45 protein-coding genes, 1 tRNA gene and 11 pseudogenes (1 of these 57 running past the window's edge) are annotated in these 56,738 nt (G+C 67.6%); 39 read left to right on the top strand and 18 right to left on the bottom strand.

Annotation, left to right across the window (positions count from 1 at the left end):
- The 3 genes from BMG07_RS00285 to BMG07_RS00275 form a co-directional block, all read right to left on the bottom strand.
- Window positions 1–901, bottom strand: the 5' portion of a protein-coding gene (locus BMG07_RS00285) for a substrate-binding domain-containing protein (RefSeq protein ID WP_198082682.1). Its footprint begins 104 nt before the window's first position; only the first 901 of its 1,005 coding nucleotides appear in the window; its start codon is at window positions 899–901; the stop codon falls past the left edge of the window.
- A 67-nt stretch (window positions 902–968) separates the two neighbouring features.
- Window positions 969–1,988 (bottom strand): ABC transporter permease, encoded by a 1,020-nt coding sequence (locus BMG07_RS00280; protein ID WP_198082681.1) that lies wholly within the window; start codon window positions 1,986–1,988, stop codon window positions 969–971.
- Between the two features lie 131 nt (window positions 1,989–2,119).
- Entirely contained in the window at window positions 2,120–2,575 is a 456-nt protein-coding gene (locus BMG07_RS00275) for an RbsD/FucU family protein (RefSeq protein WP_198082680.1), read from the bottom strand.
- Between the two features lie 268 nt (window positions 2,576–2,843).
- On the opposite strand from BMG07_RS00275, the gene BMG07_RS00270 reads away from it, so the two are divergent.
- The 9 genes from BMG07_RS00270 to BMG07_RS00230 all read left to right on the top strand — a co-directional run bounded on the left by BMG07_RS00270 (window position 2,844) and on the right by BMG07_RS00230 (window position 13,695).
- Complete coding sequence (locus BMG07_RS00270) at window positions 2,844–3,350, top strand: sigma-70 family RNA polymerase sigma factor (RefSeq protein ID WP_307866814.1); 507 nt, start codon at window positions 2,844–2,846, stop codon at window positions 3,348–3,350.
- A 4-nt stretch (window positions 3,351–3,354) separates the two neighbouring features.
- Entirely contained in the window at window positions 3,355–4,326 is a 972-nt protein-coding gene (locus tag BMG07_RS00265) for a FecR domain-containing protein (protein ID WP_198082678.1), read from the top strand.
- 175 nt (window positions 4,327–4,501) lie between these two features.
- A complete protein-coding gene (locus tag BMG07_RS00260) occupies window positions 4,502–6,922 on the top strand; it encodes a TonB-dependent receptor (protein ID WP_269758479.1) in 2,421 nt (806 codons plus the stop codon).
- Window positions 6,923–6,942: 20 nt separating this feature from the next.
- Window positions 6,943–8,136 (top strand): ABC transporter substrate-binding protein, encoded by a 1,194-nt coding sequence (locus BMG07_RS00255; RefSeq protein WP_269758478.1) that lies wholly within the window; start codon window positions 6,943–6,945, stop codon window positions 8,134–8,136.
- On the top strand, window positions 8,133–9,188 hold the full coding sequence (locus tag BMG07_RS00250) for an iron ABC transporter permease (RefSeq protein WP_307866813.1): 1,056 nt from the start codon (window positions 8,133–8,135) through the stop codon (window positions 9,186–9,188). The genes BMG07_RS00255 and BMG07_RS00250 overlap by 4 nt, the downstream gene beginning before the upstream one ends.
- Window positions 9,182–9,973 carry an ABC transporter ATP-binding protein gene (locus BMG07_RS00245; protein WP_198082676.1) on the top strand — a complete coding sequence of 264 codons (792 nt, stop codon included), beginning with the start codon at window positions 9,182–9,184 and terminating at the stop codon, window positions 9,971–9,973. Before BMG07_RS00250 ends, BMG07_RS00245 begins: the two co-directional genes overlap by 7 nt.
- The gene (locus BMG07_RS00240) at window positions 9,970–11,133 is read left to right on the top strand and encodes a serine hydrolase (RefSeq protein ID WP_198082675.1); all 1,164 of its coding nucleotides are present in this window, start codon (window positions 9,970–9,972) and stop codon (window positions 11,131–11,133) included. Before BMG07_RS00245 ends, BMG07_RS00240 begins: the two co-directional genes overlap by 4 nt.
- 11 nt (window positions 11,134–11,144) lie before the next feature.
- Window positions 11,145–12,263 (top strand): FAD-binding oxidoreductase, encoded by a 1,119-nt coding sequence (locus BMG07_RS00235; RefSeq protein ID WP_307866812.1) that lies wholly within the window; start codon window positions 11,145–11,147, stop codon window positions 12,261–12,263.
- 61 nt (window positions 12,264–12,324) lie between these two features.
- Entirely contained in the window at window positions 12,325–13,695 is a 1,371-nt protein-coding gene (locus BMG07_RS00230; RefSeq protein WP_198082673.1) for an FAD-binding oxidoreductase, read from the top strand.
- A gap of 96 nt (window positions 13,696–13,791) precedes the next feature.
- On the opposite strand, the gene BMG07_RS00225 is transcribed toward BMG07_RS00230, so the two are convergent.
- The 3 genes and pseudogenes from BMG07_RS00225 to BMG07_RS00215 all read right to left on the bottom strand — a co-directional run bounded on the left by BMG07_RS00225 (window position 13,792) and on the right by BMG07_RS00215 (window position 15,317).
- Window positions 13,792–13,882: transfer RNA gene (locus BMG07_RS00225), tRNA-Ser, on the bottom strand.
- A gap of 35 nt (window positions 13,883–13,917) precedes the next feature.
- Window positions 13,918–14,846, bottom strand: a pseudogene (locus BMG07_RS00220) (SPFH domain-containing protein).
- A 46-nt stretch (window positions 14,847–14,892) separates the two neighbouring features.
- A pseudogene (locus BMG07_RS00215) lies at window positions 14,893–15,317 on the bottom strand (NfeD family protein).
- Between the two features lie 205 nt (window positions 15,318–15,522).
- Between BMG07_RS00215 and BMG07_RS00210 the strand changes: the two are divergent.
- A complete protein-coding gene (locus BMG07_RS00210; protein WP_198082672.1) occupies window positions 15,523–17,826 on the top strand; it encodes an arginine/lysine/ornithine decarboxylase in 2,304 nt (767 codons plus the stop codon).
- Window positions 17,827–17,868: 42 nt separating this feature from the next.
- On the opposite strand, the pseudogene BMG07_RS00205 reads toward BMG07_RS00210, so the two are convergent.
- Window positions 17,869–18,710 (bottom strand): annotated as a pseudogene (locus BMG07_RS00205) (DNA ligase).
- Between the two features lie 52 nt (window positions 18,711–18,762).
- Complete coding sequence (fabI, locus tag BMG07_RS00200; protein ID WP_198082671.1) at window positions 18,763–19,545, bottom strand: enoyl-ACP reductase FabI; 783 nt, start codon at window positions 19,543–19,545, stop codon at window positions 18,763–18,765.
- Window positions 19,546–19,582: 37 nt separating this feature from the next.
- Here fabI and BMG07_RS00195 point away from each other — a divergent pair.
- The 11 genes and pseudogenes from BMG07_RS00195 (at window position 19,583) to typA (ending at window position 35,094) form a co-directional block, all read left to right on the top strand.
- Window positions 19,583–21,396, top strand: a pseudogene (locus tag BMG07_RS00195) (extracellular solute-binding protein).
- 22 nt (window positions 21,397–21,418) lie between these two features.
- Window positions 21,419–22,459: a microcin C ABC transporter permease YejB gene (locus tag BMG07_RS00190; RefSeq protein WP_198082670.1), complete on the top strand. Its 1,041-nt coding sequence runs from the start codon at window positions 21,419–21,421 to the stop codon at window positions 22,457–22,459.
- Window positions 22,460–22,621: 162 nt separating this feature from the next.
- Window positions 22,622–23,661 (top strand): annotated as a pseudogene (locus tag BMG07_RS00185) (ABC transporter permease).
- A pseudogene (locus BMG07_RS00180) lies at window positions 23,661–25,279 on the top strand (ABC transporter ATP-binding protein); the annotation flags it as partial. The pseudogenes BMG07_RS00185 and BMG07_RS00180, both read left to right, overlap by 1 nt.
- 45 nt (window positions 25,280–25,324) lie before the next feature.
- A complete protein-coding gene (locus tag BMG07_RS00175) occupies window positions 25,325–26,524 on the top strand; it encodes a YbfB/YjiJ family MFS transporter (protein WP_198082669.1) in 1,200 nt (399 codons plus the stop codon).
- A gap of 197 nt (window positions 26,525–26,721) precedes the next feature.
- Window positions 26,722–27,378 (top strand): ribosome maturation factor RimP, encoded by a 657-nt coding sequence (rimP, locus tag BMG07_RS00170; protein WP_198082740.1) that lies wholly within the window; start codon window positions 26,722–26,724, stop codon window positions 27,376–27,378.
- Between the two features lie 15 nt (window positions 27,379–27,393).
- Window positions 27,394–28,887 (top strand): transcription termination factor NusA, encoded by a 1,494-nt coding sequence (gene nusA / locus BMG07_RS00165; RefSeq protein WP_198082668.1) that lies wholly within the window; start codon window positions 27,394–27,396, stop codon window positions 28,885–28,887.
- 24 nt (window positions 28,888–28,911) lie between these two features.
- Window positions 28,912–31,907, top strand: a pseudogene (infB, locus tag BMG07_RS00160) (translation initiation factor IF-2).
- Window positions 31,908–31,928: 21 nt separating this feature from the next.
- The gene (rbfA, locus tag BMG07_RS00155) at window positions 31,929–32,300 is read left to right on the top strand and encodes a 30S ribosome-binding factor RbfA (RefSeq protein WP_198082667.1); all 372 of its coding nucleotides are present in this window, start codon (window positions 31,929–31,931) and stop codon (window positions 32,298–32,300) included.
- A 2-nt stretch (window positions 32,301–32,302) separates the two neighbouring features.
- A complete protein-coding gene (gene truB, locus BMG07_RS00150) occupies window positions 32,303–33,259 on the top strand; it encodes a tRNA pseudouridine(55) synthase TruB (RefSeq protein ID WP_198082666.1) in 957 nt (318 codons plus the stop codon).
- Window positions 33,256–35,094, top strand: coding sequence for a translational GTPase TypA (typA, locus tag BMG07_RS00145; RefSeq protein WP_198082665.1), 1,839 nt, complete (start codon window positions 33,256–33,258; stop codon window positions 35,092–35,094). Before truB ends, typA begins: the two co-directional genes overlap by 4 nt.
- 123 nt (window positions 35,095–35,217) lie before the next feature.
- On the opposite strand, the gene BMG07_RS00140 is transcribed toward typA, so the two are convergent.
- The 6 genes and pseudogenes from BMG07_RS00140 to smpB all read right to left on the bottom strand — a co-directional run bounded on the left by BMG07_RS00140 (window position 35,218) and on the right by smpB (window position 39,658).
- Window positions 35,218–36,705, bottom strand: a complete 1,488-nt coding sequence (locus BMG07_RS00140) for a hypothetical protein (protein ID WP_198082664.1) — start codon at window positions 36,703–36,705, stop codon at window positions 35,218–35,220.
- Between the two features lie 118 nt (window positions 36,706–36,823).
- A complete protein-coding gene (locus BMG07_RS00135) occupies window positions 36,824–37,207 on the bottom strand; it encodes an ATP-binding protein (RefSeq protein WP_198082663.1) in 384 nt (127 codons plus the stop codon).
- A gap of 91 nt (window positions 37,208–37,298) precedes the next feature.
- Window positions 37,299–38,125, bottom strand: a pseudogene (locus BMG07_RS00130) (anti-sigma factor).
- A 13-nt stretch (window positions 38,126–38,138) separates the two neighbouring features.
- Window positions 38,139–38,654: an RNA polymerase sigma factor gene (locus BMG07_RS00125; protein WP_198082662.1), complete on the bottom strand. Its 516-nt coding sequence runs from the start codon at window positions 38,652–38,654 to the stop codon at window positions 38,139–38,141.
- Window positions 38,655–38,692: 38 nt separating this feature from the next.
- Window positions 38,693–39,082 (bottom strand): hypothetical protein, encoded by a 390-nt coding sequence (locus BMG07_RS00120; RefSeq protein ID WP_198082661.1) that lies wholly within the window; start codon window positions 39,080–39,082, stop codon window positions 38,693–38,695.
- Between the two features lie 99 nt (window positions 39,083–39,181).
- A complete protein-coding gene (gene smpB / locus BMG07_RS00115) occupies window positions 39,182–39,658 on the bottom strand; it encodes an SsrA-binding protein SmpB (RefSeq protein WP_198082660.1) in 477 nt (158 codons plus the stop codon).
- 63 nt (window positions 39,659–39,721) lie between these two features.
- On the opposite strand from smpB, the gene BMG07_RS00110 reads away from it, so the two are divergent.
- Entirely contained in the window at window positions 39,722–40,168 is a 447-nt protein-coding gene (locus BMG07_RS00110; RefSeq protein ID WP_198082659.1) for a type II toxin-antitoxin system RatA family toxin, read from the top strand.
- Entirely contained in the window at window positions 40,168–40,503 is a 336-nt protein-coding gene (locus BMG07_RS00105; protein WP_198082658.1) for an RnfH family protein, read from the top strand. Before BMG07_RS00110 ends, BMG07_RS00105 begins: the two co-directional genes overlap by 1 nt.
- 30 nt (window positions 40,504–40,533) lie before the next feature.
- Here the strand turns inward: BMG07_RS00105 and BMG07_RS00100 are convergent, their stop codons facing one another.
- The gene (locus tag BMG07_RS00100) at window positions 40,534–41,061 is read right to left on the bottom strand and encodes a DUF4124 domain-containing protein (protein ID WP_198082657.1); all 528 of its coding nucleotides are present in this window, start codon (window positions 41,059–41,061) and stop codon (window positions 40,534–40,536) included.
- 128 nt (window positions 41,062–41,189) lie between these two features.
- On the opposite strand from BMG07_RS00100, the gene guaB reads away from it, so the two are divergent.
- From guaB to BMG07_RS00070, 6 genes and pseudogenes are all read left to right on the top strand, one after another.
- The gene (guaB, locus tag BMG07_RS00095; protein ID WP_198082656.1) at window positions 41,190–42,659 is read left to right on the top strand and encodes an IMP dehydrogenase; all 1,470 of its coding nucleotides are present in this window, start codon (window positions 41,190–41,192) and stop codon (window positions 42,657–42,659) included.
- A gap of 166 nt (window positions 42,660–42,825) precedes the next feature.
- Window positions 42,826–43,074, top strand: a complete 249-nt coding sequence (locus BMG07_RS00090) for a type II toxin-antitoxin system Phd/YefM family antitoxin (RefSeq protein WP_198082655.1) — start codon at window positions 42,826–42,828, stop codon at window positions 43,072–43,074.
- A pseudogene (locus BMG07_RS00085) lies at window positions 43,071–43,504 on the top strand (type II toxin-antitoxin system VapC family toxin). Before BMG07_RS00090 ends, BMG07_RS00085 begins: the two are co-directional and overlap by 4 nt.
- 13 nt (window positions 43,505–43,517) lie before the next feature.
- Entirely contained in the window at window positions 43,518–45,134 is a 1,617-nt protein-coding gene (guaA, locus tag BMG07_RS00080) for a glutamine-hydrolyzing GMP synthase (RefSeq protein ID WP_198082654.1), read from the top strand.
- 99 nt (window positions 45,135–45,233) lie between these two features.
- Window positions 45,234–45,755: a DUF2867 domain-containing protein gene (locus BMG07_RS00075; RefSeq protein ID WP_198082653.1), complete on the top strand. Its 522-nt coding sequence runs from the start codon at window positions 45,234–45,236 to the stop codon at window positions 45,753–45,755.
- A 245-nt stretch (window positions 45,756–46,000) separates the two neighbouring features.
- On the top strand, window positions 46,001–46,630 hold the full coding sequence (locus BMG07_RS00070; protein ID WP_198082652.1) for a nitroreductase: 630 nt from the start codon (window positions 46,001–46,003) through the stop codon (window positions 46,628–46,630).
- A 35-nt stretch (window positions 46,631–46,665) separates the two neighbouring features.
- Here BMG07_RS00070 and BMG07_RS00065 read toward each other — a convergent pair whose 3' ends face one another.
- On the bottom strand, window positions 46,666–47,289 hold the full coding sequence (locus tag BMG07_RS00065; RefSeq protein WP_198082651.1) for an outer membrane beta-barrel protein: 624 nt from the start codon (window positions 47,287–47,289) through the stop codon (window positions 46,666–46,668).
- A 247-nt stretch (window positions 47,290–47,536) separates the two neighbouring features.
- Here BMG07_RS00065 and BMG07_RS00060 point away from each other — a divergent pair, with 247 nt between their 5' ends.
- Together BMG07_RS00060 and BMG07_RS00055 are read left to right on the top strand one after the other, a co-directional pair.
- Window positions 47,537–48,085 (top strand): 2'-5' RNA ligase family protein, encoded by a 549-nt coding sequence (locus tag BMG07_RS00060; protein ID WP_269758475.1) that lies wholly within the window; start codon window positions 47,537–47,539, stop codon window positions 48,083–48,085.
- Window position 48,086: 1 nt separating this feature from the next.
- On the top strand, window positions 48,087–48,626 hold the full coding sequence (locus BMG07_RS00055) for an endonuclease V (protein ID WP_198082649.1): 540 nt from the start codon (window positions 48,087–48,089) through the stop codon (window positions 48,624–48,626).
- 14 nt (window positions 48,627–48,640) lie between these two features.
- Here BMG07_RS00055 and BMG07_RS00050 read toward each other — a convergent pair whose 3' ends face one another.
- On the bottom strand, window positions 48,641–49,558 hold the full coding sequence (locus BMG07_RS00050) for a LysR family transcriptional regulator (protein WP_198082648.1): 918 nt from the start codon (window positions 49,556–49,558) through the stop codon (window positions 48,641–48,643).
- A 129-nt stretch (window positions 49,559–49,687) separates the two neighbouring features.
- On the opposite strand from BMG07_RS00050, the gene BMG07_RS00045 reads away from it, so the two are divergent.
- The 7 genes and pseudogenes from BMG07_RS00045 (at window position 49,688) to BMG07_RS00015 (ending at window position 54,726) form a co-directional block, all read left to right on the top strand.
- Entirely contained in the window at window positions 49,688–50,677 is a 990-nt protein-coding gene (locus BMG07_RS00045; RefSeq protein WP_198082647.1) for a 2Fe-2S iron-sulfur cluster-binding protein, read from the top strand.
- A gap of 26 nt (window positions 50,678–50,703) precedes the next feature.
- Window positions 50,704–51,959 (top strand): annotated as a pseudogene (locus BMG07_RS00040) (aromatic ring-hydroxylating dioxygenase subunit alpha).
- Entirely contained in the window at window positions 51,956–52,438 is a 483-nt protein-coding gene (locus BMG07_RS00035; protein WP_198082646.1) for an aromatic-ring-hydroxylating dioxygenase subunit beta, read from the top strand. The pseudogene BMG07_RS00040 and the gene BMG07_RS00035 overlap by 4 nt, the downstream one beginning before the upstream one ends.
- Before the next feature lie 15 nt (window positions 52,439–52,453).
- Entirely contained in the window at window positions 52,454–52,822 is a 369-nt protein-coding gene (locus tag BMG07_RS00030; RefSeq protein WP_198082645.1) for a chorismate mutase, read from the top strand.
- 35 nt (window positions 52,823–52,857) lie between these two features.
- Window positions 52,858–53,805: a tripartite tricarboxylate transporter substrate binding protein gene (locus BMG07_RS00025; RefSeq protein WP_198082644.1), complete on the top strand. Its 948-nt coding sequence runs from the start codon at window positions 52,858–52,860 to the stop codon at window positions 53,803–53,805.
- A gap of 23 nt (window positions 53,806–53,828) precedes the next feature.
- Entirely contained in the window at window positions 53,829–54,149 is a 321-nt protein-coding gene (locus BMG07_RS00020; RefSeq protein ID WP_093122176.1) for a non-heme iron oxygenase ferredoxin subunit, read from the top strand.
- A gap of 73 nt (window positions 54,150–54,222) precedes the next feature.
- Window positions 54,223–54,726 carry a RidA family protein gene (locus BMG07_RS00015; RefSeq protein ID WP_269758474.1) on the top strand — a complete coding sequence of 168 codons (504 nt, stop codon included), beginning with the start codon at window positions 54,223–54,225 and terminating at the stop codon, window positions 54,724–54,726.
- Here the strand turns inward: BMG07_RS00015 and BMG07_RS00010 are convergent.
- Window positions 54,723–55,807 (bottom strand): annotated as a pseudogene (locus tag BMG07_RS00010) (DUF72 domain-containing protein). The gene BMG07_RS00015 and the pseudogene BMG07_RS00010 sit on opposite strands and share 4 nt — an antisense overlap.
- Before the next feature lie 62 nt (window positions 55,808–55,869).
- On the opposite strand from BMG07_RS00010, the gene BMG07_RS00005 reads away from it, so the two are divergent.
- Window positions 55,870–56,721, top strand: a complete 852-nt coding sequence (locus BMG07_RS00005) for a hypothetical protein (protein WP_269758473.1) — start codon at window positions 55,870–55,872, stop codon at window positions 56,719–56,721.
- Window positions 56,722–56,738: the final 17 nt, after the last annotated feature.

Raw genomic sequence — 56,738 nt, 5'->3', positions numbered from 1 at the left:
AGCCCGGCACGCCCAGGTCGGCGCCGTCGGCGATGGTCTTGCCGTCCAGCAGCATCTTGGCCGCCTTGTTCATGGCCAGGCCCGCGTCCTTCGGGTCCCAGAAGGCGATGCCGCCGACCGCGCCCGACTCCAGGAACTTGGCCGCCTCGCTCGGCAGGCCCGTGCCGTACACGCAGATCTTGCCCTGCAGGCCGGCTTCTTCCACCGCGCGGCCGATGCCCAGCACGTCGAGCGACGACGAACCCTGGAAGCCCTTCAGGTCGGGGTGCTTGCGCAGCATTTCCTTGGCCTTGCCGTAAGCCTTCTCGGCGTCGTTGAGCGACTCGTTCTTGGCGTCGACCAATTGCATCCTGGGGTACTTTTTGGCGTTCTCGGCGCCGCCGTCTGCCCATTGCACGTGCGACTGGCTGCCCAGCGAACCGACCAGCGAGGTCCATTTGCCCTGCTGGCCCATGCAGGCGGCCAGGCGTTCGTTGAGGCGCGCGCCGTAGGCGGTGTTGTCGAAGGCCTCGATGTCGGCCATGGTGCTCTTCTGGTTGTCGGCTTCGTGCGTCACGATCTTGATGCCGCGCGCCATGGCGCGCTTGAGCACGGGCTCCAGCGTGGGCGGGTCGATGGGAACGAGGGCGATCGCGTCGACCTTCCGGGCCACCAGGTCCTCGACCAGGCGCTGCTGCTGCGCGGCGTCGGCCTGGGCCGGGCCGATCTGGCGCGCGGCCACGCCCGGTGTGTTGGCGCCGAATTCCTTCACGCCCGCTTCCATGCGGTTGAACCAGCTGATGCCGGTGATCTTCACCACGGTCACGATGTCCTGCGGCTTGCCCTGGGCATGCAGCGCCGGGGCGAAGGCCGCGGCGGTCAGTGCGGCGGCGCAGGCGATTCCTGTTGTCTTCTTCAGCATTGGTTGTCTCCTTGCCCTCGGGGTTGTCGACGACGCGCCAGGAGGGCGCTGGCGCGGCGGTGCTTGGTCATTTGCGGGACGGCGCGCCCGCGTTGTGCGAAGCGGAAAGAAAGGCGCGCAGATCGCGCAGGCTGAAGCGGGCGAATGCCAGGAAGAACAGCAACAGCAGGCCCCAGGCGCAATCGCGGAAGAAGTTGGAAATGCCCAGCAGGTTGAAGGTGCTCGACAGCAGTTGCAGCGCCACGGCCGAGAAGAACAGGCACACCATGCGCCCGTAGCCGCCTTGCGGCCGCACGCCGGCCATCACGGTGATGAGGATGGCGATCAGCAGGTAGGAGGTGCCGTAGTCCGACTTCACGCTGGCCGTGCGGGCCGCGATGATCACGCCGGCCGTGGCGGCCAGCACGCCGCACAGCGCGTAGGTCGCGACCAGCATGCGGGCCTGCGAGATGCCCGCGTAGCGCGCGGCCTTGGCGTTGGTGCCGAGCAGGAACAGGCGGATGCCGAAGGGGCTCTGCTTCAGCAGCCAGCCGGTGCCCAGCAGCATCGCCGCGAAGATCACGAACGGAATCGGCACGCCCAGCACCGTCTCGTTGCCGATGGCCGCGAGTGCTTCGGCATCGCCCACGCGCAGGCTGGTGCCGCCCGTGAGCACCACGGCGAAGCCGGTGTAGAGCAGTTGCGTGCCCAGCGTGCAGAGAATGGGCGTGAGGCCGGCGCGCGCGATGAGCACGCCGTTGAGCAGCCCGCCGGCAAGTCCCGTGGCCAGCGCGATGACCGCGAACCAGCCGGTGTAGAGCAGGGGGGCCGCATCGGGCGACGCCAGTTGCGGCGCGAGCGTGGCGGCCACCACCCCGGCCAGGTTGGCCAGGGCCACGCCCGACAGGTCGATGCCGCCGTTGCCCGAGATCATCGACAGCGCCACGCCCATGGCCAGCAGGCCCAGTTCGGGCAGTTGGCCGCCCATCGACTGGAAGTTGTAGACGTCGAGAAAGTCGCCCCTGGAGAGCACCGTCGCGACCACGAGGATCACGATGTTGATGCCGACCAGGAAGTTGAGTTCGGGGTCTGAAAGCTTGAGTTTCATGGTGCTGTCCTTCGACTTGTTTCTTGTGGGGTGGGCGTCAGGCTGCAACGGCCTTGGCGAACGTGAGGTCGGCCACGAAGATGCCGAGCACGGCTACGCCGCGCTGCTGCGCGCAGACGACGGGCATGGGATCAGGCCTTGGCGGGCGCGAGCACGCCTTTTTTGAAGATGAAGCAGCCGTAGAAACGGCGCTCGCCGGTGGCGATCACGCAGTAGGCGCGGCGCGCGGCCTCGTAGAAGGCAAAGCGTTCGATGGAGCCCAGCGGGCGCGAGCGGCCTTCGGCTGCGTCGATCTCGCGTTGCATCTCCTGCTGCACCGGCGCAATCTCGCCGGGCGCGCCCATGATCTCCATGCGCTGCGCCGGGGCGTCCACCGCGTTGTCCAGCGGCAGCACCGAGAGGATGGCGCGCGCCGCCTCGGTGGTGCCCACGCCGTCGATGCGCAGCAGCCGGCCCAGCACGGTCTGGCGCGCGACCGAGTCGGCTGGGAAATTGGCGTCGCACAGCACCAGTTCGTCGCCATGGCCCATGGCGCGCAGGGCATACAGCACGTCGGCGTTGAGCAGTGGATGGATGGACTTCAGCATGTTTTTCCTCCCTGGAAAGATTTGTCTTGTCGTCGTTGAGCGCGATTATTTCAAACAAGCAAACGTTTGCGCAAACGTTTGCGCGTAGGGTTTTACCCTGAGATCGCAAGAATCAGTCGACGCAACAAAGGGGCATGGACGAGCGCGCAGGGTCGCCGCCCGAGCGTGGCGCTGTGCCGACACCTTGGCCGCGAACGAAGGATGGGCCGCTAAAATGAGAATCGTTTACTTTCGTTTCTCGCTTTCGCCCCCGTCCCGGAACCCCTTCGTGTCTGTTGCCGAACCTTCTTTTTCCGCGGAGCTTCATGCGCTCTACAGCAATCACCATGGCTGGCTGCACACGTGGTTGCGCAAGAAGCTGGGCAACGGCTGCGACGCGGCCGACCTGGCGCAGGACACCTTCGTCCGCGTGCTGATCGGGCAGAAGCTCGCGGCGCTGCGAAGCGAGCCGCGTGCACTGCTGACGCACATCGCCAAGGGCCTGGTCGTCGACCACTGGCGCCGCCAGGACGTGGAGCGCGCCTATCTCGACAGCCTGGCGGCCATGCCCGCCGACGTCGCGCCTTCGCCCGAAACCTGCCTGCTGGTCCTCCAGGCCCTGCAGCGCATCGAGGCCATGCTGCGCGACCTGCCCGAGAAGACCCGGGACATCTTCTTCCTCGCCCAGTTCGACGGCCTGACCTACGCCGAGATCGCGAAGCAGCACGATGCCTCGCTGATCACCGTGAAGCGCCACATGCGCCGGGCTTTCGCGGCCTGCCTCGCGGCCGCATGAGCCGATGACGAACGCCGTCGCGCCCGGCGAACTGCTCGAGGAAGCGGCCGACTGGATGGTCCGGCTGCAGTCGGGCGAGATGACGGCGCAATCGCTGCGCCAGCTCGAGCAGTGGCGCACCCGCAGCACCGCCCACGCCGAAGCCTGGAAGCGCGCGGAGGCCGTGATGGGCACCTTCGAGATCGTGCCCAAGGCCATCGGCCGCCAGACCATGCAGCGGCTGGCCAAGCCGGGACGTCGCCAGGCGATGCGCGCGCTGGGCGTCGCGGCCCTGGCCGCGCCGGTCGCCTGGCTCGCGTGGCGAGACCCCGCCGTCGGCACCTGGCTCGCGGGCTGGAATGCCGACCTGCGCACCGCCGCCGGCGAACAGAAGACGATCACGCTGGCCGACGGCACCCGGCTCGTGCTCAACACGTCCAGCGCGGTCGATGTGGCGTTCACCGGCACCGAGCGCCGCTTGCGCCTGCGCCACGGCGAAATCCTCCTCACCACGTCGCACGACGATCCCTCGCCGGTCGAGCGGCCCTTCATCGTGCAGACCGCGCAAGGCACCGTGCGCGCACTCGGCACGCGCTTCTCGGTCGGCACGCAGGACGAAGGCACGCGCGTCACGCTGTTCGAAGGCGGGGTGCGCATCCAGCCCGAGCAGGCCGAACAGTCACTCGTGCTGCGGCCGGGCGAGCAGGCGCTGTTCAGCGCCACGGCCATCGAGCCCCCGCACACGGCGTCGCCGACCGCCGCGCTCTGGGAGCAGGGCATGCTCGTCGCAAGCGACATGCGGCTGGACGAGTTTGCCGCGGAGCTCGGCCGCTACCGCGCGGGCGTGCTGCGTTGCCACCCCGGCGTGGCGAGCCTGCGGGTCTCGGGCGCGTTCCCGCTCAAGGACACGGACGCCAGCCTGCAACTGCTGCAGAAAACCTTGCCGGTGCGCATCTCGACGATGACGCGCTACTGGGTCGCCATCGAGCCGCGCTGATTTTTTTCTCGTCGGGGGTGATACCTTTTTTCGTTTCGTACGGTGTACCGGGTGAAGGCGCTTCAGTGCGCCACCCAAAGCGTTCATCTGCGAAAGGATTTTCTTGATGGTCTCCGGCCTGTTCCCCCGCTCGCGCGAGGATGTCTCCCGTCGTTCCCACAGCGCGTTCCCCTCGATGCGCATGCCGATCGGCATCGCGCTCTCGCTGCAGTGGACCCTGGCCGGCCTGGGGCTCGCGGTGGTCGCGCCGCTCTCCGTGGTACATGCCGCCGAGCCTTCCAGCGCGAGCGTCACGCGCAGCTACGCCATCGAGCCCGGTCCGCTCGGCAACGCACTGGCGCAGTTCGCGGGCCTGGCGGGCGTGCCGCTGTCGTTCGACCCGACGCCGCTGGCCGCCATTCGCAGCCCCGGCCTGCGCGGCAGCTTCACGGTGCAGGAAGGCTTTGCGCGGCTGCTGCGCGATTCCGGTTATGAACTGATCGAGGCCGGCAACGGCGGCTATTCGCTGCGTGCCTCACCCGCGCCGAAGGCCGGCGATTCGGCCGTTCTTCCGACGATCACCGTCACGGCCGCCGAGCAGCTGCCGGGCGAACTGCCGCGGCCCTACGCGGGCGGCCAGATGGCGCGCGGCGGCCGGCTCGGCCTGCTCGGCAACGCGGACATCATGAGCTCGCCGTTCAGCACCAGCAGCTTCACGTCGGAGGCAATGACGAACCGGCAGGCCGCCTCGCTGCCCGAAGTGCTCAACAAGGACTCCTCGGTGCGCTTCACCGGCCAGCTCGGCGGCGTCACCGACTCCTTCTACATTCGCGGCCTGCCGATCGGCGAAGGCAACCTCAGCGAGGTGGCTTTCGACGGCGTCTACGGCGTGGCGCCCAACTACCACGTGTTCACCGAATACGCCGAGCGCATCGAGGTCGTGAAGGGACCGGCCGCGCTGCTCTACGGCATGTCGCCCAACGGCGGCGTGGGCGGCGTCATCAACCTCGTGCCCAAGCGTGCGCTGCCCGAAGACCTGAGCCGGGTCTCGCTCGACTACGGCAGCGGCTCACAGCTGGGCCAGCATGTCGACCTGAGCCGGCGCTTCGGCGCCGGCCGCGAATGGGGCGTGCGCTTCAACGGCGTGCACCGCGAAGGCGACACGCCGCTGGACAACCAGAAATCGCGCACCGACATCGGGGCCCTGTCGCTCGACTACCAGGGCGAGCGCCTGCGGGCCTCGTTCGACTTCCTCTCGCAGGTCGAGAATGTCGATGCGCCGACGCGTCCCTACCTCGTGGCCTCCGGCATCCAGGTGCCCGACGCGCCCGACGGCCGGCGCAACATCTCGCAGCCCTGGGGCTGGTGGAAATCGGACGGCCAGTCCGCGCTGCTGCGCGCCGAATACGACCTGAGCGACAAGATCACCCTGTTCGCCAATGCCGGCGGCTCGACGGTCAGCATCGCACGCCTGTCCGACCAGACGCCCACCTTGCTCGACGGCTTGGGCCTCACGACCTCCACGCCTACGAACTACAAGTTCAAGGTCGACCGGCATACGCTGGACACCGGCCTGCGCGGGCACTTCGAAACCGGCGCGATCAAGCACGCGGTGAGTTTCCAGGTCAGCAGCTACGAAGACCGCGTGGGGCTGGCCAACAACACCGGCAAGGCGATGCTGACCAACATCTACGCGCCCATCGACCGGCCCTACCAGAACATCGCCGAGCCGCTGCGCGCGCCGAAGGTCTCGGCCTCTCGCCTGTCGGGCGTGGCGCTGGCCGACACGCTCAGCGCCTTCGACGATCGCCTGCAGCTCACGCTGGGCCTGCGCCATCAGCGCGTGGAGTCGAACAACTTCAGCGCGAACACCGGCGCCGTGACCGCGCGCTACGACCAGAGCGCGGTCACGCCGATGGCCGGCGTGGTCTTCAAGCCGTTGCAGAACGTGTCGATCTACGCCAACTACATCGAAGGCCTGAGCAAGGGTGACACCGCCCCCAACACGGCGTCGAACGCGGGCGAGATCTTCTCGCCCTACAAGTCGAAGCAGTACGAGGTCGGCGCGAAGTTCGATCTCGGCGGCACGATGGCCACGGTGAGCGCGTTCCAGGTCACCAAGCCCAGCGGCCAGCTCACCGGCACCGTCTACGCGGCCGACAGCGAGCAGCGCAACCGCGGGCTCGAGTTCAATGTGTTCGGCGAGCCCGTGAAGGGCCTGCGCCTGACCGGCGGCCTCACGCTGCTGGACGGCAAGCTCACCAGGACCAACAGTCGCACCACGCTGGGCAACCGCCCCGTGGGCGTGCCCACGGCCATGGCCAACCTGAGCGCCGACTGGGACGTTCCGGGCGTCAGCGGCCTTGCGCTGAACAGCAGCCTGACTTACACCAGCAAGGCGTACGTCAACCAGGCCAACACGCAGTCGATTCCGGCCTGGACCACGCTGGACGTCGGTGCGCGCTACACGACCCGCATCGCCGGGCGCGCGACCACCTTCCGCGGCACGCTGGTGAACGCCACCAACCGCGCCTACTGGTCGGGCGTGGCGTCGTACGGCACGATCTCGCAAGGCATTCCCCGCACCTTCATGCTGTCCGCCTCGGTGGACTTCTAGGCCACCGGCCCCGCTGCGCCATGACCCGAACGAAGCTGTATCTCGGCGCGGCCGTCGCCGTCGCCGTCGCTCTTGCCCTGGCCGCCTTGCTGTGGCTCGCGCCGCGGCCGGGCGCCCCCGGCCCGACCGCGCCAGCCGATGCGCGCCCCCTGTCCACGGTGACCGATCTGCTCGGGCGAAAGGTCGAACTGCGCCTGCCGGTGCGCCGCATGATGCTCGGCGAGGGCCGGCAGCTTTACCTGCTCGCCGCGCTGGATACCGAAGACCCGATCGGGCGCGTCGTGGGCTGGCGCAAGGACCTGATCCAGTCGGACCCCGACACGTACGCCGCCTACCTGCGCAAGTTCCCACGCATTGCCGGGCTGCCGCAGTTCGGCGGCTTCGAGGACGGCACCTTCGACCTGGAGCTGGCGATTTCGCTGAAACCCGACGTCATCCTCATGAACATCGAGTCGCAGCGCGCCACCGACGACGCACGCTATGTGGAGCGGCTGCAGGCGGTCGGTATCCCGATCGTGTATGTCGACTTCAGGCACTACCCCGTGGAGAACACCGAGCCCACCATCCGGCTGCTCGGCCAGCTCATGGGCAAGGAGGCGCGTGCGCGCGAGCTCATCGATTTCCGCGCGGCGCAGATCCGGCGCGTGACCGATGTCATCCAGGCTGCCGCGCCGGCGCAGCCGCGTGTCTTCATCGAGCGCATCGGCGGCTACACCGAAGACTGCTGCCTGAGCTTCGGCAACGAGAACTTCGGCAAGTTCGTCGAGATGGCGGGCGGCACCAACCTGGCCGGCAAGATCATTCGCGGCACCTTCGGCCAGGTGAACCCCGAACAGGTGCTGGCGTCCGACCCCGAGCAGGTGATCGTGACCAGCGCCAACTGGGAGGCCTTCGTGCCCAAGGGGCCGTGGATCGGCGTGGGCCCCGGCGCCGACATGGACGAGGCCGCGCGAAAGCTGCGCGGCTTCACGCAGCGGTCTGCCTACGCGGGCACCACGGCGCAACGCAACGGCGCGTTCCATGCCATCTGGCACCAGTTCTACAACAGCCCGTACGACTTCGTCGCCATCCAGCAGTTGGCCCGGTGGCTGCACCCGGAACTGTTCGCCGAGCTGGACGCCGGCGCGACCTTCCGCGAGTTCCACCAGCGCTTTCTGCCGGTCGACTACGCGCCGGGCTATTTCGTCACGCTGCCCAGGGAGCCCAGGCCGTGAGCGCCGCGACGACGCCCGCGCTCGGGGCAACCTACCGGGCACTGGTGCGCCGCAAGCGCCTGGTTCTTGCCGTGCTGGCCGGCTTGCTGTTGCTGAGCTTCATGCTCGACATGGCCACGGGGCCGGCGCGCTACGACCTGGCGTCGGTCGCGCTCGCGCTCGTGTGGCCCGACAGCGTGCCGGTGCAGTTGCGCGTGGTGCTGTGGGACATCCGCATGCCCGTCGCCGCGATGGCGGTGGTCGCGGGCGCGGCGCTCTCGCTCGCGGGGGCGCAGATGCAGACCATCCTCAACAACCCGCTGGCCAGTCCGTTCACGCTGGGCATCTCGGCGGCGGCCAGCTTCGGCGCGGCGCTGGGGCTTGCCTTTGGCGTGAAGCTGTTCCCGCTGCTCGCCGACTACCTGGTGCCGGTCAATGCCTTCGTGATGGCGATGCTGTCCGCGGTGCTGATCCACCTCGTGAGCACGCGGCGCAACGTCGGCTCCGAGACGATCGTGCTGCTGGGCATCGCGCTGGTCTTCACGTTCAATGCCTTGCTGGCGCTGGTGCAGTACTTCGCCACGGAGCAGGCGGTCGCCGCCGTGGTGTTCTGGACCATGGGCAGCCTCGGGCGCGCCACGTGGCCCAAGGTGGGCGCCGTGCTCGCGCTGCTGCTGGTGATGCTGCCGCTGTTCGCGCGGCGCGCCTGGTCGCTCACCGCCATGCGGCTGGGCGACGACAAGGCCGCGAGCATGGGGGTCGATGTGCGGCGCCTGCGCCTCGAATCGCTGGTGATGGTGAGCCTGCTGGCGGCGCTCCCGGTGTCGTTCATCGGCGTGATCGGGTTCGTCGGCCTGGTCGGCCCGCACATCGCGCGCATGCTGCTGGGCGAAGACCAGCGCTACTTCCTGCCGGGTTCGCTGCTGGCCGGCGCGCTGATGCTGTCGGCCAGCTCGGTGGTCAGCAAGACGCTGGTGCCGGGGGCGATCTTTCCGATCGGCGTCGTGACGTCGCTGGTCGGCGTGCCGTTCTTCATTTCACTCATCCTTCGTTCGAAGGGGCGCTCATGGTGACGCTGCAACTCGAGAACGTCGGCGCCTCGTATGCGGGCCGGACGATCTTGTCGGAGGTGAGCACGCCGCTGTTCAAGGCCGGCGAGGTCGTCGCGCTCATCGGGCCCAACGCCGCGGGCAAGTCGACCCTGTTCCGTCGCATCGCCGGCCTGCTCGCCGGCCCGGGTGCCGTGCGGTTCGCCCCGGGCTCCCAGGGGCAGACGGGGGTCTGCTATATGCCCCAGGACGGGACCGTCACGGCCCGCCTCACGGCCTATGAAAGCGTCCTGCTGGCGTGCAAGCAGCAGCAACAGGGCTGGGCGGTGCAGGCCTGCGATCTGGCCAGGATCGACGAGGTGATGGCCGCACTGGACATCGAGGCGCTGGCCTTCAGGACGCTCGACGAGATGAGCGGCGGCCAGCGCCAGCTCGTCTCGATCGCGCAGGTGCTGGTGCGCGACCCGGACATCCTGCTGATGGACGAGCCGACCAGCGCACTCGACATGCGCCGGCAGGTTCAGGTGCTCGGGCTGCTGCGAACGCTCGCACGGCGGCATGGAAAGATCGTCGTCGTCGCCTTGCACGACCTGAACCAGGCGCTGCAGTTCGCCGACCAGGTGCTGGTGCTCGCCGGGGGCAGGGCGCCGCACGGCGGGCGTTGCGAGGAGGTGATCACCCCCGCCATGCTGCGCGAGGTCTACCGGGTCGAGGCGCGCGTCGAGCGGTGCTCGCGCGGTGCCGCGCGGGTCATCGTCGACGGCGTTGCGCAGGCGTGGGCATCGGCCGGACCGGGACCGACCCCATGAACGCACCATCGAATCGCAGCCGCATCGACCTCGACAACTGGCGCTGCGCGCCGAACGGCCGATGGAGCTTCCAGAATCTCTGCGAGATCGTTCCTGTCGCCACGGTGGGCTTGCGCAAGGAGGACGACGATGCGGACTGCCGCGAAACGCTCGAAGGTGTCGCGGTGCCCTACGCCGACGGGGAGCGGGTACCGCTGCTCGCGCATCTCGCGCGCTCCGAGGCGGACGCGCTGGTCGTGATGCGCGACGGCGTTCCGGTGGGCGAGTGGTACGCGCCGCATGTGGACCGCCACAAGCCGCATACGGTGTTCTCGATCACCAAGTCATGGACCGGCATGCTCGCCGGCATTGCGGCGCGCGAGCACGGGCTCGACCCCGAGCGGCCCGTTTCTGCCTATGTGGCGCTGCCCGCCGGCAGCGCCTACGGGAAGGCCCGCGTGCGCGACCTGCTGGACATGAGCGTCGACATCGAGTTCGAGGACAAGTATCTCGACCGCGAGGGCCTGTTCGACCGCTACCGCAGGGCCATGCTGTGGAACAGCGACCCACTCGGCACGGCCGAGACCATGGCGGGCTTCCTTCGCACGCTCACTTCCGCCAGGCAGGCCCACGGCCAGCGCTTCTACTATGCGTCGCCCAACACGGACATGCTCGGCCTGGTCATCGAAGGCGCGACAGGGCAGCGCTACCACGAGTACCTGGCGAAGCGGCTCTGGGAGCCCATGGGTGCGAAGGGCGCGGCCTATGTCACGGTCGACCGCGCGGGCACGGCACGCGCCGCGGGCGGCCTGTGCATGACGGCGCGCGACCTGGCGCGCTTCGGGCAACTGGTGCTGGACGGCGGCACCAACGGCGCCGGGCAGTCCGTGATTCCGCGCGCCTGGATCGACGACATGCGAACGCGGGGCAGCCGCCAGGCATGGACCGACGGCAACTTCAACGACATGTTCACCGACAAGGGAAGCTACCGCTCGTGCTGGTACAGCACCGGCAACGGGCGCGGCGCGTTCTGCGCCATCGGCATTCACGGCCAGTGGCTGTGGGTCGACCCGACCAGCCGGCTGGTGACCGTGCGCCTGTCCTCGCGCGCCGCGGTCAGCGACGACGCGGCCAGTTCGCGCGAGATCGCCATGATGGAAGCCATCTCGCGGGCGCTCTGAGCCGGCATTCGATGCCGGGCGTTTTCCACCTGTCTCTTTGCCTATCGCCTATGAAAAAAGATGTCGTGATCGTGGGGGGCGGAATGGCCGGCGCCTCCGCGGCTTTCTTCCTGTCGCGGCGCATGTCGGTGGCGTTGGTGGAGCGCGAGGCCACGCTGGGCCACCACAGCTCGGGACGCACCGCCGCGCAATACACGCTCGGCATTTCGGCCGACACCATGCGCCGCATGGCGGCCGCCAGCAAGCCCTTCCTCGAGCGCCCGCCCGTCGACTTCCCTGGCGGCCCGTTGCTTGCGCCGCGCGGTTGCCTCACGGTGGCGCGCAGCGGGCAAGTGTCGGGCCTGGAGCGCATTCGCGAACAGATCGAGAGCGTGGGCGCGCGGGCGCGGATCACCGATGCCGGCGAGACGATGGCGCTGTTCCCGGCCTTGCGCGCCGAAGGCGTGGTCGCCGGCCTGCATGAGCCGGGCGCCATGGACCTGGACGTTGCGGCGCTGCTCGAGGGCTATGTGAACGGCGCCAAGGCGCGCGGCGCCGTGTTCGCGTCGGGCGAGGCGGTGCTGTCGATCGAGCGGCGCGCAGGCACGTGGCACGTGCGCACGGCAAGCCGCACCGTGGAGGCGCCGGTGCTGGTGAATGCGGCCGGCGCATGGGCCGACCAGGTGGCCGTGCTGGCCGGCGAGACGCCACTGGGCTTGACGCCCCTGCGGCGCACGGCGTTCAACTTCGTGGCCGAAGGCAGCGCCAGCCCCGACGCGTGGCCGTTCGTCAGCAACCTCGACTACCGGTGGTACATCCGCCCCGAGGCAGGGCGCATGCTGGGCAGCCTGTGCGACGCGGTGCCCGCCGAGCCCGGCGAGGTGCGCGCGCGCGACGAAGACGTGAAGCAGGCCATCGCCCACATCGAGCGCGACACCGCCTTTCGCGTGACGCAGGTGCAGTCGCAATGGGCGGGCCTGCGCACCTTTGCGGCCGACCGCAATCCGGTGGTGGGCGCGCGCGCGGCTCGCAGGGATTTCATTGGCTGGCCGGGCAGGGCGGTTGCGGAATCCTTGCTTCCCCGGCGCTGGCGCAGGCGCTTGCCGCGTCGGTCTTCGGCGACGAGCTGCCGTCCGTGCACCGCGAGTTAGGCGCAAGCCTGGCCGCGCTGTCGCCCGACCGCCGGACCCTGTCCACCTCTCATTCCGAAGCATGACCTCGCCAAGCCTGTACCCGCACCCGCCGGACGACGCCTTTGCGCGCAGCCGGGAGACCGGGGGAGCGTTCCCCGCGCGGGCCGACGTGGTGGTGCTGGGCGGTGGCATCGTCGGGGCGGCGTCGGCCTGGTACCTGGCGGGCATGGGCCTGAAGGTGGTGCTGGTCGAGAAGAGCAAGGTGGCCTCGCAGCAGTCGGGGCGCAACTGGGGGTTCGTGCGCACCCAGTACCGCGACCTGGCGGAGATGCCGCTGGCGCTGGAGGCGCTGTCGATATGGCCCGGGCTCGAGCGCGAACTGGCGTGCGACATCGGCTGGCGCCGCGGTGGCTGTGTGTTCGTTGCGAAGGACGACACCGAGTGCGACGCCTTCAGCCGCTGGCACGCGTCGGCCCGTTCGGTTTCGCCCGACGCGCGCATGCTGTCCGGCACGCAGGTGGCCGCGTTGCTGCCCGCCTTCACGCCGCGGGTGCCGGGCGCGCTCTACACGGCGAGCGACGGCCAGGCCGAGCCCGCGCTGGCGACGCTCGCGCTGGCCCGTGCGGCGCAAGCACGTGGCGCGCGGGTGCTCGAGGATTGCGGAGCGATCGAGATCGACACCGCCAACGGCGCGGTCAGCGGGGTGCTGACCGAGCACGGCCTGATCCGCACGCCGGCCGTGGTCTGCGCGGCGGGGGCCACCTCGCATCGCTTTTTGTCGAAGTTCGGCCTCGTGCTGCCGCAGCAGGTGGTGCGCAATACCGTGTCGCTGACCAAGCCGCTGCCGCCGCTCAGTGAATCGTGCTTCTGCGGGCTCGGCCTCGGCTTGCGGCAACGGCCCGACGGTTCCTGCATCCTGGCGGCCGAGTCCATGTCGGACATCGACCTCACGCTGGACACCCTGCGCGCAGCAAAGTACTTCCTGCCGGCCTTCGTGCGCAACCGCAAGACCTTCGCGTTCCAGTTCGGCAATGCGTTCCTGCGCGACATCCGCGACAGGCTGTCGACGCCGCACAGGGAGCGCGCGATCGAGCCGCGCAGCCCGCACATTCCGCCCAATGCGCGCCGGGTCGACGAGGTCACGCGGCTGTTCGGCCAGCTGTTCGGCGGTGCGCATGCGGTGTCGGTCGTCAAGTCGTGGGCCGGCAACATCGACGTGCTGCCCGACGCGCTCCCGGTGATCGACTGCCCGTCCCAGGTGCCGGGGCTGGTGGTGGCCACGGGATTCTCGGGCCACGGCTTCGGCCTGGGGCCGGCCGTGGGGCGCAACGTGGCGCGGCTGGTGGCGGGCGAGCTGCCGACGGTGCCGCTCGAGGCGTTCAGGCTCGAGCGTTTCGCGCTGGGCAACTTCGCGCACCCGCACGCGCGCTTTGAAGGCGCGGGCAACTAGCTTGGTGGCGTTGAACCGGCGGGGGCGTGCCGGCCGATCAGTCGGCGCAAATAAAAACGGCGCGATGCCTTGTGAGCATCGCGCCGATTCGATAGTTGGCGGAGCAGGCGGGATTCGAACCCGCGGAGGGCTATTAACCCTCACACGCTTTCCAGGCGTGCGACTTAAACCGCTCATCCACCGCTCCTGAGCCTCCGATTGTAGCGTGGCTTTGAGCCGTTTTCAGGCCGGACCGGAGGTTTTGCCCGTCTGAATCATGCGCATGGCCGACGAGATCAGTGCGGCGGTCTCGGTCATGTTGCTCGGCACGATCAGCGTGGTCTTGGAATCGGCCGCGACCTTGCCGTAGGCATCGACCGCGCGCTCGGCCACCTTCAGTTGCACGGCCTGCTCGCCGCCGGGCTGGCGGATGGCGGCGGCCACGCGTTCGATGGCGTCCGCCGTGGCCGTGGCCACCGCGGTGATGGCGGCGGCTTCGCCCTGCGCGTTATTGATCTGCGCCTGCTTTTCGCCCTCGGAGCGGGCAATGAAGGCCTCGCGTTCGCCGGTGGCGATGTTGATCTGCTCCTGGCGGCGGCCTTCCGAAGCCGCGATCAGCGCGCGCTTGCCGCGCTCGGCGGTGATTTGCGCCTGCATGGCCAGCAGGATTTCCTTCGGCGGCGTCAGGTCCTTGATTTCGTAGCGCAGCACCTTCACGCCCCAGTTGAGCGCGGCCTCGTCGATGGCGGCCACCACCTGGGCGTGATGACGTCGCGCTCTTCAAAGGTCTTGTCGAGCTCGAGCTTGCCGATCACGCTGCGCAGGGAGGTCTGGGCGAGTTGCGTCACCGCCACGATGTAGTTCGAAGAGCCGTAGCTCGCGCGCATCGGGTCGGTCACCTGGAAGTACAGGATGCCGTCGACCTGCAGCTGCGTGTTGTCGCGCGTGATGCAGATCTGGCTGGGCACGTCGAGCGGGATTTCCTTAAGGCTGTGCTTGTAGGCCACGCGGTCGATGAACGGAATCAGGAAGTTGGGCCCGGGCGTCATGGTGCCGTGGTACTTGCCCAGGCGCTCGCGCACCCAGGCGTTCTGCTGCGGCACGAACTTGACGGACTGGCTGATGAAGATGATCGCGATGACCAGGATGATGAGAGGGACCGAAAATTCCATGGTGCGCTTCCTTTTCTGAGTTCTACGGACACTACTGACAGACTGACTAAACCTTGTCGACGACCAGCCGGCTGCCGATCACCTCGACCACGCGGTGCTCGCCGATCGAGGGCGTGCGGCCCGCGGGCGGCACCACCGTCCACTGCGCGCCCCGGTAGCGCACGGTGGCCGTGCCGTCGGCGTTCCAGGCCTCCACGTGCACGATTTCGCCGATGTCGAGGTTCACGTCGCGGTTGGTGCCGGTGGGCGGGGCGGGCGGGCGCTTGCGCTGGATCGAGTACCACACCAGCACCGACCCCACGCCGATCACCGAGCCACGATCAGCTGGGTGACGATGCCGAAGCCCAGGTGCGCCGAGAGGGCGGCGCCCGCGAAACCGGCCGCCAGCAGCAGCAGGTAGACCGTGCCCGAAAGCAGCTCGACCACGATGGCCGCCCCCGCAATCAGCCACCAGACGGTGGAATTCGCCATGTCGACTCCTCTTTTTGCTTGTTCGATGCGCGCCATTCTGAGGCATGCACTCCAAGCGCTTGGCCTGCGTAGGGGTACTGGCGCCAGAGGGGGCGCCGCCCCTTGCCGGCCCGCTGTGAATGTCTTGCAACAGGCTGACCGGATTCTTCATCTGAATTCCGTACACTTCGCGCCTCGTCTCATTGCCTGACCCGGAGCCCCGCTCATGAAATTCCGCTTTCCCATCGTCATCATCGACGAGGACTTCCGCTCCGAAAACACCTCGGGCCTGGGCATCCGTGCGCTCGCGCAGGCCATCGAGACGGAGGGCTTCGAGGTGCTGGGCGTCACGAGCTACGGCGACCTGAGCCAGTTCGCGCAGCAGCAAAGCCGCGCCAGCGCCTTCATCCTGTCGATCGACGACGAGGAATTCACGGTCGGCCCCGACCTCGATCCGGCCGTGCTGAGCCTGCGCAACTTCATCGGCGAGGTGCGCCGCAAGAACGCCGACGTGCCGATCTACATCTACGGCGAGACCAAGACCTCGCGCCACATCCCGAACGACATCCTGCGCGAGCTGCACGGCTTCATCCACATGTTCGAGGACACCCCCGAATTCGTGGCGCGCCACATCATTCGCGAGGCCAAGAGCTACCTGGAAGGCGTGCAGCCGCCGTTCTTCAAGGCGCTGATCGACTACGCGGAAGACGGCTCCTATTCGTGGCACTGCCCGGGCCACTCGGGCGGCGTGGCGTTCCTGAAGAGCCCGGTGGGCCAGATGTTCCACCAGTTCTTCGGCGAGAACATGCTGCGCGCCGACGTGTGCAACGCCGTGGAGGAACTGGGCCAGCTGCTCGACCACACCGGCCCAGTGGCGGCCAGCGAGCGCAATGCGGCGCGCATCTTCAACGCCGACCACTGCTTCTTCGTGACCAACGGCACCAGCACCAGCAACAAGATGGTGTGGCACCACACGGTGGCGCCCGACGACGTGGTGGTGGTCGACCGCAACTGCCACAAGTCGATCCTGCACGCGATCATCATGACCGGCGCGATTCCGGTGTTCATGAAGCCCACGCGCAACCACTTCGGCATCATCGGCCCGATTCCCAAGAGCGAGTTCGAGCAGAGCGCCATCAAGGCCAAGATCAAGGCCAACCCGCTGCTGGCCGACGTCGACCCCGAGAAGGTCAAGCCGCGCGTGATGACGCTCACGCAGTCGACCTACGACGGCGTGATCTACAACACCGAGACCATCAAGAACATGCTCGACGGCTACGTCGACACGCTGCACTTCGACGAGGCCTGGCTGCCGCACGCCGCCTTCCACCCGTTCTACGGCGCCTACCACGCGATGGGCAAGCGCCGCGTGCGCCCGAAGGAGTCGCTGGTGTTCGCCACGCAGTCCACGCACAAGCTGCTGGCCGGCATCAGCCAGGCCAGCCACGTGCTGGTGCAGGACTCGCAGAACCGCCAGCTCGACCGCGACCTCTTCAACGAGGCCTACCTGATGCACTCGTCGACCAGCCCGCAGTACGCGATCATCGCGAGCTGCGACGTGGCCGCCGCCATGATGGAGCCGCCCGGCGGCACCGCGCTGGTGGAAGAAAGCATTCTTGAGGCGCTCGACTTCCGCCGCGCCATGCGCAAGGTCGAGGAAGAGTTCGGCAAGGACGAGTGGTGGTTCAAGGTCTGGGGCCCCGAGAAGCTGGTCGACGAAGGCATCGGCCGCGCCGAAGACTGGATCATGACGGGCGAGAAGGAGCCCTCCAAGCGCAAGACCAAGAAGTCGCCGCGCAACTGGCACGGCTTCGGCGACCTGGCCGACGGCTTCAACATGCTCGACCCGATCAAGTCGACCATCGTCACGCCGGGCCTGGACCTGGAAGGCAACTTCGCCGAGACCGGCATTCCGGCCAGCGTGGTGACCAAGTTCCTCGCCGAGCACGGCGTGATCGTGGAGAAGACGGGCCTGTACAGCTTCTTCATCATGTTCACCATCGGCATCACCAAGGGCCGCTGGAACACGCTGCTCACGGCGCTGCAGCAGTTCAAGGACGACTACGCGCGCAACCAGCCGATGTGGCGCATCCTGCCGGAGTTCTGCCAGCAGCACCCGGGCTACGAGCGCCTGGGCCTGCGCGACCTGTGCCAGCACATCCACCAGCTGTATGCACGCTACGACGTGGCGCGCCTGACCACCGAGATGTACCTGAGCGACCTGACGCCGGCCATGAAGCCCAGCGACGCCTTCGCCCACATCGCGCACCGCAAGACCGAGCGCGTGGAAATCGACGAGCTCGAAGGCCGCATCACCACCAGCCTGATCACGCCGTACCCGCCGGGCATTCCGCTGCTGATCCCGGGCGAAGTGTTCAACAAGAAGATCGTCGACTACCTCAAGTTCTCGCGCGAGTTCAACCTGCAGTGCCCGGGCTTCGAGACCGACATCCACGGCCTGGTGGCGCGCATCGACGAAACGGGCAAGAAGCGCTACTACGCGGACTGCGTGCGGCAGGTCGCCAAGTAAGCAGGCAAGCGACAGCCGCGGGGAGGGCGGGGCGCGAAGGCCCTAGCCTTCGTGCACCCGGATGAATCGCGCGAACTTCGGCAGCCCCTTTGCCGTGGTGCCGTTGTAGCGGTACGTGACCCAGCTGCCGACAGGCGGCGGGTTGTCGCGTTCCACATCGGTCAGGCCGGTGCCGAGCCTGAAGCGCTGCCCCTCGGGCGTCTCGACCAGCAGGGCGCCGAGCCGCGCGCCGTGCCGGCCCTTGCCGGTGATGTGCTCGACCACGCGGGCTTCCGCGTCGTCGAAGGGCTTGAACTTCAGCAGGTCGCCGCTGCGCCCGCCACGGTAGAGCGAGGCGCCGCGATGCAGCATCAGGCCTTCGCCGCCCATCTTCACCGTCTTGTCGAGCAGCGCCTGCAGGTCGTCCTGGGTGGTCGCGCGCTCTTGCGGCACGGCCACGACCCAGGGCGCATCGGTGATCGGCAGCAGCTTGCGCAGCGCCGCCAGGCGCGTCGTGAAGTCGCCGGCCTGCGCGGGCAGGTCGAACACCATGTAGTGCATCTCGCGCCAGGCGATGTCGTTGGGCGTCTGGCTGCGCACCGTGGAGACGCGCGCGCGAAGCGGCCGCGTCCCGCCCACAGCTCGCCGTCCAGCGGCTGCCTGGGCAGCGGGGCGGTGAACCAGGCCGGCGCCACGACGCGCTCGCCGCCGCGCGTCCACAGCTGCTTGCCGTCCCAGTAGCCGCGCACGCCGTCGTACTTCTCGCTGACCCACTGGTCGTCCAGCGACATGCCGGGGCGGTAGACCTCGGCGAGCAGGAGCGACGGCGCCCCGGCGCGCGCGAACGCGGCGTGCGCCGCGGTCACGCCCAGGGCCGCCAGCAGAAGGGTGCGTCGGTTCAACATGGTGCTATGAAATGAATAGCTGGAAGCGGACGCCTCCAGCACCTGGAGGGTCTTACTCCGCCATGCCCCCGACGACGTTGCTGAAGCCGCCGTCGACGTAGGTGATCTCGGCCGTCACGCCGCTGGCCAGGTCGCTCAGCAGGAACGCGGCCACGTTGCCGACTTCCTCGATGGTCACGTTGCGGCGGATTGGCGAGGCGTCGGCCACGGCCGCCAGCATCTTGCCGAAGCCCTTGATGCCGCTGGCGGCCAGCGTCTTGATCGGGCCGGCGCTGATGCCGTTGACCCGCATGCCCTTCGGGCCGAGCGAGGCGGCGGTGTAGCGCACCGAGGCTTCGAGCGAGGCCTTGGCCAGGCCCATGGTGTTGTAGTTGGGCAGCGCGCGCTCGGCGCCCAGGTAGGTCAGCGTGAGCAGGGCCGCCTTGTCGTTGAGGTAGGGCAGGGCCGCCTTGGCCATGGCCGGGAAGCTGTAGGCGCTGATGTCGTGCGCGATCTTGAAGCCTTCGCGCGAGAGCCCGTCCAGGAAGTCGCCGGCGATGGATTCGCGCGTGGCGAAGCCGATGCTGTGCACGAAGCCGTCGAACGTGGGCCAGGTCTGCGCCAGGTCGGCGAAGAGCTTGTCGATCTGCGCGTCGTCGCCCACGTCGCAATCAAAAATCAGTTTCGAGCCGAAGTCTGCGGCATATTCGGTGATACGGTCCTTGAATCGCTCGCCGACATAGCTGAAGGCGAGCTCCGCGCCCTGTTCATGACAGGCCTTGGCAATGCCATAAGCAATGGAGCGATTGCTCAGAACACCGGTGATCAACAGTTTCTTGCCGGAAAGAAAGCCCATGAAGTTGCCTCGTGAAAATCTTGGGCAGAATTCTCGCATGCGGTTTCTCTGGGTCTGGTCGTTGATGGTGTGTGCGGTTCCCGCGTGGGCCGCGCATGGATATGCACTCTGGGACGACCTGAAATACGGCCCCGACTTCAAAGCCTTCGACTACGTCGACACCGCCGCGCCCAAGGGCGGCGAACTGCGGCTGGTGAGCAACCTGCGTGTCTCCACTTTCGACAAGTACAACCCGTTCACCATCAAGGGCTCGGCGCCGGCGTACCTCGACAGCCTGCTGTTCGACACCTTGCTGACCGGCTCGATGGACGAGACCGCCTCCGGCTACGGCCTGCTGGCCGAAGACGTGACGGTGGCGCCCGACCGCCTCAGCGTGACCTTCCGCCTGCGGCCCGAAGCCAGGTTCCACAACGGCATGCCGGTCGAGGCGGCCGACGTGAAGCACAGCTACGACACGCTGATCGGCCCGTACACCGCGCCGGGCTACAAGACCCTGTTGCAGGAGGTGGACGGCGCGACGTGCTCAACGCGCGCACCATCCGCTTTCGCTTCAAGACGCCGAACCGCGAGCTGCCGCTGATCGTGGGCAGCCTGCCGGTCTTCAGCCGTGCCTGGGGCGTGGAGAACGGCAAGGCCAAGCCCTTCGACCAGGTGGTGATGGACATCCCCATCGGCAGCGGCGCCTACAAGATCGGGCCCGTGCGCTTCGGCAAGGACATCACGTACCTGCGCGATCCGGCGTACTGGGGGCGCGATCTTCCCGTGAACCGCGGCAGCCACAACTTCGACCGCATCACCGTGAAGATCTACAAGGACAACACGGCCCGGCTCGAGGCGCTGAAGGCCGGCGAGTTCGACATGATGAGCTTCTACTCGGCCGGCGACTGGGCGCGGCGGGTCAACGGCAAGCGCTTCAATACCGGCGAACTGGTCAAGCACGAGTTCCCGCACAAGAAGCCCGCGGGCTTCCAGAGCTTCGTGCTCAACAGCCGCCGCGAGAAGCTGAAGGACCCGCGCGTGCGCGAAGCGCTGGGCCTGGCGCTCGATTACGAGTGGATGAACCGCCAGATGTTCTACGGCGGCTATCCGCGCGTGAAAGACCTGTTCGGCAACACCGATTGCGAGGCGCAGGGCCTGCCGTCGCCCGAGGAAAAAGCCTTGCTCGAGCCGTGGCGCGGCAAGATCCCCGACGCGAGCTTCGGGCCGATGTACACCCCGCCCACCACCGAGGGCGAAGGCCAGTCGCTGCGTAACAACCTGCGCCGCGCGCGCGACCTGCTCAAGCAGGCCGGCTGGGAGTACCGCGACGGCGCGCTGCGCAACGCCAAGGGCGAGGCCATGACGCTGGAGTACCTGGACAGCAAGGAGGGCGGCGTGCGCACCGTGTCGCCGTGGATCCGCAACCTCGAGAAGCTCGGCATCACGCTGAACTTCGCGACGGTCGATTTCGCGCTCTACCAGGAGCGGCTCGACCGCTTCGAGTTCGACATGACCACGATCAACTTCCCCGGCACCAACAATCCCGGCCAGTCGCTGCTCGAGATCTTCGGCAGCAAGGCCGCCAAGACCGAAAGCTCGGGCAACTACATGGGCGTGTCCAGCCCGGCGGTCGATGCCTTGCTCAAGAAGGTCGTCGACGCCGACACCAAGGCCCAGCTGATGCCCGCCTGTCGCGCGCTGGACCGGGTCATCATGCACAGCCACTACCTGATTCCCCAGTGGACCCTGACCTCGCACCGCATCGTCTACGACGACTGGCGCCTGGCGTTCAAGTCGCCCATGCCGCCTTACGCCGGCGGCGAAGACTGGGTCATGGGCACCTGGTGGGCCAAAGAGGCGCAGAAGCCATAAATAGAAGACAAGGAAACAGGCCGTGCTCTCCTATGTACTCAAGCGATTGCTGCTGTTCATACCGACCCTGCTCGGCGTACTGCTCGTCACCTTTCTCGTCATCCAGTTCGTGCCTGGCGGGCCGGTGGAGCAGTACCTGGCCGAAGCGAAGACGGCGGGGCGGGGCGGTGGCGGCGGGGGCTTCGAGTCCGGCGGCGGAAGCTACCGGGGCAACCAGGGCGTGGACCCCAAGCGGCTGCAGGAGATCAAGGCGCTCTACGGCTTCGACAAGCCGCCGCACGAGCGCCTGTGGCAAATGCTCGGCCAGTTCGCGCGCTTCGACCTCGGCAAGAGCTTCTTCCAGAACAAGGACGTCTGGACGCTGATCCTCGAGAAGCTGCCGGTGTCGATCAGCCTGGGGCTGTGGACCTTCTTCATCAGCTACGGGGTGGCGGTGCCGCTCGGTGTTGCCAAGGCGGTGCGGGCGGGCACGCGTTTCGACCTCGTCAGCACGCTGATCGTGCTCGTCGGCTATGCCATTCCGGGCTTCGTGCTCGGGGTGGCGCTGCTGGTGGTCTTCGGCGGACAGCTGCAGTGGTTTCCCCTGCGCGGGCTGACCTCCGCGAACTGGGACGAGCTGGGCTGGGGCGCGCGCATCGTCGACTACCTGTGGCACATCACGCTGCCGGTCACGGCCATGGTGCTGGGCAGTTTCGCGGTGACGGCCATGCTCACCAAGAACGCCTTTCTCGAGGAAATCCGCAAGCAGTACGTGCTGACGGCGCGGGCCAAGGGGCTGGGCGAGGGGCAGGTGCTCTGGAAGCACGTGTTCCGCAACGCGCTGATCCCGATCATCACGGGCTTGCCGTCGGCCTTCATCGGCGCCTTCTTCGCGGGCTCGCTGCTCATCGAGACGCTGTTCTCGCTCGACGGCCTGGGCCTGCTGGGCTACGAGAGCGTGATCCGCCGCGACTACCCGGTGGTGCTGGGCACGCTGTACCTTTTCACGCTGATCGGCCTGGTGACCAAGCTGATTTCCGATCTCTGCTACGTATGGGTGGACCCGCGTGTCAAATTCGATTGAACTTGGGCTCGCCCCCAGGCTGCGCGCACTTCGTGTCGCTTCGCCTTCCCCCTGCCGGGGGCAACACCTGAGGACCGGCAAAGCCGGATCCTCGGTGTTTCTGGAAGGGGGCACGCCTGCTGCTGGCTTGGGCGCAGTGGTCTCCTTGGAGCCGATGCGTCCATGGTGAGCGGCCCTACCCACATTTCGCCGGGGCGCCGTGCCTGGCTTCGCTTCAAGCGCAACCGGCTCGGGTTCTGGAGCCTGGTGGTCTTCACCGTTCTCGTGGTGCTGAGCCTGTTCGCCGAGGTGCTGTCGACCGACAAGCCGCTGGTGCTGCGCTACGAAGGCCAGACCTACTTCCCGGTGCTGCGGGACTACTCCGAGAAGACCTTCGGCGGCGACTTCGAGACGCCGGCCGACTACCTGGACCCCTTCATCCGCGAGCGCATCACCCAGGGCGACAACTGGGCGATCTACGCGCCCAACCCCTACGGGCCGAAGACGCTCAATTACTTCGCCAAGGCGCCGAGCCCGGCCGCGCCGACGAGCGACAACTTCTTCGGCACCGACGACCGCGGCCGCGACCTGCTGGCGCAGCTGATCTACGGCTTTCGCGTGAGCGTGCTGTTCGGCCTGGCGCTCACAGCCATCGGCACCGTGCTCGGCGTGGCGGCGGGGGCGGTGCAGGGCTACTTCGCCGGCAAGATCGACCTCGCGTTCCAGCGCTTCATCGAGATCTGGAGCTCGATGCCGGAGCTCTACCTGCTGATCATCTTCAGCGCGATCTTCGCGCCCAGCGTGTCGCTGCTGCTGATCCTGCTGAGCCTGTTCGGCTGGATGGGGCTGGCCGACTACGTGCGCGCCGAGTTCCTGCGCAACCGCCAGATGGACTACGTGCGCGCCGCGCGCGCCTGGGCGTGAGCAACCTGCAGATCATGTGGCGCCACATCCTGCCCAACAGCATGGTGCCGGTCGTCACTTTCCTGCCGTTTCGCATGAGCGCGGCCATCCTGGCGCTGACCTCGCTCGACTTCCTCGGCCTCGGGGTGCCGCCGGGCACGCCGTCGCTCGGCGAACTGCTGAGCCAGGGCAAGGCCAACATCGACGCCTGGTGGATTTCCATCTCCACCTTCGGCGTGCTGGTCGTCACGCTGATGCTGCTGACTTTCATGGGCGACGCGTTGCGCGATGCGCTCGATCCACGGAAGGCCGACAAGTGATGCGCAGCGACGAACGCCCCCAACCCCTGCTCGACGTCAAGGGCCTGCATGTCGCCTTCGGCGGCAAGGAGGTGGTGCACGGCATCGACTTCCAGATCGCCGCCGGCGAAAAGCTGGCGCTGGTCGGCGAGTCGGGCTCGGGCAAGACCGTGACCGCGCTGTCGCTGCTGCGGCTGGTGCAGAACGCCGACCTGTCCGGCGTGGCCCGGCTCTTCGGCGGCGAGCGCCGGCAGCAGCCATCGCCACAGGGCCCGCGCGACCTGCTGTCGATCCCGGAGCGCGAGCTGCGCGGCATTCGCGGCAAGGAGATCGCGATGATCTTCCAGGAGCCGATGACCGCGCTCAACGCGCTCTACAGCGTCGGCGACCAGATCGCGAGGTGCTCGAGCTGCACGAGGGGCTGTCGGCCCGCGCCGCGCAGGCGGCCGCCGTGCAGCTGCTGGCCGACACGGGCATTCCCGAGCCGGCGCGGCGGGCCAGGGCGTTTCCGCACCAGCTCTCGGGCGGCCAGCGCCAGCGCGCGATGATCGCGATGGCCCTGGCCTGCAAGCCGCGCCTGCTTTTGGCCGACGAGCCGACCACCGCGCTGGACGTCACGGTGCGCGCGCAGATCCTGGAACTGCTGGCCGACCTGCAGCGCCAATACGGCATGGCCGTGCTGCTGATCACGCACGACCTGAACCTGGTGCGCCGCTTCGCCGACCGCGTGGTGGTCATGGAAAACGGCCACATCGTCGAGCACGGTGCCGTGGCGCCGGTGTTCGATGCCCCGCAGCACCCGTACACCCGCAAGCTGATCGACAGCCATCCGGAGCGCGATGTGGCCGCCGTGGCGGCGCGCCCCGACACCGCGCCCGTGCTCGAGGCGCAGGCGCTGCGCGTGATCTACCCGGTGCCCAGGCCGGGCATCGGCGGCTGGTTCCGCAAGGGCGAGTTCGTGGCGGTGCAGGGCGCCGACTTTCGCATCGTGCCGGGGGAAACGCTGGGCGTGGTCGGCGAATCGGGCTCGGGCAAGTCGACGCTCGCGCTGGCGGCGCTGGGGCTGCTCAAGCACCAGGGCACGCTGAAGGTCGCGGGCAAGGGCTGGGCGGTCGATCGGGCGTCCGACCTGGGGCTGCGCCGCGTGATGCAGGTGGTGTTCCAGGACCCGTTCTCGTCGCTGTCGCCGCGCATGACGGTGGAGCAGATCGTGGGCGAGGGGCTGCGCGTGCACGCCCCCGAACTCGCCGCCGAGGCGCGCCGGGCCCGCTCGCTCGCGGCGCTGGCCGACGTCGGCCTGACCGAAACCCAGTTTCCTTCACTGCTCGACCGCTATCCGCACGAGTTCTCGGGCGGCCAGCGCCAGCGCCTGGCGATTGCGCGGGCGCTGATCGTCGATCCGCAACTGCTGGTGCTCGACGAGCCCACCAGCGCGCTCGACGTGACGATCCAGAAGCAGGTGCTGGGCCTGCTGCAGCGGCTGCAGCGCGAGCGCGGGCTGAGCTATTTGCTGATCACGCACGACGTCGAGGTGATCCGCGCGATGGCGCACCAGGTCATCGTGATGAAGGACGGCGCCATTCTCGAAACCGGGCCGGTCGAGCGCGTGCTCGACGCGCCCGCGCACCCCTACACAAAAAGCTGGTGGCCGCCACGCTGCTGGAATAAACGGAGATTGCAAGAAATGTCGGAAATCGGACGCGACCGGCGCGAGGCCTGGCGCGCGGCGCTGGCCTGCATGGTCACTCTCGCGGTGGCCATGGGCCTGGGGCGCTTTGCCTTCACGCCCATGCTGCCCATCATGCTGCACGAGGGAAAGCTGGAGCTGGCGGCCGGCGGGGTGCTGGCGTCTCTCAACTACCTCGGCTATTTCCTGGGGGCGGTCAGCTGCGCCGCCATCGGCGTCAAGGCGCCGACCATGGTGCGCGGCGGGCTGATCGCGACGGCGGTGCTGCTGGTCGGCATGGGGCTGCTTCACAGCTACGCCAGCTGGGGCGTGCTGCGCGCGGCGGCGGGGGTGATGAGCGCGTGGGTCTTCGTGTTCGCGTCGGGCTGGGGGCTGCGGCGGCTGGCCGAAACCAACGCGCCGGCGCTGGGCGGCGTGATCTACACCGGCCCCGGCATCGGCATCGCAATGACCGGCCTGCTGGGCGGCGCGCTCGGGCGCTGGGGTTCGGAGGCCGGGTGGATCGGCCTGGGCGTGCTGGCTTTCGTGCTGATCGCCGTGATCTGGCGGGTGTTCGACGACGGCCAGCTGGTTGCCGGCAAGGGCGGGGCGCCCACGGCCGTGGCGGCGCCGAGCGCCGGGGGCGCAGCTTCCGACCGCAGCGACGCCGCCTGGCTGGTTTCGCTCTACGGGCTGGCGGGCTTCGGCTACATCATCACCGCCACCTTCCTGCCCGTGATCGCGCGGCAGGCGCTGCCCGATTCATTCTGGCCGGACTATTTCTGGCCGCTGTTCGGGCTGGCCATCATTCCGGGCGCCCTGATCGGCGCCCGTGCGCCGACGCATTGGGACAACCGGCTGCTGCTGGCCGTGGCCTACGCGCTGCAGGCGCTGGGCGTGGTGCTGTCGGTGGCGTGGCCGACCATCATCGGGTTCGCGTTCGGCAGCCTGCTGCTGGGCATGCCGTTCACCGCGATCACGCTTTTCGCGGTGCGGGAGGCGCGCCGGCTGCGCGGCAACGCGGCGGCGGGCCTGATCGGCTATGCCACCGCGTCCTACGGGGTGGGGCAGATCGTCGGGCCGCTCTTTGCAGCGCCGCTGGCCCAGCGCACCGGGTCTTTTCAGCTACCCCTGCTGGTCGCGGCGGCGGCTTTGGCGTTCGGATCGGTCCTATTTGCGCTGGTCTGGTCCAAATCTCGCCGTCTTGCGGCGGTTTGAGCGCACGTGGCCCTTCATTTATCACGTGAATAGCATATAATTCGAGGCTCACGACCAAACGGGCGGGTACCAACCGCCCGTTTTTTTGGTCTATGCATTCTTGAGCTTTCAGGCGTTATTCATGCAGGTGGCATCCGTGGGGCGCGGATGGCATGGAAAACCTGGAACCGATTCTTAAAAAAGGCACTTTCGAACACGTGGCATTGCAGCAAATAGTGGAACAAACCGTAGCCGGTCTGGGCTACGACCTGGTAGAGATCGATCGCTCCGCCGGGGGATTGCTGCGCGTGACGATTGATTTGCCCTGGACGGCCCCCACCTCCGAAGATGTCGCGGCGGGTGTGCCCGAGCCCTTCGTGACGGTGGAAGACTGCGAGAAGGTCACGCGCCAGCTGCAGTTCGCGCTCGAGGTCGATGGTGTCGATTACAAGCGGCTCGAGGTGTCCTCGCCGGGTATCGACCGGCCGCTGCGCAATGAGCAGGATTTCGAACGTTTCGTGGGCGAGGTGATCGACATCACGCTCAAGGCGCCCATGGGCGCCGCCGCGGCGGGCCAGGTGTCGGCCAACCGCAAGAAATTTCGCGGCACGCTGGAGCGTGCTGCAAAGCCCGAAGGGGCCGAGGGGGCTGACGCAGCCCCGGGCTGGCAAATCGTCTGGAGCGATGCGCCGGAGCCCAAGCCGGGTCAAAAAGTGAGCAAGAAGCGCGCGCCTGCACCGTTGCATGCGCTGGGCTTCGTGCTGGACGAGCTGCGCGATGCGCGGCTCGCGCCCATTGTGGATTTCAAGGGCCGCAAGGCCAAAACCCAACCGGGTTTTTCGGATATTGACGACGGAACGCAAGTTCCGGAATGACAGAGGAGTGGTGGCATGAATCGCGAAATGTTGATGTTGGTGGATGCGATCTCGCGCGAGAAGAACGTCGAGCGCGACGTCGTCTTCGGCGCGGTCGAGTCCGCGCTGGCGCAAGCCACCAAGAAGCTCCATCAGGGCGACGTGGACATCCGCGTCTCGGTCGATCGCGACAGCGGTGACTACGAAACCTTCCGCCGCTGGCACGTCGTTCCGGACGAAGCCGGCCTGCAGCTGCCCGACCAGGAAATCCTCCTGTTCGAAGCCAAGGAAGAAATGTCGGACATCGAAGTCGGCGAGTACATCGAGGAAGCGGTGGACTCGGTGCCGATCGGCCGCATCGGCGCCATGGCCGCCAAGCAGGTCATCCTGCAGAAGATCCGCGACGCCGAGCGCGAGATGCTGCTCAACGACTTCATGTCGCGCGGCGACAAGATCTTCGTGGGCACCGTCAAGCGACTGGACAAGGGCGACATCATCGTCGAGGCCGGCCGTGTCGAAGGCCGCCTGCGCCGCAGCGAAATGATCGCCAAGGAAAACCTGCGCAATGGCGACCGCGTGCGCGCCATGATCATGGAAGTCGATCTGACGCTGCGCGGCGCGCCGATCATCCTGTCGCGCTCGGCCCCCGAGTTCATGATCGAGCTGTTCCGCCAGGAAGTGCCCGAAATCGAACAGGGCCTGCTCGAAATCAAGAGCTGCGCCCGTGACCCGGGTTCGCGCGCCAAGATCGCCGTGCTCTCGCACGACAAGCGGGTCGACCCCATCGGCACCTGCGTCGGCGTGCGCGGCACCCGCGTCAACGCCGTGACCAACGAGCTCGCCGGCGAGCGCGTGGACATCGTGCTGTGGAGCGAAGACCCGGCCCAGTTCGTGATCGGTGCGCTGGCCCCGGCCAACGTCTCGTCGATCGTGGTGGACGAAGAAAAGCACGCCATGGACGTGGTGGTCGACGAGGAAAACCTCGCGATCGCCATCGGCCGCGGCGGCCAGAACGTGCGCCTGGCTTCCGACCTGACCGGTTGGAAGATCAACATCATGGACGCGAACGAGTCCGCACAGAAGCAGGCCGTCGAAACCGACGCCAGCCGCAAGCTCTTCATGGAAAAGCTCGATGTCGACGAGGAAATCGCCGACATCCTGATCGCCGAAGGCTTCAACAGCCTCGAGGAAGTCGCCTATGTGCCGATTTCCGAGATGCTGGAGATCGAGGCCTTCGACGAAGACACCATCAATGAGCTGCGCACGCGTGCCAAGGATGCGCTGCTGACCATGGAAATCGCCAAGGAAGAGGGCGTCGAGGGTGCGCCGCAGGTCTCGCAAGACCTGCACGACCTCGAAGGGCTCGACCCCGAGCTGATTCCCAAGCTGGTTGAAGCGGGTGTGAACACCCGTGACGATCTTGCCGACCTCGCGGTCGATGAACTCACCGAGATCACCGGCCACAGCGCCGATGACGCCAAAGCCCTCATCTTGAAAGCCCGCGAACATTGGTTCGCCGGCCAAGAGTGACGGTCATGGAGGCACGAAACCAATATGTCCAGTACCACTGTCGCCGAGTTCGCGAACGAGCTCAAGAAGACTCCCGAAACCTTGCTTGACCAGCTCAAGAGCGCAGGTGTGCCCAAAGCGGCCGCCACCGATGCACTCACCGAGGCTGACAAGCAGCGCCTGCTCGGCCACCTCAAGGCCAGCCACGGCACCGTCGAGCCCGAGCGCAAGAAGATCACGCTGACCAAGAAGTCGACCAGCGAGATCAAGCAGGCCGACGCCACCGGCCGCGCCCGCACGATCCAGGTCGAGGTGCGCAAGAAGCGCACCTTCATCCAGCGCGAGGACGGCCATCCGGCCACGCCCGAGCACGCCGAACACGTGGCGGAAGCGCCCGCTGCCGCACCGGCCGCGCCCCAGATCGACGAGGCCGAGCTGGCCCGCCGCGAGGAAGAAGCGCGCCGCCAGGCCGAGCTGATCCGTCGCCAGGAAGAAGAACTGGCCGAGAAGCGTCGTCTGCGCGAAGAAACCGAAGCCCGCGAACGCGAGCAGGCTGAAAAGGCCGAGCGCGCCGAGCAGGCCGAACAAGCCGAGCAGGAAGCCGCGCGCATCGCCGCCGAGAAGAAGGCTGCGGCCATCGCGGAAACCGCGGCAGTCAATGCCGCCTCCCGATCGGCAGCCAAGCCCGCCGCCGCACCCGCTGCGGCCGTGACGGCAGCCGCCGTCGCCGCCGCTGCCGCGGAGCAGCAGGCCGCCGACACCAAGCTCGCCGCGCAAGCCGCCGCCACGCAAGCCAAGGAAGACGCGAAGGCCAAGGCCGCCGCCGACTCGAAGGCCCGTGCCGACGAGGAAGCCGCGCGCGCCAAGGACCTGGACGAGCGTCGCCGCAAGGCCCTGGCCGAAGCCGAAGCCATTCGCGCCATGATGAACGCACCGGCCCGCGTGCTGGTGCCGCACAAGCGCCCGAGAAGCCGCAGCCCGAAAAGGCTGCGGTCAAGGGCACGCTGCACAAGCCGGCCACGCCCGCCGCGCGTCCCGGTGCGCCTGCCGCGCCCGGCGCCGCAGCAGCACCCGGCGCCGCCGGCGCGGGCAAGGAAGTCAAGTCCGCCAAGCTCTCGTCGAGCTGGGCTGGCGATCCTGCCAAGAAGAAGGAAATCAAGACCCGCGGCGATGCCAGCGGTGGTGTCGGTCGCGGCAACTGGCGCGGAGGCCCGCGTGGGCGTCGCGGCAATGACCGCGGCGGTCACGACGAGCAGCACGTGCCGGCCGCACCGGTCGAGGCACGCGTGCTCGAAGTGCATGTGCCCGAAACCATCACCGTGGCCGAACTGGCCCACAAGATGGCCGTCAAGGCGCAGGAAGTCATCAAGCAGCTCATGAAGCTGGGCATGATGGCGACCATCAACCAGTCGCTCGACCAGGACACCGCGATGATCATCGTGGAGGACATGGGTCACAACGCCGTGGTTGCCGCGCTGGACGATCCGGAAGCCTTCACCGACGAGGACGTGTCGGCGCAAACCGCCGAAGCCCTGCCGCGCGCACCGGTCGTGACCGTCATGGGTCACGTCGACCACGGCAAGACCTCGCTGCTGGACTACATCCGCCGCGCCAAGGTTGCCGCGGGCGAAGCCGGCGGCATCACGCAGCACATCGGTGCGTACCACGTCGAAACCGAACGCGGCATGGTGTCGTTCCTCGACACCCCGGGTCACGAGGCGTTCACCGCCATGCGTGCCCGTGGCGCGCAGGCCACCGACATCGTGATCCTGGTGGTGGCGGCCGACGACGGCGTCATGCCCCAGACCAAGGAAGCCATCAAGCACGCGAAGGCGGCGGGTGTGCCGATCGTGGTCGCCATCAACAAGGTGGACAAGCCCGACGCCAACCTGGACCGCGTGAAGCAGGAACTGGTGGCCGAAGAGGTCGTGCCCGAAGAGTACGGCGGCGACGTGCCGTTCGTGCCGGTGTCGGCCAAGACCGGCCAGGGCATCGACGACCTGCTCGAACAAGTGCTGTTGCAAGCCGAAGTGCTGGAACTCAAGGCGCCGGTGGATGCCGCCGCCAAGGGCCTGGTCATCGAAGCGCAGCTGGACAAGGGCCGCGGCCCCGTGGCCACCGTGCTGATCCAGTCCGGTACGCTGAAGACCGGCGACGTGGTGCTGGCGGGTTCGACCTATGGCCGCGTGCGCGCCATGCTCGACGAAGACGGCAAGACCATCAAGGCCGCGGGTCCGTCGATCCCGGTCGAGATCCAGGGCCTGACCGAAGTGCCGCAAGCGGGCGACGAGTTCATGGTGATGAGCGACGAGCGCCGTGCGCGCGAAATCGCCACCTACCGTGCCGGCAAGTTCCGCAACACCAAGCTGGCGAAGGCCCAGGCCGCGAACCTGCAGAACATGTTCACCGACCTGTCGGCGGGCGAAGTGCAGACGCTGCGCCTGATCATCAAGGCCGACGTGCAGGGTTCGCAGGAAGCACTGGCGCAGTCGCTGCTCAAGCTGGCGACCGAAGAAGTCAAGGTGCAGATCGTCTACGCGGGCGTGGGCGGCATCAGCGAGAACGACATCAACCTGGCCATCGCTTCCAAGGCCGTGGTCATCGGCTTCAACGTGCGTGCCGACGCCGGTGCGCGCAAGCTCGCCGAAGGCAATGGCGTGCAGCTGAACTACTACAGCATCATTTACGACGCCGTGGACGAGATCAAGGTCGCGATGTCGGGCATGCTGGCGCCGGAGCGCCGCGAAGAGATCATCGGCTCGGCCGAGATCCGCACGGTGTTCGTGGCATCGAAGATCGGTACGGTCGCAGGTTCGTACGTCACTTCGGGCTCGGTCAACCGCAGCGCGCATTTCCGCCTGCTGCGCGACAACGTGGTGATCTACACCGGCGAAGTCGATTCGATCAAGCGCATGAAGGACGATGTCCGCGAAGTCCGCGAAGGTTTTGAGTGCGGTATCAAGCTCAAGAACTACAACGACATCAAGGAAGGCGATCAGCTCGAATTCTTCGAGATCAAGGAAATCGCCCGGACGCTGTAAGCGTTCGAAGCGAAAGCGTCCATGCCGAAAAGAAAAGCCGCCGCACCCAACCGCGCGTTCAAGGTTGCCGACCAGATCCAGCGGGATCTGACGGAGCTGATCGCGCGCGAGTTGAAGGACCCGCGCGTGGGCATGGTCACGATCCAGGCGGTCGAGGTCACGCCCGACTATGCGCATGCGAAGGTCTTCTTCAGCATGCTCACAGGCGACGTGGAAGAAACCACGACCGCGCTCAACCAGGCTGCGGGCTTCCTGCGCAACGGCCTGTTCAAGCGCCTGCATATCCACACCGTGCCCACGCTGCACTTCCTGTTCGACCGCACCACCGAGCGTGCGGCCGACATGAACGCGCTCATCGCGCAAGCCGTCGCTTCGCGCTCGAAAGACGACTAGCCATGAACGCGCCACGCACAAGGGTGCAGCGGCGCCCTGTGCATGGGGTGTTGTTGCTCGACAAGCCGCTGGGACTCTCCAGCAACCAGGCCTTGCAGAAGGCCAAGTGGTTGCTGCGCGCTGAAAAGGCGGGCCATACCGGCACGCTCGATCCGCTCGCGACGGGTGTCCTGCCGCTGTGCTTTGGCGCGGCCACCAAATTCAGCCAGCTCCACCTGGACGCCGACAAGACCTACGAGGCCACGGCGCGCCTGGGCGTGAAGACCGCCACCGGCGATGCCGAGGGCGACGTGATCGCCGAGCGGGCGGTGCATGTCACCCCCGAAGACCTGGCGCGCGTCGAGGCGCAATTCACCGGCCCGATCCGCCAGGTGCCGCCGATGCACAGCGCGCTCAAGAAAGACGGCAAGGCGCTGTACGAATATGCCCGCGAGGGCATCGAGATCGAGCGGGCGCCGCGCGACGTGGTCATCCACACGCTCGCGCTCGAGCCCGTCGACGCGCAGACGATCCGCATCCTCGCGTCCGTCAGCAAGGGCACCTACATCCGCACCCTGGGCGAAGACATCGGCGAGGCACTGGGCTGCGGTGCGCACCTGCGCTCGCTGCGCCGCACCGCCACCGGCGGCTTCGGCCAGGCGCAATGCATCACGCTCGAAGCGCTGGAAGCGATGGACGAGGAAGAGCGCCTGGCACAACTCCTGCCTGCCGAAACGCTGGTGGACGGCCACAGCCGCGTCACGCTCGGCGCGGAAGATGCGGCACGCTTTCTCTCGGGTCTGCGCCGCCGTGGCGATTGGGCCGATGCCGACGAGGTGGCCGTGTTCGGCACCGACCCGCAGGCGTTCCTGGGCACCGCCCATGTCACGGCCGGCGAACTGATCCCGGGGCGCTTGCTGAACCCCATCGAAATCCAGCAAATTCTTTTGAACGCACAACAGACCGAAGCGACACCATGAGTACCAAGCAAATTCGCAATATCGCCATCATTGCCCACGTGGACCATGGCAAGACCACCATGGTCGACCAGCTGCTGCGCCAGTCGGGCACCTTTGCCGATCACGAGAAAGTGGTCGACACGGTGATGGACAACAACGCGATCGAAAAAGAACGCGGCATCACCATCCTGGCCAAGAACTGCGCCGTGACCTGGCAAGGCACGCACATCAACATCGTCGATACCCCGGGCCACGCGGACTTCGGCGGTGAAGTGGAACGCGCGCTGTCGATGGTCGACGGCGTGGTGCTGCTGATCGACGCGCAGGAAGGCCCGATGCCGCAGACGCGCTTCGTGACCAAGAAGGCGCTGGCCCTGGGCCTGAAGCCCATCCTGGTGGTGAACAAGGTCGACAAGCCCGGCGCCAACCCCGACAAGGTGGTCAACGCCGCCTTCGACCTGTTCGACAAGCTCGGCGCCACCGACGAACAGCTGGACTTCCCCGTGGTGTACGCCTCGGGCATCAACGGCTGGTCGTCGCTGGAAGAGGGTGCGCCCGGTGAGCAGTGGGGCCCCGACATGTCGGCCCTGTTCGACACCATCCTGAAGCACGTGCCGTCGCAAAAGGGCGACCCCGCCGCGCCGCTGCAGCTGCAGATTTCGGCGCTCGACTTCTCGACCTTCGTCGGCCGCATCGGCGTGGGCCGCATCAGCCAGGGCACGCTCAAGCCCATGACGGACGTCGTGGTCATGGAAGGTCCGGACGGCAAGTCCATCAAGGGCCGCATCAACCAGGTGCTGACGTTCCAGGGCCTGGACCGCGTGCAGGCCACCGAAGCCGGCCCCGGTGAAATCGTGCTGATCAACGGCATTGCCGACATCGGCATCGGCGTGACCGTGACCGACCCGGCCAACCCGGCGCCGCTGCCGATGCTGAAGGTCGACGAGCCCACGCTGACGATGAACTTCTGCGTCAACACCAGCCCGCTGGCCGGCCGTGAAGGCAAGTTCGTCACCAGCCGCCAGATCTGGGACCGCCTGCAAAAGGAACTGCAGCACAACGTGGCGCTGCGTGTGAACGAGACCGACGAAGAAGGCATCTTCGAAGTCATGGGCCGCGGCGAACTGCACCTGACCATCCTGCTGGAAAACATGCGTCGCGAAGGCTATGAAATGGCCGTGTCGAAGCCGCGCGTGGTGTTCCGCACCGTCAACGGCGAGAAGCACGAACCCATCGAGCTGGTCACGGCCGACATCGAAGACCAGCACCAGGGCGGCGTGATGCAGGCACTGGGCGAGCGCAAGGGCGAACTCGTCAACATGGAACCGGACGGCCGCGGCCGCGTGCGCCTGGAGTACCGCATTCCGGCGCGTGGCCTGATCGGCTTCACGAACGAATTCCTGAACCTGACGCGTGGCTCGGGCCTCATCAGCAACATCTTCGACAGCTACGAGCCGCACAAGGGCGACATCGGCGGCCGCAAAAACGGCGTGCTGATCTCGATGGACGACGGTGAAATCTTCACCTACGCCCTGGGCAAGCTGGACGACCGCGGCCGCATGTTCGTGCGCGCCAACGACCCGGTGTACGAAGGCATGATCGTCGGCATCCACAGCCGCGACAACGACCTGGTGGTGAACGCCACGCGTACCAAGCAGCTGACCAACTTCCGCGTGAGCGGCAAGGAAGACGCGATCAAGATCACGCCCCCGATCGAACTCACGCTCGAATACGGCGTGGAATTCATCGAGGACGACGAGCTGGTCGAGATCACGCCCAAGAGCGTTCGCCTGCGCAAGCGTTTCCTGAAGGAACACGAGCGCAAGCGCGCCGGCCGCGACACGTCGCAAGGCTGATCGCCTTCTGCGCCTCGCCGTGCGGCTGACGCACGGCGGGTGCACTGTTCAGAGATCACCTCTGGCACGGCATCTTCATGGTGCCGCCGCCGCAGGTGATTTTTGTCGTTTGGGGGGCGTGCCTCAGCGGGAAGGCAGGGGCTTCGGCGGCGCGGGCGGTGGTGGCGGCGTCGGGAACGTGGGCATCGCGATGTCGGTGGCGCCGAGCTTGTTCATGCGTGCCTCGACGGTCTTGCGCAGGAAGGTCTGTGCGAAATCGTCGCTCACGCGCCAGGTGCCGTTGTCCTGCACGAAGGTGAATTCGCCGGTCAGCGGCAGCGACATGCCGCCGCTGCCTGAAAGAGCGCCCAGCAGGCGGTCGTTGTATTCGACGACCAGCGGACAGGCCTGCGCGCCGCCGTCGAGTGCGCGGCAGGGGCCCGTGGGTTCGATGTCGGCGATCTCGCGCGAACGGTCGGGGTCGCGGTCCAGCAGGGTCGAGTCGGCGCCTTGCTGCGCCAGCATGCGGGCCATGGCCGGCGACAGGCGCGACGACAACGACGACGCGCCCTCGCGGAAGGCGGTTTCCAGCGCCTCGCGGCCGATCGGCTCGGCGTTGAAGCGCGGCTTGCCGTCGGTGTCGAGATGGCCGAAGCGCGCCTCGACGATGGCCGCGTCCGCGCCGCGCACCACCATCTTGTCGCTCTTGGGCGATACCGCGCCGATGGTGAAGGCCATCGTGTCCTTGGTGTCGCCCTGCGTCAGTTCCGCCATGCAGCCGCGCACGCGCTGGTCCTTGCGGTAGCCGACCTCGCGGATGCCGCCGACCGAAGGCGTGTGGATTTCGGCGCGCTTCTCGGCGTCGAAGGTGCGCATGCGCACGTCCATCGACACGCGGAACATCATGTTGTTCAGCGTCTTGCGCGTGGAGCCGGCGTCACACGCGGGCACGCTGTCCGGCGCGAAAAGGTACCAGCCCAGGCCGCCCCCGATCACGAGCACGGTCAGCATGAATTTCCAGGCCCCGACGCGGCGCGTGCGCTGCGCGCGGGATTGCCAGGCCTTCGTGGCCTGGTCGTCGGCGTCCAGCAGGGCCTGCGCCTCGGCCACGATGCGCGCGCGCTCGGCGGCCATCGCAAAGGCGGGTTCGGCGGCGACCTGGGCGCGGGTGGCATCGAAGCGCTCGCGCTCGAGCGGGCCGTCGGTCACCAGCCAGGCCAGCGTCACGCCGAGCGCGGCGGGCACGGTGCCGCTCACGGGTGTTTCCTGCAGCGCCATGTCGCGCGTCTCGGCGTCGATCAGCCCGTTCGTGTAGAGCGCCTGGACCGCCTCGTGCGTGATGCCTTGCTCGGCGCATTCCATGAGGTCGTCGGCGTCGATGGCGGTGTCGACCGCGTCGTCGACATGCGGGTCGGGCGGCGTGGCGGCCTCGATGCGTTCGAGCGCGGCGTCCTGCTCCTCCTCGGTGATCAGGCCCTTCACGCGCATCCAGGCGAGCGCGTGGGCCGGGCCGGGCAGCGGGGGAAGGGCGCAGGTCTCCGGGTGCGCGAGCACGGCGTCGTGCTGCGCATCGCTGATGAGGCCCTGGTTCAGCAGGGCAAGGAATGCGTCCGGATTGGCGTCAGAAGTCATGCGGGGATTCTGCCGTGGGCCCCGGCGGCCTGTGCGTCGGCGAAAGCGCACAAAACAAACGATGCGGACAAAAACGCCGGCGGTTGCCGGCGTTTCTTGCGTCAGATCCCGGGGTGGATCAGGGGCGTGCGACTTTCCATGCGCCGCCCAGGGCGCCGTCACCGGTCTTGTCGCCGGCCTTGGCGTCCTTCGACCAGTAGTACAGCGGCCAGCCCTTGTAGGCCCATTGGCGCTTGCCGTCTTCACGGATGATGATGGTGTAGCCGCCCATGGGCTTGGCGGTTTCGGCCACGCCGAGCGCGGGCCAGTTGGTGGCGCACTGGGCGTTGCAGGCGGAGGTGCCGGCGCCGGCCGTGTCCTTGGCGAAGGTGTACAGCGTCATGCCGTTCGGGCCGACCAGGATGCCGTCGGCGGTGCGGGTGGGCGTGTCGGGGGCCTTGGACATGCTGCCGCAGCCGGCCAGCAGGGCCGCCGCGAGGATCGAGGCGCTGAGCAATTTCATGCAGTTTCTCCTTCAGTTGATAAATCAATCGCGAAATCAAAGCCAGGTGACAGGCCGGGCGCGTTACGCGAGCCGGCAGTTTATGCGTTCGTTACGACAAATCGCGGTAGGCCAGCGTCGCGAGTTTGAGCAAAAGGTCACGCGGCAACTTGCCGGCAAGGGCGTAGCCGAAACCCTGATCGACCCAGTAGAAGCTGGGCACGGGGCCTTCGGAGGCGAAGCGGAAGGCGGTCTCGCGCGCGGCGGTGGCGCCGGCGGCGTTGGCGTCCAGGGTGCCGATGTACAGCGTCACGCGCTCGCCGGCGGCGTCCTCGAACATGAACTGGGCGCGCGCGCCGGTCTCGCCAGGCAGCAGGCGGCCGCCGACCAGGGTGTAGCCCTCGGTGGACAGATCGGGCACCTTCAGCGGCCTGTCCAGGCGCTTGGAGAGCCATTGCACCAGGTGCTGCTGCTCGGCGGCGGCGACTTCGACCGGGTGCCTTTTTTCAGGGGTGTAGACGACGTGCGCGATCGACGCGTCGTGCACGAACTCGCGCAGGGCGGGGGCGCGAGCCAGTTGCTGCTGGCGCGCGCCGGCGTTCGGCGCGGACCACTGCGCATTGCCGAGCCAGCCGGCCGCGAGGCCACCAGCAGGCCGGCCGCCATGCCGCCCCAGCGCATCCAGGCGCCGCGTTGCGCGTGGTGGGGCAGGCTGCGGTCCAGCGCGGCCATCAGCGTGTCGGGCACCGGCTCGTCGAGCAGCTCGCCGTGCAGGCGGCGCAGGGTGTCGCGCTGCGTGTGCCAGGCCGCGACCTTGGCGGCCACGGCCGGGTCGCGCGCAATGGCGTCTTCGACCGCGCCATGACGGTCCGGGGCCAACTGGCCGTCGACCCAGGCGTGCAGTTCGTCGTCGGTAGGGGGCGGGGCGGGGCGGTTCATGGTGCGGCGGGTTTCATTTGAGGCGGCGCAGGCCGGGGCGAACGGGCGCCGAGGCGCCGTCCATCAGTTCCTGCAGCCGCACGCGGGCGCGCGACAGGCGCGACATCACGGTGCCGGCGGGAATGCCCAGCACCTTGGCCACTTCGGCATACGACAGGTCTTCGAGCGTCACGAGGAGCAGCACCGCGCGCTGCTCCTCGGGCAATTGCATGAGGCAGCGCTGCAGGTCGAGGCTGGTGTCCTGGCCGCGGCCGGGGTCGACGCCGCCGTGCAGCTCGTGCGCCAAGTCGTCCAGCGGCACCACGGCATGCGGGGGCGGCGTGCGCCGCACCTGGCTCGCGAAGATGTTGTGCATGACGGTGAAGAGCCACGCGCGCAGGTCGCTGCCCGCCACCCACAGCCGCCATTTGCTGCAGGCACGCTCGAGCGTGTCCTGCACCAGGTCGTCGGCCGCCCAGGCATTGCCCGTGAGCGCCCGCGCGTAGCGGCGCAGGCTCGGGATGTGCTCGACCAGCAGGCGGGCGTCCATGGGCGAAATTCAGGCGAGGGTCGGGTCGGGGGCGCGGATCAGGGCTTGGCGGTCTTCCAGGTGCCGTTGACGCCGTCGCCGGTCTTGTCGCCCGGCTTGGTGTCCTTGGCCCAGTAGTACAGCGGCCAGCCCTTGGCGGCCCATTGCTTCTTGCCGTCGTCGCGCGTGACGACGGTGAAGTCGCCCGCGGGCTTGTCGCTGTCGGCGGCCATGAACGGCGGCCAGTTGGTGGCGCAGGCGCCGTTGCAGACCGACTTGCCGTTGCCGGCCGTGTCCTTGTCGAAGGTGTAGAGCGTCATGCCGTTAGGGCCGACCAGCGCGCCGTCGGCGGGCTTGGGCTGGGCGAGGGCCGGCAGGGCGAGCACGCCGCTCATCAGGATGGCGGCAAGGCCGACGGAAGAGGCACGAGAGACACGAATGCGCGACATGGAAGGACTCCTGGGTGGTTGGGTTGCCATCGGCGATCCGATGACAACCGCACAAACGCCCGCAGCCCGTCTTTTATTCCATCGCGCGCAAAAAAAGATTCAGCGGCTGCGGCTCTTCATGGCGCGTTCGACCTCGCGCTTGCCTTCGCGGTCCTTGATGGTGTCGCGCTTGTCGTGCTCGGCCTTGCCCTTGGCCAGCGCGATCTCGCACTTCACCTTGCCGGCTTTCCAGTGCAGGTTGAGCGGCACGAGCGTGTAGCCCTTTTGCTCGACCTTGCCGATCAGGCGGCGAATTTCTTCCTTGTGCAGCAGGAGCTTCTTGGTGCGCACGGAGTCGGGGTTGACGTGGGTCGACGCGCTCTTGAGCGGGTTGATCTGGCAGCCGACGACGTACAGCTCGCCGTTGCGGATCACGACGTAGCCGTCGGTGAGCTGCACCTTGCCTTCACGCAGCGATTTGACTTCCCAGCCTTCGAGGACCATGCCGGCCTCGAAGCGCTCTTCGAAGAAATAGTTGTATGCGGCCTTCTTGTTGTCGGCGATGCGGGAGGAGGTATCTTGTTTCTTGGTGGCCATGACTCGGGAATGTTGGGGCTGCATGGCTTCAATACAATCCGTCGCGCACGCTGTGCCGATTCTATGAAAACAGTCAACAAGTCCGTCCTCATCTGGTACAGCGCCGAAGAAATGTATGCGCTGGTCACCGACGTGGCCAAGTATCCGCAGTTTCTTCCGTGGTGCGACAAGTCGCGAATCATCGAGCAGGACGAGGCCGGCATGACGGCCGAAGTCGGCCTGGCCTTCGCCGGCCTGCACCAGAGCTTCACCACGCGCAACACCCATGTGGCGGGGCGCGAGGTGCATCTCAAGCTGGTCGACGGCCCGTTCTCCAACCTCGACGGCAAGTGGAAGTTCACGCCCGTGGGCGAGGCGGGCGAACGCGCCTGCCGTGTCGAGCTGCACCTGAGCTACGGCTTCAGCAATTTCGCCTTGCAGGCGCTGGTGGGGCCGGTGTTCGACACCATCGCGTCGAGCCTGGTCGAGGCCTTCGTCAAGCGCGCCGAGCAGGTCTACGGCAGCACCTGATGATCGAGGTCACGCTGAGCTGCTCGCCCGCGGCACGGGAGGTGTTCGAGCAGGTCCTGCGGCTCGCGCCCGATGCCACGCTGGTCGATGCGGTGAAGGCGAGCGGTCTTTCCGAGCGCTTTCCCGAGCTGGACTGGCGCCATGCCATGACGCCGGGCATCTGGGGCAGGGCGGTCGAGTGGGAGCAGACGCTGAAAGACGGCGACCGCATCGAGCTGTGCCGGCCGCTCACGGTCGATCCCAAGGTGGCGCGGCGGCAGCGCTTCCAGCGGCAGGGGGCGAAGGGCACGGGCCTTTTTGCGAACCGCCGCAAGGGCGGCAAGGCCGGGTATTGAGGCCAGGCCCGCAGAGGCCGGGCCGAGGCCTTACTTGCAGTCGGCGTCGATCACCGATTGCATGCGCTTTTGTTCGGCGGCGCGGGCCTTGTCGTCCATGATCTCGCGCTCGCCCTGCGCGTTGACCTTGGCGATGCGCATGCCGCTGTCCATGGTGGCCTTGCCCTGACGGGCGAGGGCGCAGTTGTCGGCCTTGGCCTTCGCGACCTTGGCGGCTTCGGCGTCCTGCTTGGCCTTGGCTTCGGCCTCGGCTTTCTTGGTCTTTTCCTCGAGTTCCTTGTCGACGCCGCTCGGCTTCGGGGCGGCGGCAGCCTTTGGCGCGGCAGCGGCGTCGGCCGCGCCTTCCGCGGGCGGCGCATCGACGTTCGGGTTCGCGGTCGAGCGCGCCGCCGGCGGCGGGCCGACGCGGCGCAGGATGTTCTTCTCGGGAATGTCGGGCGGCGGCGCCTGGTCGCTGAAGACCTTCTTGCCGTTCTTGTCGAGCCATTGCCATTGCGCATTCGCCGAAAGCGGCATTGCAACGACACATCCCAGTAGCAGCCAGTGCACGAATTTCATCCCCGAAGTTTAGCCTCCCCTTACTTTTTGCAACATCCGGATTGGGTGCTTTTGCAACGCTTCGAATAGGCCTGGGCCGGCAAACCCCACGGCCCCCTCGTTACAATCCGTCTTTTGGAGCTTCACCCATGCGCCTTCTCGGCAAAGCGCTCACCTTCGACGATGTGTTGTTGGTGCCAGCGTTCTCCCAGGTCCTGCCCAAGGACACCACCCTCGCCACCAAATTCTCCCGCAACATCACGCTGAACCTGCCGCTCGTCTCGGCGGCCATGGACACCGTGACGGAAGCCCGCCTCGCGATCGCCATCGCGCAGGAGGGGGGAATCGGGATCGTCCACAAGAACCTCACCGCGCAGCAGCAGGCTGCTGAAGTGGCACGGGTGAAGCGCTACGAATCGGGCGTGCTGCGCGACCCGGTCGTGATCACCCCGACGCACTCCGTGCGCCAGGTGATGGCGCTGTCCGACCAGCTCGGCATCTCGGGCTTCCCGGTGGTCGACGCCGGCAAGGTCGTTGGCATCGTCACGGGGCGCGACCTGCGCTTCGAGAACCGCTACGACGTGCCCGTCAGCGAAATCATGACGCAGCGCGAGAAGCTCATCACCGTGCCCGACGGCACCACGCTCGCCGAAGCCAAGGCGCTGCTGAACAAGTACAAGCTCGAGCGTCTGCTGGTCATCAACGGCGACTGGGAGCTCAAGGGCCTGATCACCGTCAAGGACATCACCAAGCAGACCAGCTTCCCCAATGCCGCGCGCGACGCCAACGGCCGCCTGCGCGTGGGCGCGGCGGTGGGCGTGGGTGACGGCACCGAAGAGCGCGTCGAGGCGCTGGTGAAGGCCGGCGTCGACGCCATCGTGGTCGACACCGCGCACGGCCACAGCGCCGGCGTGATCGAGCGCGTGCGCTGGGTCAAGAAGAACTATCCGCAGGTCGACGTCATCGGCGGCAACATCGCCACCGGTGACGCCGCGCGCGCGCTGGCCGACGCCGGCGCCGACGCGGTCAAGGTCGGCATCGGCCCCGGCTCCATCTGCACCACCCGCATCGTGGCTGGCGTGGGCGTGCCGCAGATCATGGCGGTCGACAGCGTGGCCACCGCGCTGCAGGGCACGGGCATTCCGCTGATCTCCGACGGCGGCGTGCGCTACTCGGGCGACATCGCCAAGGCCATCGCGGCCGGCGCCAGCACCGTGATGATGGGCAGCATGTTCGCGGGCACCGAAGAGGCACCCGGCGAAATCGTGCTGTACCAGGGCCGCAGCTACAAGAGCTACCGCGGCATGGGCTCCATCGGCGCGATGCAGCAGGGCAGTGCCGACCGGTACTTCCAGGAGTCGACCACCGGCAACCCGAACACCGACAAGCTCGTGCCCGAGGGCATCGAAGGCCGCGTGCCCTACAAGGGCTCGATCGTCTCGATCGTCTACCAGATGGCCGGTGGCGTGCGCGCCAGCATGGGCTACTGCGGTTGCGCGACCATCGCCGACATGCAGAACAAGGCCGAGTTCGTCGAAATCACCACGGCCGGCATTCGCGAGAGCCACGTCCACGACGTGCAGATCACCAAAGAAGCACCAAACTACCGCGCGGAATAATGTGGCCCCCACGCGCCCCCACTTGCGTGTGGGGCGCTGCCCCCCAAGGGGGCCGCAGGCCGCCTTGGGGCGGCCCGGCGCCGGCCTAAGCCCAATCTGGCCAGACCTTGAAAGTCAGGCCAGATCGGGTTTAGAATTTGGGCCAGATTCAAATTTTCTGGCCCAAATGCAATCCATCGGCATCGCTGAAGCCAAGAACAACTTCTCGGCCCTGATCGACTCGGTCGAGAAGGGCGAGGAGGTTCGCATCACCCGCCACGGCAAGGAAGTCGTGCGCATGCTGCCGGTGCGCCGCAAGCCGGTGATCACCGACGAGCAGATCCAGCGCGAACTCGGCCAGATCGACGCGCTGCACGCCACCATCCGGCCCGGCCCCGCGGCCTGCACCCTGCGCAACGAGGGGCGCCAGCCATGACCGCCTTCGTCATGGACGCCTCGGTCACCGCCGCGTGGCTGCTGCCCGACCACGCCAACGAACACACCCGCAAGCTCTACGCCGCCATCCGCCGCGACGAGTGCGAGCCGCAGGCGCCAATGCTTGGCAGTGGGAGTGCGCCAACATCATTGCCAACGGCGCGCGCAGCGGCCGCATTCCCTCGTCCGCGGTCGAGGGGCTGTGGAGCGTGCTCGACGCCATCCGCCACCGCGTGGAGCTGCACGAGCTCGCCCCCGCGCAGCACAAGGCCGTGCTGGCCGTGGCCATCGACGCCGGCGTGTCCCAGTACGACGCGGGCTACCTCTGGCTCGCAAAATCGCTCAATCTCCCGCTCGCCACCTTCGACGAGCGACTCATCCAGGCTGCGCCGCAAGCGGGCGTCAGGCTGCTCGACATTTCAACGCTCTGAGTCCTTTCGCACCATGCAACACGACAAGATCCTCATCCTCGATTTCGGCTCGCAAGTCACCCAGCTGATCGCACGCCGCGTGCGCGAAGCCCATGTGCTGAGCGAAGTGCATCCCTGCGACGTCACCGACGAATGGGTGCGCGAATACGCCGCCGACGGCCACCTGAAGGGCGTGATCCTTTCGGGCAGCCACGCCAGCGTGTACGAAGAAACCACCGACAAGTGCCCGCAGGCCGTGTTCGACCTGGGCGTGCCCGTGTTCGGCATCTGCTACGGCATGCAGACCATGGCCCATCAGCTCGGCGGCAAGGTCGAGGGCGGCCACAAGCGCGAGTTCGGCTTTGCCGCCGTGCGCGCCCATGGCCACACCGCGCTGCTGAAGGACATTGCCGACTTCACCACGCCCGAAGGCCACGGCATGCTCAACGTGTGGATGAGCCACGGCGACAAGGTCACCGAACTGCCGCCGGGCTTCAAGCTCATGGCCAGCACCGACAGCTGCCCCATCGCCGGCATGGCCGACGAGGCGCGCCGCTACTACGCGGTGCAGTTCCACCCTGAAGTGACGCACACCGTGCAGGGCAAGGCGATCATCGAGCGCTTCGTGCTCGGCATCTGCCAGGCCAAGCCCGACTGGGTCATGCGCGACCACATCGCTGAAGCCGTGCAGAAGATCCGCGAGCAGGTGGGCGACGAAGAAGTCATCCTGGGCCTGTCGGGGGGTGTCGATTCGAGCGTGGCCGCCGCGCTCATTCATCGCGCCATCGGCGACCAGCTGACCTGCGTGTTCGTCGACCACGGCCTGCTGCGCCTGAACGAAGGCGACATGGTCATGGAAATGTTCGAAGGCAAGCTGCATGCGAAGGTCATTCGCGTCGACGCCAGCGAACTGTTCCTCGGCAAGCTCGCGGGCGTGAGCGACCCCGAAGCCAAGCGCAAGATCATCGGTGGCGAGTTCGTCACCGTGTTCAAGCAGGAGGCCGCCAAGCTCAAGGCCGGCGACGGCGGCCACAAGGGCGCGACCTTTTTGGCGCAAGGCACGATCTACCCCGATGTCATCGAGTCGGGCGGTGCCAAGAGCAAGAAGGCCGTCACCATCAAGAGCCATCACAACGTGGGCGGCCTGCCGGAGCAGTTGGGCCTGAAGCTGCTCGAACCGCTGCGCGACCTGTTCAAGGACGAAGTGCGCGAGCTGGGCGTGGCGCTCGGCCTGCCGCCCGAGATGGTCTACCGCCATCCGTTCCCCGGCCCGGGCCTGGGCGTGCGCATTCTGGGCGAAGTGAAGAAGGAATACGCCGACCTGCTGCGCCGCGCCGACGCGATCTTCATCGAGGAGCTGCGCAACTTCAAGGACGAGACCGGCAAGACCTGGTACGACCTCACGAGCCAGGCTTTCACCGTGTTCCTGCCGGTGAAGAGCGTGGGCGTGATGGGCGACGGCCGCACCTACGACTACGTGGTGGCGCTGCGCGCGGTGCAGACCAGCGACTTCATGACGGCCGATTGGGCGGAGCTGCCGTATGCGCTGCTCAAGAAGGTGTCGGGGCGCATCATCAATGAAGTGCGCGGGATCAACCGCGTGACTTACGACGTGTCGAGCAAGCCGCCGGCGACGATCGAGTGGGAATAAGCAACTATTCCGTGATTGCGGAATAAGGGGAGGGGCGCCAAGGCGCCCCGCCTGCCTCGCACGGCCGACAGGGTATTGCGCAACAAATCCGGGAGTTGTATGCCGATCGAAGAATGCGACGTTCCTGATCTCAGCGTTCTGGATCGTCGCGTGGTCGACGCCGCCTTCTTCCGGGACTCCTATCGCACACCGCTGGCCCATACGCAAGCCAGCGTCATCGAGATCTTCTTCGGTGTCTTTGGTCATCATCCGCTGTGGATGAAGCGCATGCTGATTGCCCGGAACCGGGTTGCTTCCCTGTGCGGGCTGGACGCGGCAACTGCGTCCGAGATCATGAGACCCGACGTGAAGCGAAGCTACAACGTGGGCGAGAAGATCGGCCCCTGGCCGATCTTCTTCCTGAGCCCAAGCGAACTTGTGGCCGGTCGAGACAACAAGCATCTGGACTTCAGGCTCTCCGTGCTGAAGGAGCCGAACGGCAAAGCCATGAGCGCAGTCATTTCGACCGTATGCACGACGCACAACGCCTTCGGAAGACTCTATTTGTTCTTCATCATCCCGTTCCACAAATGGGGTGTCCGGCATTTGATTTCGCGCGCCATCGCGGCCGGGCGGCTGTAAGGCAACGCAATCGCCGGCACTGCGCGTACACGCGCCGGGTGAGTGGGCAATGCGTCGTCGGTACCATGACCGCCTGTTCGTCGCCCTGTCGAACGACGGTGCAACGGCTTTGTTCTTCGCCTCATGCGAAACATGCAAACGCCGGATGCCAGCCACCTCGCGCCAGCGAGCCAGCCCGCCACTGAGTCCTTCCCAGCATCAGCCATCTGCCGTGGGGCGCTCTTCCAATTTCGAAGGACGCTGACATGCACCCGGATATTTCTTCGCTTCGCTCCGACCAACGCCGTGCGCTGGATCTTCTGCTCGAGCGCCATTCGCCGTGGCCGCTGACCGAGCCCGCGCCATCCGAAGGGGAGCTCGACCTCGTGTTCCAGGCCGCGTTGCGCGCACCCGATCACGGGCAGCTGCAACCTTGGCGCTTCGTGCTCATCCGTGGCGATGCGCGGGTGGCCTTGGGGAATGTCTTCGCGAACGCCGCGCGCCTGCGCGACCCGCAGGACGACGGCGAGCGTTTTCGCGGCAAGGCCATGGCCGCGCCCGTGCTCATCGCGATCTGCGCGCGCGTGCAGGCGCCGCACAAGGTGCCCGAATCGGAACAGGTGCTCGCCGTGGGCGCCGCCGCGATGAACATGCTCAACGCCTTGCACCTGCTGGGCTATGGCGGTTTCTGGGCCACGGGGCTCAACAGCTACGACCGCAACGTGCAACAGGCACTGGGCCTGCAGGCCACGGAGCGCTTGCTGGGTTTTCTGTACGTGGGCACACCGAAGGAGGCGACGAACGCGCCCGAGCGAAACGCACCCGACGCGTTCGTGCGCGAGTGGACGGGCGAAGCGGTCGGCCGCGCAACCACCGACGTCGCGTCCGTTCGATGAACGCAGCCGGCCCGCAGTGAGCCGGCTGGCTCAGATCAGAAGCTGGCCTTCAAACCCACCGACAGCATGCCGCCCTTGGCCTGCTTCGACAGCTTGCCGAAGTAGTCGTAGTCGGCGGTGATCGCCAGGTTCTGCGTCACGCGGTACTCGGCGCCGAAGCCGGCCATCAGGCCCGTCGAGCTGCCCGAGAAGCGGCGGTCGCCCGACACCCAGGTGTTGTCGCCGCCGGAGATGCGGCCGCGCGACACGCCCAGGCGGCCGTTCAGTGCAAAGACGTCGCCCAGCGGCATGCGGGCCGTGGCGGCTGCGTAGAAGGCTTGGCCCGAGCCGCTTTGCAGCGTGGAGTAGCCGGCGCCGGTATAGGTCCACTGGCTCACGCGGCCCAGGCGCGCATAGCCGACTTCGACGCCGAAGTTTTCCGTCAGGCGATAGCCGCCGTACAGCTTGTAGGCGGTGCCGGCCTTGCTGCTCTTCTGGCCGCCCCACGGCGTGGGCACGCTGTTGGAGGACGACAGGCTGTAGCTCGAACGGCCGACGGAACCGCCCGCGTAGAAGCCGGTGTCCTGTTGCGGGCCGGCCGCGTAGGTGCCCATGGAAGCGGTGCCGAGCAGAAGGGCGGCAACGGTGGCGAGGGCGGTACGGGCTTGCGTTTTCGTCAAGATGAAATTCCTGGTTGGAGTCGATGGGATCGGTGGTGCCGGCGGCCCGTTTGTGTGGTGCCGTCAGCGTGAAACGATTCTCGAATTCCAGTCTGAAGAAGAGCTTGGGGCTTGCTGAAGAGCACATGAAGGTGCCCGGTCGATGGGCGATGATCGAGGGATGTCTCAACAGCTTCTTCTTCCCGGTATCGATCCCCCGCCGCGGCCCCTGCCGCGCCCCCGCAGCAAGGCGCGCCGCGCCGAGCCGATGCCGCATTCGCTCTTCTTCGCATTGCTTCCCGGCGCGCAAGACGCCGCATCCATCGCCGCGCTCGCCGAGCGCATGAATTTCCAGCACGCATTGAAGGGCACGGTGGTCCAGGCGCACCGCCTGCATGTCACGCTGTTCGACCTGGGCGACTACGCGGTGGTGCCGCGCGACAAGGTCGAGCAGGCCCTGGCCGCCGCGGCCACGCTGCCGCCGCCGGCCTTCGACGTCGTGTTCGACGAGGCCGTGAGCTATGCGAAGAACAACGCGCTCGTGCTGTACGGCGACGAGGCGGGCGCCGGTGCGCTCATGGCCTTCAGGCAACGCCTGGGCGAAGCGCTCGCCGACGCGGGCTTCAAGCCCAAGCGCACTTTCACGCCGCACATGACGCTGGTGTACGCAAGGCGCAAGCTCGAAAAGCACGCCATCGAAGAGCCGGTGCGCTGGCGCGCGGGCTCGCTCGCGCTGATCGACAGCCACGTGGGCGAGGGCGTGCACGAAGTGCTCGGCCAGTGGCCCGTGCCGGCCTCCGAGGCGATGGCGGCCTGACATGGACGCGCCGCTCGTGGTCTGCCTCGACGTCGACTACCGCGCCGAAGGCATCGCCGTGGCGGCCGGCGTCTGGTTCCGTGGCTGGACCGCGGAGCGCGAAGAGGCGCAGGCCGTGGCCGGCTTCAGCGGGGTGGCGCCCTACGAGCCCGGCGCGTTCTACAGGCGCGAGCTGCCTTGCCTGCTGGGCGTGCTGCGCGAAGGCCCGCGGGCCGACCTGATCGTGGTCGACGGCTACGTGACGCTGGCGCCCGGCCATGCGGGTCTTGGCGCGCATCTGCACGACGCGCTCAAGCGCAAGGTGCCCGTGGTCGGCGTGGCCAAGACGCGCTATCACAGCGCGACCGATGCCATCGAAGTGCGGCGCGGCCAGAGCGAAGCGCCGCTGTTCGTCACGGCCGTGGGCATCGACCCGTCGATGGCCGCCGCCGAGGTGCTGCGCATGCACGGCCCGTACCGCGTGCCGACGTTGCTGCGCAATGTCGACCAGCTCGCGCGGCACGGCATGCCCGATCGCATCGAGCCCTTGAACGCCCGTTAGCCGGGCGCGGGCTCCTAGACCGCCGCATCCGCGAAGTTGTCGAACAGCAATCCGCGCATCCACTGGTTGCCCGGATCGCGGTGCGCCTTCGCGTGCCAGAACAGGTTGATGGCAATCTGCGGCAGCGCCACCGGGTGCGGGCGCCACACCAGCCCGAAGGGCGCGGCGATGCTCTGCGCGAGCCGCTCGGGCACCGTCGCGATCATGCCGCTGGACTGCAGGATGTGGCCGATCGCCACGAAGTGCGGCACCCGCAGCCGGATGCGCCGCTGGATGCCCTGCGCCGCCATCACGTCGTCGGCCTTGCCGTGGCCGGTGCCCGCGGCCTGCACCTGCACGTGGTCGGCCGCGCTGAAGTCCTTCAGCGACACACTGCGCTTGCGCGCCAGCGGATGCACGGCCGAGAACAGGCACACATAGCGCTGCAAGAACAGCCGGCGCTGGAACACTCCGGCCTTGAGCTGCGGCAGCAGGCCGATGGCAATGTCGACATGGCCGGCCTCCAGCTCGTCGCGCAGGTTGGTGGCGGTGTTGTTGCGCAGGGTGCTCACGGTCACGCCGGGCGCGGCGGCCGACAACGCTTCCATGAGCTTGGGCGTGAAGTAGATCTCGCCGATGTCGGTCATGGCCAGCGTGAAGCTGCGCGTGCTGGTGGCGGGGTCGAACACCACCTGCTGGTTGAGCGCCGTATGCAGCGCGCCCATGGCGTAGGCCACCGGTTCGGCCAACTGCAATGCGAAGGGCGTGGGCTCCATGCCGCGCGCGGTGCGCAGGAACAGCTCGTCGCCCAGCAGCTTGCGCAGCCGCGCCAGCGCGTTGCTGATGGCCGGCTGCGACAGGCCCAGCGACTGGGCCACGGCCGACACGCGCTTCTCGGCCAGCATGCGGTCGAACACCAGCAGCAGGTTGAGGTCGATGTCCTTGAGTTGCACGGCGGACCTTTATTCAGCGCAGTGATGAAGAGGATTCACCGGATTCTATTGGTCAATCGGGCGAGGCCGCGCATCATCGCCGCCAGAGACAAGCCGGCACCCACGCCGGCGCGAGAGAAAAAACCCACGATGGACCTGCACATTCACCCCCTTGCCCGCACCCTCGAGGTCCGCCCCGGCGCGAACCTGCTCGAAGTGCTGCGCGAGCACCATGTGCCGGTGTCGTACAGCTGCATGTCGGGGCGCTGCGGCACCTGCCGCTGCAAGGTGGTGTCGGGCCAGGTGCTCGATGCCGGGCAGGACGCGATCCGCCCCGACGGGCAGGGCGAGCGCTACGTGCTGGCCTGCCAGAGCACGCTGACCGAAAGCTGCGCCATCGAGATCCCTGAACCCGACGAAGTGGTGGTGCACCCGGCGCGCATCCTGAAGGCGACCGTGACCGGCATCGACGTGCTCACCCACGACATCCGCCGCCTGCGCCTGAAGCCCAACAAGCCGTTGGAGTTTTCTCCGGGCCAGTACGCGCAGCTGCAGTTCGCGCCCGACCTCGCGCGGCCGTATTCGATGGCCGGGCTGAACCGCGACGCGGAGCTGGAGTTCCATGTGCGCCGCGTGCCCGGCGGGCGCGTCACGGCGCACATCTTCGAGCAATTGCGCGTGGGCGACCCGGTGCGCGTGAGCGGGCCGCTGGGCACCGCCTACCTGCGCACGAAGCACCGCGGGCCGATGCTCTGCGCGGCGGGCGGCACGGGGCTCGCGCCCATCCTGTCGATCGTGCGCGGCGCGATCGCGGCGGGGCTCACGCAGCCGATCCACTTGTACCTGGGCGTGCGTTCCGAGGCCGACGTGTACGGCCTGCCGGAACTGCGCGAGCTGCAGGCGCGGCACCCGGGCCTGAACGTGCATGTGGTCGTCGTCACCGGCGCGGCGCATGCCGACCAGCGCGTGGGCCTCATCACCGACGCGATCCGTGCCGACTGGCCCGGCAACCTCGACGGCTGGCGCGCCTACCTGTGCGGTTCGCCGCCGATGGTCGAGGCCGTGACGCAGCTGGTGCGCGGCCGGGGCCTTGCGCCCGAGCAGACGCACGCCGACGCCTTCTACCTGCAAGGCACCTGAGCGAACACAAAAAAAGGAGACCCCCGATGACCACGCAAGCCGTGTTCCCCATCGAACTGCGATGGGAGAGCGAGAAGACCAGCCGCATTCCCTTCATGGCCTACACCGACGAGGCGCTGCACAAGAAAGAGCTGCAGCGCTTCTTCTACGAGAAGCACTGGTGCTATGTCGGCCTGGAAGCCGAGATTCCGAACCCGGGCGACTTCAAGCGCACCGCCATCGGCGAGCGCTCGGTCATCATGTCGCGCGACGAGGCGGGCCAAATTCATGTGTTCGAGAACGTCTGCGCGCACCGCGGCATGCAGTTCTGCCGCGAGCGCCACGGCAACAAGAAAGAGTTCGTCTGCCCCTACCACCAGTGGAACTACACGCTCAAGGGCGACCTGCAGGGCGTGCCGTTCCGGCGCGGCGTGAAGCAGGACGGCAAGGTCAACGGCGGCATGCCCGCCGACTTCAAGACCGAGGAGCACGGTCTCAACAAGCTCAAGGTGGCGTCGCGCGGCGGCGTGGTGTTCGCAAGCTTCGACCATGAGGTCGAGTCGCTCGAAGACTTTCTCGGACCCGACATCCTGCATTACTTCGACCGCCTGTTCGACGGCCGCAAGCTCAAGATCCTGGGCTACAACCGCCAGCGCATTCCGGGCAACTGGAAGCTCATGCAGGAGAACATCAAGGACCCGTACCACCCGGGCCTGCTGCACACCTGGTTCGTGACCTTCGGGCTCTGGCGCGCGACAACAAGTCGGAACTGAAGATGGACGCGCACGGCCGCCACGCCGCGATGATTTCCACGCGCGGCAGCGCCGGCAAGGCCGCCCAGGTCACGCAGGTGTCGAGCTTCAAGGAGAGCATGCAGCTGAAGGACCCGCGCTTTCTGGACATCGTGCAGGAAGACTGGTGGAAGGGCCCGACGGCCGTGCTGATGACGCTGTTTCCCAGCCTCATCCTGCAGCAGCAGGTCAACAGCGTGTCGACCCGGCACATCCAGCCGGTGGGCCACGATGCCTTCGATTTCGTGTGGACGCACTTCGGCTTCGAGGACGACACTGAGGAAATGACCCAGCGCCGCCTGCGCCAGGCCAACCTGTTCGGCCCGGCGGGCTTTGTCTCGGCCGACGACGGCGAGGTCATCGAGTTCTCGCAGCAGGGCTTCGAGCAGAAGCCCTATCACCGCACGCTGGCCGAGCTCGGCGGGCGCGAGGTGGAGAACACCGACCACATGGTGACCGAGACACTCATTCGCGGCATGTACCGCTACTGGCGCGAGGTGATGGAAGCATGAAGACCCTCGACGCCAACGCCTACCTCGATCTGTCGCGCCTGTACGCGGCCTATGCCCACGCGGTCGATTCGGGCCAGTGGGAGCTGTGGCCCGCGTTCTTCGTCGAGCAGTGCAGCTACCGCCTGCAGCCGCGTGAAAACCACGAGCGCAACCTGCCGCTGGCCACGCTCTCCTTCGAGAGCCGGGGCATGCTGGAAGACCGGGTCTATGGCATCAAGGAGACGCTGTTCCACGACCCTTACTACCAGCGCCATGTGGTCGGCCTGCCGCTGGTGCACAAGGTCGAGGGCGACGGCACCATCCACAGCGAGGCCAACTACGCCGTGTTCCGCACCAAGCTCGACGGGCCTTCGACGGTGTTCAACGTCGGGCGCTACATCGACACCGTGGTGCCCACGCCCGAGGGCCTGAAGTTCGCTACGCGCCTGTGCGTGTTCGACAGCGAGATGATTCCGAATTCCATCATTTACCCCATCTGAAACTTGAGCAGAGCCATGCAGGAAAAAGAACCAGAGACACACGGCGCGCCGCTGCGCCGCTTCACCGACCCCGCCTACGTGCCGCTGTGCGACAACCTGGCCGGGGTGCGCGAGAACATCGACAGGCTCGACCGCCAGATCGTCGCGCTGCTGGCCGAGCGCGGCCGCTACGTGAAGGACGCCGCGCGCTTCAAGCGCGACGCCTTCCAGGTGTCGGCGCCGCAGCGCCAGCAGGAAGTGATCGACAAGGTGAAGGCGCTGGCCGAGAAGGAGGGGGCCTACCCCGAGGTGGTCGAGGCCGCCTACCGCGCGCTCATCGCGGGCTTCATCGCGCGCGAGCAGCAGGACCACGTGGGCATGGTCGCCGTGGAGGCGAAGCCATGACGCCGATGAAGACGATGACGACGGCTCGCCTTGCCATGGCTCTCGCTGCCACCGCCATGGCCGTGGCCGCGCACGCGCAGGAATGGCCGCAGCGCCCCATTCGCATCGTGGTGCCGTTCGCTGCGGGCTCGTCGCCCGACATCCTTGCGCGCATCGTCAACGACAAGCTCGCCGCGCGCATCGGCCAGCCGCTGATCGTCGACAACAAGCCCGGCGCGGGCGGCAACACCGGCACCGACCAGGTCTCCAAGGCGCAGCCCGACGGCTACACCTTCCTGCTGTCGGTGAACGCGCCGCTGGTCTACAACACCATCCTCTACAAGAACCTGCCGTACGACCCGTTCAAGGACCTGGTGCCCGTGTCGCTCGCGGCCACCACGCCCAACGTGTGCGCGGTGTCGAATTCGATGAACGTCGACTCGGTCAAGGGCTGGCTCGACGCCATGAAGCGCAACCCGGGCAAGTTCAACTTCGCCTCGACCGGCAACGGCTCCATCTCGCACCTGGGCGTGGAGCTCGTCAAGCTCAAGACCAACTCGTTCGCGGTGCACATTCCGTATGCGTCGTCGAGCCAGGCGGTCACGGCCATCATCCAGGGCGACGTGCAGTACGCCTGCCTGCCGCCGGTCTCGGTGATGCCGCAGGCCAAGGCCGGACGCCTGAAGGCGCTGGCCGTGACCTCTGCCGAACGCTCGGCGCTGCTGCCCGATCTGCCGACGCTGCGCGAGTCGGGCCTGCCCGACATCCAGGCCGTGCCGTGGTTCGCCTACATGGCGCCCAAGGGCACGCCGCCCGAGATCGTGCAGCGCATGAGCCGCGAGATTGCCGCCGCACTGAAGGAGCCCGAGACGGTCAAGCGCCTGCAGACCGCGTACTTCGACCCCGTGGGCAGCACGCCCGAGGCGCTGGGCAAGTTCATGGGCGAGGAACTGCGCCGCTGGAAGCCCGTGATCGAGCGCACCGGCCTCAAGCCCGACAACTGAAAACCACGAACAAGGAATCCACGATGAGCACGATGACCTGGGTCGACGCCGCGGCGGTCGACGACGTTCCCTCCGACGACGTGGTCGGCATCGAGGTGCAGGGGCGCGACATCGCGCTGTACGGCACCGACGATGGCATCCACGCCACCGACAACATCTGCACTCACGGCCATGCGCGGCTGTGCGACGGCTTCCTGGAAGGCCACGAGATCGAATGCCCGCTGCACCAGGGCCGCTTCGACGTGCGCACGGGCAAGGCCATGTGCGCGCCGCTGACCGAAGACCTGCGCAGCTACCCGGTGAAGATCGAGGGCGGGCGCGTGTTCCTGGCGTTCGAGGGCTGATCTGTTCTGCCCCGGATCGGCGCCGTCTGTATCTGTTCCGCCGTGAAGGGGCTGGCGACAATGACGCTCATTTTTGCGGAACAGCCATGACAGAAAGACCCGGGACCAGATCGCCGACCAGATTGCCGCCGAACTCGGCCACAGCTTCGACGGCGAGATCATTGCCGGCGGCCACTACGTGCCGCTGGTGCGCGACGGCCGCACCGTGTACCTCAGCGGCCAGGTGCCGCGCGTGGGCACCACGGTGGTCGTCACCGGCCGCGTGGGCGACGCGGTGTCGCTCGACAAGGCACGCGAGGGCGCGCAGATTTCCACCCTGCGCAGCCTCACGCTGCTGCGCCGCGCGCTGGGCTCGCTCGACGCGATCGAGAAGGTGCTGCGCGTGGGCGTGTTCGTGCAGTGCACGGCCGACTTCACGCAGCAAAGCGAGGTGGCCGATGCCGCGTCCGACCTGCTGCACCGCGTGTTCGGCGAAGCCGGCGTGCATGTGCGCACGGCGGTCGGCGTGTATCAGTTGCCGAAGAACGCGACGGTCGAAGTCGAGATGACCGTGGCCGCCAAGCAGAACATCGGCTAGTTCGGCGCAAGGCCGGCAAGGTCGCGCGCCAGCTGCGCAATGGTCAGCGGCGCGCAGCCTTCGGCGTTGTTGCTCACGGTGACGAAGGCGTTGTGCCCCGCGCGCGTGGTGCCGGCAATCACCTTGGCCAACGCGGCGCGCGTTTCGGGGTCGGGATCGACGATCTTGTCGAACGGGCCGTAGAGCTTTTCCGCGTCTTCATAGCCGAAGCGGCCGTGGCGTCGGTGCAGGTTCCAGCGGCACACCAGCGGCCCGGGCCACAGCGCGCGCAGCATCGGCAACTGGTCTTCGATGGGCGGCATCTTGGCGTGCAGGCCCATGCAGAAGGTGGCGCCCACGCTGCGCAGCATGTCGGCGAAGGCGGGGTTCAGCAGCTGCGGGTCGCGCACCTCGACGGCGACGACGGCGTCGGGCGCGGTCTCTTTCAGGTCGGGCAGCGCGCCCAGCATGTCGGCGATGCGCGCGAGCAGCGCGGGCTGGTCGGCCAGGATGTGGCCGGGAATCGGGCTCAGCTGGAACACCAGCACGCCGATGCGATGGCCCAGCCCTTCGAGCGCGGGCAGCACGAACTCCTGCCTTGCGATCTCGTTGCTGAGAAACACCGGGTTGGCCTGCATGCCGCGGCCGCTCTCGTCGCGCACGGTGGCGTCGGTCACGAGGCTGGGCGCCTTCACCACGAAGCGGAAGTCGTCGGGCACCATGGCCGCGTAGCGCGCGTATTGGCTGGCGGTGAGGGCGCGGTAGAAGTTGCGGTCCAGGCTCACGGTGCGAAACAGCGGGTGCTGCGCGAGGGCCGAGAGGCCGTTCTTCGACAGCACCGACTCGGCGTACTCGCCGTTCCACACCAGGTCGGCCCAGCCGGGTAGCTCCACGACGAAGTGCCCAGCCGCAGGTTGGGCGGCAGCGTGGCGGCAAGTTCGACGAGCGCCGGGTCGGTGGGCGCGGGCTCGACCGTGCCGGTGCGCGACTTGCGCTTGGCGGCGGCCGGTTCGGCGCCTTCCGTGTCGGGTGCGGGCGCAGCCGTTGGCGCCTCGGGCGGGCGCGGCAGATCGGGGAAAAGGGAGTCCTGTACTTCAGCCATGTCTGGGCCCGCATTCTCGGCGAACCCGAAGCGGGCCTGCAGCGGCGGGCACAATCCGCGCCATGAAACAGTGGTTGCGCGCGCAAGGTGGTTGGTGGTTGGCATGGCTGGCGCTCACCGCCGTGGGCGCCGTATGGATCGCGCGTGCAGAGCTGGCGCAGATGCACCAGGACTTCGAGACCGACGTGCGCATCGCGCACCGCCTCATGAGCCAGCAGATGGTGCAGTACGACGCCGTGCTGGCCACGCTCGCGCTGCTGGAGCCCAGTACCGGCGCCGACCACCCGGAGCAGCGCCTGCCGTCGGTCTATTCGTCGATCCTGCGCGTGCAGCGGCGCGAGCGCGACGAGCCCTGGCCCGACGCGGGCCCGGCCGGTGTCACGCCCGCCGTGCTGGCCGCCGCCGAGGCGCGCTCGCGCGGCAAGCAGCGCGCCGATCTTGCGTCGATCGACCTGGCGCGCGGCCGCTATGTGCTGGTGATCGGCGCCACGCCGTTCAGCTATGCGCTCGACATCGACCTGGCCGGCTCCGTGCCCTGGCGCGACTGGCCGATGAACCCGCAGGTCAGCCCGGTGCGCCTGAGCCTGCAGCGCGACGGCCAGCAGTTGGTGCTGCAACCCGGCCGGCCCGCCACGGGCGGCTGGCATTTCGGCCTGACCAAGCGCTGGCGTCGCCGAGCCAGCCCTTCGACCTCGTGGCCGAGCGGCAGGTCGGCTGGGACGAGCTGCCGTGGCGCGGCATCGGCGCCTGGGCCATCGCGATGGCGGTGCTGCTGGCCGGCCTGTGGGCCGCGCAGCGCCAGCGCATTGCGCGGCGGCGGGCCGAAGAGCTGTTGCGGCTCGGGCAGGTCGCGCGGCTCAACGCGCTGGGCGAGCTGTCGGCCGGCCTGGCGCACGAACTCAACCAGCCGCTGACGGCGGTGCTGGCCAAC

Origin of the sequence: Variovorax sp. E3, assembly GCF_016082275.1 — a bacterium.
GTDB lineage: Bacteria > Pseudomonadota > Gammaproteobacteria > Burkholderiales > Burkholderiaceae_C > Variovorax.
Note: the sequence above shows the minus strand (reverse complement) of the source record. Positions and strands in the feature narration are given on the sequence as shown.

What these genes read in the sequence shown, in the direction of transcription:
- BMG07_RS00005 (WP_269758473.1), top strand. Translation starts at nt 55,870, where the DNA reads ATGAAACAGTGGTTGCGCGCGCAAGGTGGTTGGTGGTTGGCATGGCTG.
- BMG07_RS00090 (WP_198082655.1), top strand. Translation starts at nt 42,826, where the DNA reads ATGCAATCCATCGGCATCGCTGAAGCCAAGAACAACTTCTCGGCCCTG.
- BMG07_RS00255 (WP_269758478.1), top strand. Translation starts at nt 6,943, where the DNA reads ATGACCCGAACGAAGCTGTATCTCGGCGCGGCCGTCGCCGTCGCCGTC.
- BMG07_RS00075 (WP_198082653.1), top strand. Translation starts at nt 45,234, where the DNA reads ATGCCGATCGAAGAATGCGACGTTCCTGATCTCAGCGTTCTGGATCGT.
- BMG07_RS00245 (WP_198082676.1), top strand. Translation starts at nt 9,182, where the DNA reads ATGGTGACGCTGCAACTCGAGAACGTCGGCGCCTCGTATGCGGGCCGG.
- guaA (WP_198082654.1), top strand. Translation starts at nt 43,518, where the DNA reads ATGCAACACGACAAGATCCTCATCCTCGATTTCGGCTCGCAAGTCACC.
- typA (WP_198082665.1), top strand. Translation starts at nt 33,256, where the DNA reads ATGAGTACCAAGCAAATTCGCAATATCGCCATCATTGCCCACGTGGAC.
- truB (WP_198082666.1), top strand. Translation starts at nt 32,303, where the DNA reads ATGAACGCGCCACGCACAAGGGTGCAGCGGCGCCCTGTGCATGGGGTG.
- rbfA (WP_198082667.1), top strand. Translation starts at nt 31,929, where the DNA reads ATGCCGAAAAGAAAAGCCGCCGCACCCAACCGCGCGTTCAAGGTTGCC.
- BMG07_RS00025 (WP_198082644.1), top strand. Translation starts at nt 52,858, where the DNA reads ATGGCTCTCGCTGCCACCGCCATGGCCGTGGCCGCGCACGCGCAGGAA.
- BMG07_RS00045 (WP_198082647.1), top strand. Translation starts at nt 49,688, where the DNA reads ATGGACCTGCACATTCACCCCCTTGCCCGCACCCTCGAGGTCCGCCCC.
- BMG07_RS00105 (WP_198082658.1), top strand. Translation starts at nt 40,168, where the DNA reads ATGATCGAGGTCACGCTGAGCTGCTCGCCCGCGGCACGGGAGGTGTTC.
- BMG07_RS00280 (WP_198082681.1), bottom strand. Translation starts at nt 1,988, where the DNA reads ATGAAACTCAAGCTTTCAGACCCCGAACTCAACTTCCTGGTCGGCATC.
- BMG07_RS00070 (WP_198082652.1), top strand. Translation starts at nt 46,001, where the DNA reads ATGCACCCGGATATTTCTTCGCTTCGCTCCGACCAACGCCGTGCGCTG.
- BMG07_RS00120 (WP_198082661.1), bottom strand. Translation starts at nt 39,082, where the DNA reads ATGTCGCGCATTCGTGTCTCTCGTGCCTCTTCCGTCGGCCTTGCCGCC.
- BMG07_RS00210 (WP_198082672.1), top strand. Translation starts at nt 15,523, where the DNA reads ATGAAATTCCGCTTTCCCATCGTCATCATCGACGAGGACTTCCGCTCC.
- BMG07_RS00175 (WP_198082669.1), top strand. Translation starts at nt 25,325, where the DNA reads ATGTCGGAAATCGGACGCGACCGGCGCGAGGCCTGGCGCGCGGCGCTG.
- BMG07_RS00135 (WP_198082663.1), bottom strand. Translation starts at nt 37,207, where the DNA reads ATGAAATTGCTCAGCGCCTCGATCCTCGCGGCGGCCCTGCTGGCCGGC.
- BMG07_RS00275 (WP_198082680.1), bottom strand. Translation starts at nt 2,575, where the DNA reads ATGCTGAAGTCCATCCATCCACTGCTCAACGCCGACGTGCTGTATGCC.
- smpB (WP_198082660.1), bottom strand. Translation starts at nt 39,658, where the DNA reads ATGGCCACCAAGAAACAAGATACCTCCTCCCGCATCGCCGACAACAAG.
- nusA (WP_198082668.1), top strand. Translation starts at nt 27,394, where the DNA reads ATGAATCGCGAAATGTTGATGTTGGTGGATGCGATCTCGCGCGAGAAG.
- BMG07_RS00060 (WP_269758475.1), top strand. Translation starts at nt 47,537, where the DNA reads ATGCCGCATTCGCTCTTCTTCGCATTGCTTCCCGGCGCGCAAGACGCC.
- BMG07_RS00035 (WP_198082646.1), top strand. Translation starts at nt 51,956, where the DNA reads ATGAAGACCCTCGACGCCAACGCCTACCTCGATCTGTCGCGCCTGTAC.
- BMG07_RS00110 (WP_198082659.1), top strand. Translation starts at nt 39,722, where the DNA reads ATGAAAACAGTCAACAAGTCCGTCCTCATCTGGTACAGCGCCGAAGAA.
- BMG07_RS00230 (WP_198082673.1), top strand. Translation starts at nt 12,325, where the DNA reads ATGACCTCGCCAAGCCTGTACCCGCACCCGCCGGACGACGCCTTTGCG.
- BMG07_RS00125 (WP_198082662.1), bottom strand. Translation starts at nt 38,654, where the DNA reads ATGGACGCCCGCCTGCTGGTCGAGCACATCCCGAGCCTGCGCCGCTAC.
- BMG07_RS00265 (WP_198082678.1), top strand. Translation starts at nt 3,355, where the DNA reads ATGACGAACGCCGTCGCGCCCGGCGAACTGCTCGAGGAAGCGGCCGAC.
- BMG07_RS00055 (WP_198082649.1), top strand. Translation starts at nt 48,087, where the DNA reads ATGGACGCGCCGCTCGTGGTCTGCCTCGACGTCGACTACCGCGCCGAA.
- guaB (WP_198082656.1), top strand. Translation starts at nt 41,190, where the DNA reads ATGCGCCTTCTCGGCAAAGCGCTCACCTTCGACGATGTGTTGTTGGTG.
- BMG07_RS00030 (WP_198082645.1), top strand. Translation starts at nt 52,454, where the DNA reads ATGCAGGAAAAAGAACCAGAGACACACGGCGCGCCGCTGCGCCGCTTC.
- BMG07_RS00240 (WP_198082675.1), top strand. Translation starts at nt 9,970, where the DNA reads ATGAACGCACCATCGAATCGCAGCCGCATCGACCTCGACAACTGGCGC.
- BMG07_RS00020 (WP_093122176.1), top strand. Translation starts at nt 53,829, where the DNA reads ATGAGCACGATGACCTGGGTCGACGCCGCGGCGGTCGACGACGTTCCC.
- BMG07_RS00260 (WP_269758479.1), top strand. Translation starts at nt 4,502, where the DNA reads ATGCGCATGCCGATCGGCATCGCGCTCTCGCTGCAGTGGACCCTGGCC.
- BMG07_RS00140 (WP_198082664.1), bottom strand. Translation starts at nt 36,705, where the DNA reads ATGACTTCTGACGCCAATCCGGACGCATTCCTTGCCCTGCTGAACCAG.
- BMG07_RS00235 (WP_307866812.1), top strand. Translation starts at nt 11,145, where the DNA reads ATGCCGGGCGTTTTCCACCTGTCTCTTTGCCTATCGCCTATGAAAAAA.
- BMG07_RS00100 (WP_198082657.1), bottom strand. Translation starts at nt 41,061, where the DNA reads ATGAAATTCGTGCACTGGCTGCTACTGGGATGTGTCGTTGCAATGCCG.
- fabI (WP_198082671.1), bottom strand. Translation starts at nt 19,545, where the DNA reads ATGGGCTTTCTTTCCGGCAAGAAACTGTTGATCACCGGTGTTCTGAGC.